36 protein-coding genes, 2 pseudogenes and 1 riboswitch are annotated in these 40,513 nt (G+C 71.6%); of the genes and pseudogenes, 21 read left to right on the forward strand and 17 right to left on the reverse strand.

The window, feature by feature from the left end:
• Positions 1-132: 132 nt before the first annotated feature.
• A complete protein-coding gene (locus VFR64_07835) occupies positions 133-579 on the forward strand; it encodes a hypothetical protein (protein HET9489647.1) in 447 nt (148 codons plus the stop codon).
• An 8-nt stretch (positions 580-587) separates the two neighbouring features.
• Here the strand turns inward: VFR64_07835 and cobT are convergent, their stop codons facing one another.
• From cobT to VFR64_07850, 3 genes are all read right to left on the reverse strand, one after another.
• The gene (cobT, locus tag VFR64_07840; protein ID HET9489648.1) at positions 588-1,679 is read right to left on the reverse strand and encodes a nicotinate-nucleotide--dimethylbenzimidazole phosphoribosyltransferase; all 1,092 of its coding nucleotides are present in this window, start codon (positions 1,677-1,679) and stop codon (positions 588-590) included.
• Positions 1,654-2,217 carry a bifunctional adenosylcobinamide kinase/adenosylcobinamide-phosphate guanylyltransferase gene (cobU, locus tag VFR64_07845; protein HET9489649.1) on the reverse strand — a complete coding sequence of 188 codons (564 nt, stop codon included), beginning with the start codon at positions 2,215-2,217 and terminating at the stop codon, positions 1,654-1,656. The genes cobT and cobU overlap by 26 nt, the downstream gene beginning before the upstream one ends.
• Positions 2,218-2,244: 27 nt before the next feature.
• A riboswitch (cobalamin riboswitch) is annotated at positions 2,245-2,424 on the reverse strand.
• Between the two features lie 45 nt (positions 2,425-2,469).
• Complete coding sequence (locus tag VFR64_07850) at positions 2,470-2,844, reverse strand: RNA-binding S4 domain-containing protein (GenBank protein ID HET9489650.1); 375 nt, start codon at positions 2,842-2,844, stop codon at positions 2,470-2,472.
• Between the two features lie 49 nt (positions 2,845-2,893).
• On the opposite strand from VFR64_07850, the gene VFR64_07855 reads away from it, so the two are divergent.
• Positions 2,894-3,562, forward strand: coding sequence for a DUF3047 domain-containing protein (locus VFR64_07855; protein HET9489651.1), 669 nt, complete (start codon positions 2,894-2,896; stop codon positions 3,560-3,562).
• A gap of 45 nt (positions 3,563-3,607) precedes the next feature.
• Here the strand turns inward: VFR64_07855 and VFR64_07860 are convergent, their stop codons facing one another.
• Positions 3,608-4,216, reverse strand: a complete 609-nt coding sequence (locus VFR64_07860; protein HET9489652.1) for a histidine phosphatase family protein — start codon at positions 4,214-4,216, stop codon at positions 3,608-3,610.
• Positions 4,204-4,944, reverse strand: a complete 741-nt coding sequence (gene cobS, locus VFR64_07865; GenBank protein HET9489653.1) for an adenosylcobinamide-GDP ribazoletransferase — start codon at positions 4,942-4,944, stop codon at positions 4,204-4,206. The genes VFR64_07860 and cobS overlap by 13 nt, the downstream gene beginning before the upstream one ends.
• Positions 4,945-5,082: 138 nt before the next feature.
• Here cobS and VFR64_07870 point away from each other — a divergent pair, with 138 nt between their 5' ends.
• Positions 5,083-6,831, forward strand: a complete 1,749-nt coding sequence (locus VFR64_07870) for a phosphoenolpyruvate carboxykinase (GTP) (protein HET9489654.1) — start codon at positions 5,083-5,085, stop codon at positions 6,829-6,831.
• A gap of 121 nt (positions 6,832-6,952) precedes the next feature.
• Here the strand turns inward: VFR64_07870 and VFR64_07875 are convergent, their stop codons facing one another.
• From VFR64_07875 to VFR64_07890, 4 genes are all read right to left on the reverse strand, one after another.
• Positions 6,953-8,482, reverse strand: coding sequence for an acyl-CoA carboxylase subunit beta (locus tag VFR64_07875; GenBank protein HET9489655.1), 1,530 nt, complete (start codon positions 8,480-8,482; stop codon positions 6,953-6,955).
• A 15-nt stretch (positions 8,483-8,497) separates the two neighbouring features.
• Positions 8,498-9,502 carry a sigma-70 family RNA polymerase sigma factor gene (locus VFR64_07880; GenBank protein HET9489656.1) on the reverse strand — a complete coding sequence of 335 codons (1,005 nt, stop codon included), beginning with the start codon at positions 9,500-9,502 and terminating at the stop codon, positions 8,498-8,500.
• 128 nt (positions 9,503-9,630) lie between these two features.
• Positions 9,631-10,158 carry a type II 3-dehydroquinate dehydratase gene (gene aroQ, locus VFR64_07885; protein HET9489657.1) on the reverse strand — a complete coding sequence of 176 codons (528 nt, stop codon included), beginning with the start codon at positions 10,156-10,158 and terminating at the stop codon, positions 9,631-9,633.
• 32 nt (positions 10,159-10,190) lie between these two features.
• Complete coding sequence (locus VFR64_07890; protein HET9489658.1) at positions 10,191-10,922, reverse strand: ZIP family metal transporter; 732 nt, start codon at positions 10,920-10,922, stop codon at positions 10,191-10,193.
• A 17-nt stretch (positions 10,923-10,939) separates the two neighbouring features.
• Between VFR64_07890 and gspE the strand changes: the two genes are divergently transcribed.
• From gspE to VFR64_07955, 13 genes and pseudogenes are all read left to right on the forward strand, one after another.
• A complete protein-coding gene (gene gspE, locus VFR64_07895; protein ID HET9489659.1) occupies positions 10,940-12,634 on the forward strand; it encodes a type II secretion system ATPase GspE in 1,695 nt (564 codons plus the stop codon).
• Between the two features lie 5 nt (positions 12,635-12,639).
• Positions 12,640-13,851 (forward strand): type II secretion system F family protein, encoded by a 1,212-nt coding sequence (locus VFR64_07900; GenBank protein ID HET9489660.1) that lies wholly within the window; start codon positions 12,640-12,642, stop codon positions 13,849-13,851.
• A gap of 131 nt (positions 13,852-13,982) precedes the next feature.
• Complete coding sequence (gene gspG / locus VFR64_07905) at positions 13,983-14,411, forward strand: type II secretion system major pseudopilin GspG (GenBank protein HET9489661.1); 429 nt, start codon at positions 13,983-13,985, stop codon at positions 14,409-14,411.
• Positions 14,384-14,836, forward strand: a complete 453-nt coding sequence (locus VFR64_07910; GenBank protein HET9489662.1) for a GspH/FimT family pseudopilin — start codon at positions 14,384-14,386, stop codon at positions 14,834-14,836. The genes gspG and VFR64_07910 overlap by 28 nt, the downstream gene beginning before the upstream one ends.
• Positions 14,833-15,285, forward strand: coding sequence for a prepilin-type N-terminal cleavage/methylation domain-containing protein (locus tag VFR64_07915; protein ID HET9489663.1), 453 nt, complete (start codon positions 14,833-14,835; stop codon positions 15,283-15,285). The genes VFR64_07910 and VFR64_07915 overlap by 4 nt, the downstream gene beginning before the upstream one ends.
• Positions 15,282-15,896 carry a type II secretion system protein GspJ gene (locus VFR64_07920; GenBank protein ID HET9489664.1) on the forward strand — a complete coding sequence of 205 codons (615 nt, stop codon included), beginning with the start codon at positions 15,282-15,284 and terminating at the stop codon, positions 15,894-15,896. Before VFR64_07915 ends, VFR64_07920 begins: the two co-directional genes overlap by 4 nt.
• Positions 15,893-16,843 (forward strand): type II secretion system protein GspK, encoded by a 951-nt coding sequence (locus VFR64_07925; protein ID HET9489665.1) that lies wholly within the window; start codon positions 15,893-15,895, stop codon positions 16,841-16,843. Before VFR64_07920 ends, VFR64_07925 begins: the two co-directional genes overlap by 4 nt.
• A 133-nt stretch (positions 16,844-16,976) precedes the next feature.
• On the forward strand, positions 16,977-18,347 hold the full coding sequence (locus tag VFR64_07930) for a PilN domain-containing protein (protein HET9489666.1): 1,371 nt from the start codon (positions 16,977-16,979) through the stop codon (positions 18,345-18,347).
• On the forward strand, positions 18,344-18,913 hold the full coding sequence (gspM, locus tag VFR64_07935) for a type II secretion system protein GspM (protein HET9489667.1): 570 nt from the start codon (positions 18,344-18,346) through the stop codon (positions 18,911-18,913). Before VFR64_07930 ends, gspM begins: the two co-directional genes overlap by 4 nt.
• A complete protein-coding gene (locus VFR64_07940; protein HET9489668.1) occupies positions 18,913-19,641 on the forward strand; it encodes a hypothetical protein in 729 nt (242 codons plus the stop codon). The genes gspM and VFR64_07940 overlap by 1 nt, the downstream gene beginning before the upstream one ends.
• A gap of 283 nt (positions 19,642-19,924) precedes the next feature.
• Positions 19,925-22,006, forward strand: a complete 2,082-nt coding sequence (gene gspD / locus VFR64_07945; GenBank protein ID HET9489669.1) for a type II secretion system secretin GspD — start codon at positions 19,925-19,927, stop codon at positions 22,004-22,006.
• A gap of 137 nt (positions 22,007-22,143) precedes the next feature.
• Positions 22,144-22,926 carry a BtpA/SgcQ family protein gene (locus VFR64_07950; protein HET9489670.1) on the forward strand — a complete coding sequence of 261 codons (783 nt, stop codon included), beginning with the start codon at positions 22,144-22,146 and terminating at the stop codon, positions 22,924-22,926.
• A 22-nt stretch (positions 22,927-22,948) separates the two neighbouring features.
• Positions 22,949-24,004 (forward strand): annotated as a pseudogene (locus tag VFR64_07955) (glycoside hydrolase family 3 protein).
• 60 nt (positions 24,005-24,064) lie between these two features.
• Here VFR64_07955 and VFR64_07960 read toward each other — a convergent pair.
• Genes VFR64_07960 through VFR64_07975 form a run of 4 tightly spaced genes read right to left on the reverse strand, consistent with a single transcriptional unit; the run spans position 24,065 to position 27,488 of the window.
• Entirely contained in the window at positions 24,065-24,823 is a 759-nt protein-coding gene (locus VFR64_07960) for a glucose 1-dehydrogenase (GenBank protein ID HET9489671.1), read from the reverse strand.
• Positions 24,820-25,641, reverse strand: coding sequence for a polysaccharide deacetylase (locus VFR64_07965; protein HET9489672.1), 822 nt, complete (start codon positions 25,639-25,641; stop codon positions 24,820-24,822). Before VFR64_07965 ends, VFR64_07960 begins: the two co-directional genes overlap by 4 nt.
• 39 nt (positions 25,642-25,680) lie before the next feature.
• Entirely contained in the window at positions 25,681-26,595 is a 915-nt protein-coding gene (rbsK, locus tag VFR64_07970; GenBank protein HET9489673.1) for a ribokinase, read from the reverse strand.
• Complete coding sequence (locus VFR64_07975; protein HET9489674.1) at positions 26,577-27,488, reverse strand: nucleoside hydrolase; 912 nt, start codon at positions 27,486-27,488, stop codon at positions 26,577-26,579. The genes rbsK and VFR64_07975 overlap by 19 nt, the downstream gene beginning before the upstream one ends.
• Before the next feature lie 103 nt (positions 27,489-27,591).
• Between VFR64_07975 and VFR64_07980 the strand changes: the two are divergent.
• Positions 27,592-27,774, forward strand: a pseudogene (locus tag VFR64_07980) (Rdx family protein).
• On the opposite strand, the gene VFR64_07985 reads toward VFR64_07980, so the two are convergent.
• A complete protein-coding gene (locus VFR64_07985; protein HET9489675.1) occupies positions 27,764-29,029 on the reverse strand; it encodes an acetyl-CoA hydrolase/transferase C-terminal domain-containing protein in 1,266 nt (421 codons plus the stop codon). The pseudogene VFR64_07980 and the gene VFR64_07985 sit on opposite strands and share 11 nt — an antisense overlap.
• Positions 29,030-29,050: 21 nt before the next feature.
• Here VFR64_07985 and VFR64_07990 point away from each other — a divergent pair, with 21 nt between their 5' ends.
• From VFR64_07990 to VFR64_08000, 3 genes are read left to right on the forward strand one after another with little or no spacing between them, the layout of a single operon-like run.
• Positions 29,051-29,839 carry an SDR family NAD(P)-dependent oxidoreductase gene (locus VFR64_07990; GenBank protein HET9489676.1) on the forward strand — a complete coding sequence of 263 codons (789 nt, stop codon included), beginning with the start codon at positions 29,051-29,053 and terminating at the stop codon, positions 29,837-29,839.
• Positions 29,836-30,249: a RidA family protein gene (locus tag VFR64_07995; GenBank protein ID HET9489677.1), complete on the forward strand. Its 414-nt coding sequence runs from the start codon at positions 29,836-29,838 to the stop codon at positions 30,247-30,249. Before VFR64_07990 ends, VFR64_07995 begins: the two co-directional genes overlap by 4 nt.
• Positions 30,210-31,769 carry an NADH:flavin oxidoreductase gene (locus VFR64_08000; protein ID HET9489678.1) on the forward strand — a complete coding sequence of 520 codons (1,560 nt, stop codon included), beginning with the start codon at positions 30,210-30,212 and terminating at the stop codon, positions 31,767-31,769. The genes VFR64_07995 and VFR64_08000 overlap by 40 nt, the downstream gene beginning before the upstream one ends.
• On the opposite strand, the gene VFR64_08005 is transcribed toward VFR64_08000, so the two are convergent.
• The 3 genes from VFR64_08005 to VFR64_08015 are packed head-to-tail and all read right to left on the reverse strand — an operon-like array spanning position 31,726 to position 35,993.
• A complete protein-coding gene (locus tag VFR64_08005) occupies positions 31,726-32,577 on the reverse strand; it encodes a general secretion pathway protein GspB (protein HET9489679.1) in 852 nt (283 codons plus the stop codon). The genes VFR64_08000 and VFR64_08005 overlap by 44 nt on opposite strands.
• 6 nt (positions 32,578-32,583) lie before the next feature.
• The gene (locus VFR64_08010) at positions 32,584-34,224 is read right to left on the reverse strand and encodes an AAA family ATPase (GenBank protein HET9489680.1); all 1,641 of its coding nucleotides are present in this window, start codon (positions 34,222-34,224) and stop codon (positions 32,584-32,586) included.
• Between the two features lie 5 nt (positions 34,225-34,229).
• Positions 34,230-35,993 (reverse strand): FAD-dependent monooxygenase, encoded by a 1,764-nt coding sequence (locus VFR64_08015; protein ID HET9489681.1) that lies wholly within the window; start codon positions 35,991-35,993, stop codon positions 34,230-34,232.
• A 43-nt stretch (positions 35,994-36,036) separates the two neighbouring features.
• Here VFR64_08015 and VFR64_08020 point away from each other — a divergent pair, with 43 nt between their 5' ends.
• Positions 36,037-40,371, forward strand: coding sequence for a DEAD/DEAH box helicase (locus VFR64_08020; protein ID HET9489682.1), 4,335 nt, complete (start codon positions 36,037-36,039; stop codon positions 40,369-40,371).
• Positions 40,372-40,513: the final 142 nt, after the last annotated feature.

Genomic DNA, 40,513 nt, shown 5'->3' on the forward strand with positions numbered 1-40,513 from the left:
GATGCGCGAGGGCGGTGCGGCGAGCACGATGTCTCGTCCCAGCATGTCGACGAAGGTCAGCGCGGCCGCCGACCCGGGGATGCCGAGCACCCAGATGAGGGCGAGCAGCACCGTGATAGCATCGCAGCGCGCATGCCCCGCTTCTTCGAGTCGGACGAGGCCGCCGGCCGGCCCTCGCTCGGGGTGCTGCCCTTCGTGAAGCTGCCCCTCGCCTCCGCGCCGATCGGGAGCGAGCGTGTGGAGCTCGCCAGCATGGATCTGCCGTGGGCGCTCGCGCTCGACGCCAACGCGGGGGTCGCGGCGGTGGGTCAGCGCCGGCCGGACGGCTTCGTCGTGCAGGGGCTGACGTCGGCCTCGCTGGCCCGCCGCGTCCTCGAGCGCCTCACCGTGTTCGGGGAGCTCTCTTTCGCCTCGCGTGACCAGCACGACGGCCGGGACCGGCTCGGGGCAGATGTCGGCGTGGGCATCCTCGTCACCCGTGCCCTCGCCCTGGACGGAGCCGTCGAGACGACGTTGAGGGGCGACGGTCCCGACTACGCCGTGCGCGCGGGGCTCAGCGTGCGCTTCGGCAGCCGCTAGCGCCCGCGTCATCGCGGCCCTCCGAGCGCCGGCTTCGCCGTCGAGGCCCCCTCCGACGAACTCACACCGGCGGACTTGAACGTGGCCATCTCGGCATAGAGCGCGGCGGCCGCTCGCGCCAGGGAAACGAACAGCGCGCCGCCGGTGCCCTCCCCCAGGCGCAACGAGAGATCCAGATACGGACGCAAGCCGAGGTGCTGGAGCATCAGGAGATGCCCGGGCTCGGCCGAGCGGTGCGCCGCGAACAGCGCATGCCGAGTCGCCGGCGCCAGCGCGACGGCGACCAGCGCGGCGGCCCCCGCGATGAAGCCGTCGAGCACGACGGGCAGTCGCCGCGCCGCCCCGGCGAGGACGATGCCGACCAGCCCGGCGATCTCGAAGCCGCCGACCTTGGCGAGCACGTCCACCGGATCCGAGGGCTCGGGTCGGTTGAGGGCGATCGCCCGGCGAACGACCTCCACCTTCCTCCGCCACCCCGCCTCGTCGACCCCCGTACCGCGTCCGGTGACCGCTTCCGGTTCGGCGCCGGTGAAAACGGCGGTGATGGCGCTGGCCGCAGTCGTGTTGCCGATGCCCATCTCGCCGGTGACGACCAGGTCGGCACCGTCGGCCGCGGCCGCCTCGACCAGCCCGACCCCGGCCTCGATCCCAGCGGTCGCCTGCTCGCGGCTCATGGCCGGCCCCCGCGCGAAATTGGCCGTGCCCAGCCCCAGGCGGCGGTCCACGAGGCCCGCCACGACCGGCCCCGGCGTGGCCACGCCGAAATCGGCCACGACGACGCGCGCCCCGACCTGGCGGGCCAGCACATTGATCGCCGCGCCACCGCGCAGAAAGTTCTCGAGCATCTGGGCGGTCACCACCTGGGGGTAGGCGCTCACGCCCTCCGCCGTCACTCCGTGGTCGGCCCCCAGGACGAAGACGACGGGGTGGTCCACGTGGGGCGGCCCCCCGGTCAGCGCCGCCAGCGCGACCGCCACCTCCTCGAGCCGGCCGAGGCTTCCCGGCGGCTTCGCGAGCTGATCGAGGTGGCGCTGCGCGACGGCGCCGGCCGCCGGGTCCGGCCCCGCGATGGCGTCAAGGAGCCTGGGGAGTGATCTCATGAATCAGCGGCGGTGATGGTGACTTCACGGCGAGGGGCAGCCCGGCGACCATCAGCGTCACCTCGTCGCAGGCGGCGGCCACCCGCTGGTTGACGAGCCCCAGCACGTCGCGGAACCGGATGCCGTCCGCGGTCGGCGGATGCACGCCCTGGCCCACCTCGTTGCTGACGACGACGAGGGCGACGTGCCTGCCCGCGACGAATCCGGCGAGCCGCTCGGCCTCGGCGACGATCCGCGTGTCGTCGTCGCCGCGCAGCATGCGGTTGGAGACCCACAGGGTGAGGCAGTCCACGATGATCGCGTCGGGAGCCTGGCCGGCGAGTCGCTCGAGCGTCGGCACCAGCTCGCAGGGCTCCTCGACCGTGAGCCAGTGGCGCGGCCGTCCGGCCCGGTGCTGCTCGATGCGCCGGGTCATGTCGGCATCGCGGGCCTCGGCCGTGGCCACGAAGGCGACTCGCGCGCGCGCGGGCTGCGTGGCGATGGCGAAGCGGCTCTTGCCGCTGCGGGCGCCGCCGAGGATCAGGTGCGACGAGGCCACAATCCCGGGTCCTCCCTCGAAGACCGTCGTGATGACGCGCGCCCGGGCAGGTCTCCTGGCTCTCGGATCTCCCTACTCCCCGCGCCTTCCCGGCCTCACGGCCAGTGGCCCTCGCGGGTTTCGTCCCCGATTACAGTGACGGGGTCGCGGCGGCTTCGCACCGCCTTCCCTGGCGCCCTCTGGGGCACCCTGAGCGCGAACGACGGCGGCAGGGTAGCAAACGGGCCGGCTCACTGCAACGCGGCCCGCGGATTACCGCCTGCGCAGGCGGTCGGTCTGGCGCCGCTCCAGCTTGGTGGGACGGCCGCTGCCCGGCGCACGATAGGGCGGCCGGGCAAAGCGCGGGCGCGGCGGCGCCGGCGGCGTGAGGTCCTCCCACAGGGCCCGCGCCTCGCCGGCGGGACCTCGGCGGTCGCTCAGCCCGAGCACTCGTCCGATCCGCTGGCCGCCCGGCAGCGTGACCGTGATGCGGTCACCGGGACGCACCGCGCGAGCGGGCTTGGCCGCTTCGCCGTTGACGTCGACCTTGCCGCCCGCACAGGCCTGGGCGGCGAGGCTTCGCGTCTTGAAGAAGCGAGCCGCCCACAACCATTTGTCGACCCGCAGCGTGGCCGGCGCGTCGCTCACGGGGTGACGGTATCATAGGCGGCAGAATCGGCCGGCACGGAGGACCCTCATGAGAAGGACTGCGGCGCTCACCCTCGTCGTGCTGCTCACGGCGGCCAGTGCCGGGGCGGCGAACCGGGTGGTGATCGAAGACTGGCGCGCGCACCCGGTCGGCACGCGGGGCATCCCGCCGGGCTGGCAAAGCCAGAACTGGGGCAGCCCGGCCTACGACTTCACGGTCGTGGACCACGGCGGCCAGCGCACGCTTCACCTCAGGAGCCGCAACGACAGCTCCACGATCAGCAAGGAGGTCAAGGGCGTCCCGCTCAAGGAGACTCCCGTCCTGGAGTGGCGCTGGAAGGTGATCGCGCTCCCCGAGGGTGGAAACTCGTGCAAAAAAGCGACGGACGACCAGGTGGCGCAGGTGTACGTCACCTGGCCGCGGTTCCCCACGGCGGTCCGCTCGCGAATCATCGGCTACGTGTGGGACACCACCGCCCCCGTCGGCACCGTGTGCAAGAGCGAGAAGACGGGGATGGTGACCTACATCGTCATCCGATCGGGGTCCAAGGATCTCGGCACGTGGCTCACCGAAAGCCGCGACGTCCGCGCCGACTTCACGAAGATCTACGGCGAGGAGCCCGAGGATCCCGGGGCGATCTCGATCGCCATCGACACCAACGACACCCGGAGCAAGGCCGAGGCGTACGTGGGGCCGATCTTGTTCCGCGCGCCCTGAGCGCCGCGCGCCGCCGCGGCACGGAGGAGCGCCGTCTGGACGGCGTCAGCCGAGCCGCGGTGGCTCGTTCAGCCGGTGCAGCCGCCACCGGCCGTCCTCGTGCTCGAGTACCGTCAGCGCGCCGTAGTCCTGGCTGAAGCTGAGCAGCCGGGCCAGGGGCAACCCCAGCGCGTGGCACAGCAACACGCGGTTGGTGCCCCCGTGCGCCACCACGGCGATCCGCCCGCCGGCATGGGCGGCGATCAGCGCGGCGAACGCCGGCCACGCCCGGGTCAAGAGATCGCCGGCGCTCTCGCCCCCGGGAAAGGGGACCTCGGCGATCCGGGCCATCCAGGCCTCGAAGGCCGCGGAGTTCCGGGCGGTGATCTCCGCGGCGGTGAGCCCGTCCCAGCGGCCCATGTTCATCTCGCGCAGAGCCGGCACGATCGTCGGCCTGAGCCCGAGGGACGCGCCGATGATCTCGCCGGTGCGCCGAGCCCGGGCCAGATCGCTGGTGAAGATCGCCTTGAGTCCGACGGCGCGGAGGCGGCGGGACTGCGCCCTCGCCTGGCGCTCGCCGCGGGGGGAGAGCGCGATGTCCACGTGGCCGATGAAGCGCCGCTGCTCGGCGCCTTCGACCTCGCCGTGACGCAGCAGGTAGATCAGCGTCCCCACTGCTCCCATGCCGAGACGGTGAGCAGGGCCCCCGCTTCCGCCAGCTCCACGGCCGCGCCCAGGACGTCTCCCGTGATGCCACCCAGAGTAGTGGTGAACATCCGCCCCAGGGCCAGACAGAACACGCAGGCCACGATCAGGGCGATCAACCCACTCCATCCCAGCGCCGCCACGGCGATCGCGGCCGCCACCGCCAGACCCACGAACACGCCGCTCCGCCGAACGCCGGCGGCGAATGCCGCGCCCCGGCCTCCCGGCACGGCCGGGAAGCACAGGCTGAGCAGGGCCGGCATGGCCCGGCCGATAGCCGGCGCCGCCAGGAGGACCTGTCCGCGCAGCCCGGGGGCGAGCTCGGCGAGGGCGGCGATCTCCAGCAGCAGGAAGAGGATGAGCCCCACGGCCCCGAAGGCGCCGATGCGGCTGTCCCGCATGACCCCGAGCCGGTGCTCGGGATCGGCGGCCACGAGCCCGTCCATGCAGTCGGCAAGACCGTCGAGGTGTAGACCTCCAGTCACAAGCTTCCACACGGTGACGGTGAGGAGAGCGGCCAGAAGCGCCGGAAACAGCCAGTCGGTGAGGCGGTCGGTCAGGGCCAGCACGACTCCCAGGGCCAGCCCAACTACCGGAAACCACGGGGCCGCCCGCCCCAGGGCCAGTTCGTCCTCGTGGCTGGCGGCCCTCACGGGAACGATGGTGAGGTACCGCGTGGCCACCAGAAGGTCCCTCACGGTGACGGATGCTAGCACGTTCGGCTTGACGAGCGCCCCGCGCCGGAGCAGGCTACAATCGTCATCGGGGGCGTGGACGACAGGCGCGGGCTGCGGCCCCCTCGCAACACTCACCTCAACGCGGGCGAGGATGCACTCATGAGCATCACTACTGTGGCCGAGAAGTGGGTGGACGAAACCGCAGCGCTCACGCAGCCCTCACGGACGGTCTGGTGCGACGGATCCAAGGCCGAATACGACTCGCTCATCGAGGGCATGCTGGCCGACGGGACGTTGATTCAGCTGAATGCCCGCACCTTTCCCAATTGCTACCTGCACCGCAGCCATCCCCAGGACGTCGCGCGCACGGAACAGCTCACGTTCATCTGCACGCGGGAGCGTGACCAGGCCGGGCCCACCAACAACTGGATGACCCCGGCCGACGCCAAGGCCAAGGCCGGGGCCTGGCTGCGGGGCGGCATGCGGGGACGGACGATGTACGTGATCCCCTACCTGATGGGCCCGGCCGGCTCGCCCTTGAGCCGGACGGGGCTGATGGTCACCGACAGCGCGTACGTCGTGGCCAGCATGCATCTCATGACGCGGGTCGGCCAGGTGGCCATCCAGCACATGCGCGATGAGCGCGATTTCGTGGCCGGCCTGCACTCACTGGGTGACCTGTCCCCCGACCGCCGGCTGATCTTGCATTTCCCGGAAGAGAAGCTCATCTGGAGCGTCGGCTCCGGCTACGGCGGCAACGCCCTGCTGGGCAAGAAGTGCCACGCGCTGCGCATCGCCAGCTGGCAGGCGAGGCAAGAGGGCTGGCTCGCCGAGCACATGCTGATCCTCGGCGTCGAGGATCCGCAGGGCGAGATCACCTATCTGGCCGCCGCCATGCCGAGCGCCTCGGGCAAGACGAATCTGGCCATGGTCATCTCGCAGCTGCCGGGCTGGCGGGTGTGGACGCTGGGGGATGACATCGCCTGGATGTACGTCGATGGCCAGGGCCAGCTCCGCGCCATCAATCCCGAGCGCGGCTTCTTCGGCGTGGCGCCGAACACCAGCCCCAAGACCAACCCCAACGCGATCGGAATGGTGCGCTCGAACACCATCTTCACCAACGTGGCCTTGACGCCCTCGGGGGAGCCGTGGTGGGAAGGGCTGACGCCCGAGCCGCCGGCCGGGCTCCTGGACTGGCAGGGCCGGCCCTGGCAGCCGGGCGGCGCTGCAGCCGCGCACCCCAACTCGCGCTTCACCGTGCTCGCCGAGCAATGCCCCTCGATCGCCCCCAACTGGGAAGACCCGCAGGGCGTGCCCATTTCCGGCCTCATCTTCGGCTCGCGGCGCTCGCAGGTCATTCCGCTCGTGTTCGAGGCGTTGGACTGGACCCACGGCGTGTTCCTCGGCTCGGCGATGAGCACGGAGACGACTGCAGCCATCACCGGCAAGGTCGGCGTCGTGCGGCGTGATCCGATGGCCATGCTGCCCTTCTGCGGTTACAACATGGCCGACTACTTCGCCCACTGGCTGGCCATGGGGCCGCGGCTGGCCAAGGCGCCCCGGATCTTCCGCGTGAACTGGTTCCGGCGCGATGCCGACGGGCGCTTCCTGTGGCCGGGATACAGCGAGAACGTCCGCATCCTCAAGTGGATGGTCCAGCGGATCCGCGGGACGGCGCGCGCCACCGAGACCCCGGTGGGCGCGGTGCCCACGCTCGACGCGCTCGACCTCGACGGCCTCCGGGTGTCGCCCGCGCAGCTTCGCGAGGCGGTGCGCTGCGAGGCCTCCGAGTGGCTGCCGGCGCTCGACGACCTGGCGACCTTCTATCGTGAGTTCGGCGCCCGGCTGCCCGCGCCCATCGCCGCGTCGCTCGCCGAGACCCGCCGCCGCTTCGAACGCGCCGCCTAGGCCCAAAAGCTAGATTCGCGCACGGTCGTCGCACCTCGCGCGAGCGGGGGGAGGTTTGGAGGGGGCGCGTCTCGTGCCCCCCTCCAACTCAACAGTCGGACGTGGGGTCCTACGCCAACCGTCAAACCGGGTACACCCCGTTCCGTCGACGCGGGAACTCCTGCTGCTTGGTCTCGGCATAGGCCAGCCGCTTGATCACCTCGGCCCGCAGCTGACTGCCGGGGACGATGTCGTCGACGAGCATCCGAGAAGCCAGCTTGTAGACGTCGACGTCGCGCGCGTACTCCTCGCGCTTCTGGCGGACCCAGGCCGCGCGCTCGTTCTCGGGCAGCTCCATGATCTTGTTGTAGTAGACGGCGTGCACCGCCGGCTCCGGCCCCATGATGGCGATCTGCGCCTGGGGCAGCGCCAGGGCGGCGTCGGGTTCGAAGGCGGGACCGCTCATGGCGTAGAGGCCGGCCCCGTAGCACTTGCGGACCACGATGGACAGCTTGGGCACCGTGGCCTGGGCGGTGGCAAAGATCATCTTGGCCCCATGGCGGATGATCCCCTCCCGCTCGACCTTGCTGCCGACCATGAAGCCGGCGATGTCGGCCAGATACACGAGCGGGATGTTGAACGCGTTGCACAGCCAGATGAAGCGCGCGGCCTTGTCGGAGGAATCGACGAAGAGGACGCCTCCCTTCACCTTCGGCTGGTTGGCCACGATCCCGGCCACGCGGCCCCCGAAGCGGGCGAAGCCGGTGATCACCTCGGCCGCGAACAGCCGCTTGAGCTCGAACCAGGAGCCGGCATCGACGAGACGGTCGATGACCTCGTACATGTCGAAATACTTCCGCTGATCGTAGGGGACGATGTCGTCGATCGCGCGGCCGGCCGACGGCTCCACCGGCTCGCGGGAGGCCGGCCGCTCGCGGTACGACTGGGGCATGTAGGCCAGGTAGTCGCGGGCCAGGGCGATGGCATCCTCGTCGGAGGCGGCCAGGATGTCGCCGCATCCGGAGACGGTGCAGTGCATGCGGGCGCCGCCCAGCTCTTCCAGCGTGGTCTTCTCGCCGATGGCCATCTCCACCATGCGGGGGCTGCCCACGAACAGGGAAGCCTTGCCTTCGACCATGATGACCACGTCGGTCAGGGCCGGCAGGTACGCCGAGCCCGCCGGCGAGGGGCCGAAGAGCACGCACACCTGGGGCACGACGCCCGAGAGCTGGACCTCGTTGTAGAAGATCCGGCCGGCGTGGAAGCGACCGGGAAAGACGTCGACCTGCTCGGAGATCCGGGCGCCCGCGGCGTCGACCAGGTAGAGCAGCGGTACCTGCAGACGCGCGGCTTTCTCCTGGACGCGGACGATCTTCTGTACCGTCTTGGCGCCCCAGGAGCCGGCCTTCACCGTGTAGTCGTTGGCCATGATGCAGACGGTGCGGCCGGAGACTCGCCCGACTCCGGTGACGACGCCGTCGGCCGGTGTGTCGGCTTCGTCGGCTCGGGCGAACAGCCAGTCTTCCTGGAACTCGCTTCCCGGATCGAGCAGTCGCTTGAGACGCTCGCGCACGAAGAGCTTGCCTTCGGCGCGCAGCTTGTCGCGATACCGGGCGTGGCCCTGTTCGATGCGGGCCCGCTCCCGGACGTACCGCTCTTCCCCTTCGCTCAATGCGGCCTCCGCAGGCTAGGGGCTCGGCGAGACCACGATGATGAGCACACCGTCACCGTGGCGGGGGCCGCCGATGACGGTCGGCGCGCCCGGCGCAGCCTCGATGCTGGCGTTGACCTCGGCCAGGCCGCCCCGGACCAGCCGGACCCGCAAGCGCACCGGCGATACCGACTCCGGAGTGATCTCGAGCTGCCGATCGCCGGGCACGCTGAAGCGCTGCGAGGTCCCGACCGAGGCCTGACCGGTGTAGCGGCTCACCAGCGTGTAGTCGCGGTAGCGCAGGGTCTGGCGCAGGCGAGGCATCAGCGCTTCCAGCTCGGGTGGCATGCGCTCGCCGCCGCCCGGCCCGTCGGCGGCGACCAGCACCTGGGCGCTGAAGCGCACGAGCGCTTGCGCGGAGGCCGAAGCCGGCAGGAGCAGGCCGAGGGCCAGGAGCACGAGCAAGAGCCGTCCCAGCACCCGGCGCAAGCGCTTGCGTGCGTTATGCAGCCGGGACATCACGGTTCCGATGGGGATGTTCAGCACCTCGGCGATCTCGCGGTACGAGAGCCCCTGGAGGTCACTCAACATGATAATCGCCCGGTGACGCTCCGGTAAAGTATCCAGGGCCTGCCGGATGCGCGCCCGTTGCTCGGCGCTCGCCGCCACGGCGTCGGGCGACGCCTGGGGATCCCCCGCCACTCGCTCCCATTCCTCCTCCGGCACCTGCTCGTTCCCGAAGGCGCGCCGCCGGGCCGCGCGCTGGCGGGCCCGGTCGGTGGCCACGTTGACGGCGATCCGGAACAGCCAGGTGTAGAACGCCGACTGCCCGCGGAAGGACGGCAGCCCCTGCCAGGCGCGCACGAACGTTTCCTGGGCGACGTCCCAGGCGTCCTCGCGGTCGCGCAGGTAGTGGTACGCCAACCGCCAGACGCGCTCGCGGTAGCGTTCGACGAGGGTCTCGAACGCGGCCAGGTCGCCCCGGCGGCAGCGCTCGATGATCGCCTGATCGTCGATGTCGACGGGGTGTCGCTCGCTCACCCCGAACCGTCACGGGTTAGACGCCCCCGGCCGGGCGTCGATTCATTTGTAGCGAAGCCGCGAGCCCGCCTCCCGTCGAGGGTGGCCTGGCCTGGGTGCGGCGTGGCTGCGTTCGTCTCCCCGATTGATCATCTCGAACGCTTCGAGCGGGGCTGGCGTCGTGGCCGCGCCGCTCGAGCGGTGCGCCGCGCCGGGCGTCGTCCTGCTCGGGCGTCGTCCTGGAGCAGCAGGAGGGCATCGAGACCCAGCAGGTAGCTGTGAGGACCGAAGCCTGCGATCTGTCCGCGCGCCACCGCGGCCACCACCGACTGCCGGCGAAACTCCTCACGTCCGTGGATGTTGGAGAGATGGACCTCGATCACGGGCAGCCGGATGGCGGCCACCGCATCGCGCAGTGCGATCGAGTAGTGCGTGAACGCCCCGGGGTTGAGGACCACACCGGTGAAGCCGTCCCGCTCGGCGCTCTGCAGCCAGTTGATGAGCTGGCCCTCGAGGTTGGACTGCCGGCATTCCACGCGCATCCCGAGCCGGCGGGCATGGGCGGCGATCAGCTGATCGAGGTCCCGGAGCGCCAGCGACCCATAGATGGCAGGCTCCCGGCTCCCCAGCAGATTGAGGTTGGGACCGTGCAGCACCAGGGCGGCGAGCGCCGGCATCGCGGCTCAGAATACCATCGTGGCGCGGGAGGTCAGCGGCTGTCGGCGAGGCCGAGCGTCCAATCGGCCACGATGAACAGCAGGAGCCCACCGAAGACCGTCCAGGCCAGCGCCGGTCCGCCCTCGCGATTCACCTCGGGAATGAGATCGGAGGCGGCCACGTAGATGGTCACGCCCGCCGACAGGGCCAGCGCGTACCCGACGTGCCCCTGGGCCAGCAGCCCGGTGGCCAGCGCGCCGGCCAGCGTGCACACGCCGAGCGCCGCCCCGGCCCCCAGCGCGGCCGCCCGCGAGCGCCCGGTGGCCAGCACGATCGACGCGATCGTGAACCCCTCGGGCAGCTTGTGCAGCAGCACGGCGAAGAACAGGAGCAACCCGAGCGTGGGATCGATCATGAAGCCGGCCGCGATGGCGACGCCGTCGAACAGCGTGTGGACGCCCAGCCCGAGCAGCGCCAGATAGCCGGCGGACGGCCGCAGGAAGGCGTCGGCGTGGACCTCCTCACCGAAGTGGAAGTGCGGGGCCACCGTGTGCTCGAACAGGTGGATGCCGAAGTAACCGATCAGGACGAACAGGAACGCGTGGGGCACCTGGGCGCTCTCCGGCAACATTCGCACGAAGGCGGCGGCCAGCATGAAGCCAGCGCCCAGCGCCAGGAAGTATCGGATCGGCGCGCGGTTGCGCCGGTGCGCGCCGGTGACGAGCGCAGCCCCGGCGACGTCGGCCGCCGCTGCGACGGCCACCAGGACCCACTGTGCTACCATGATCGCTGGAGCATAGCATGGCCACGACGACGGCGACCCGCCTCCTCGGAGAGATCCTCGTCGACGAAGGCGTCACCACCTCCGAGATGATCGCGATGGCGTTGAGCCGCACTCGAGACACGGGCGAGCGTATCGGCGAAGCGCTGGTGGCCCTGGGCGCGGCCACCCGGGAAGACGTGCTGTGCGCCCTCGCCTTGCAGCACAACCTGCCGTATCTCTCGCGCGACGAGCTGCCCTCGCCGCTGCCGGTGATCAAGAACCTCTCGGCCAAGTATCTCCGCCAGTACGTGGTCTGCCCGGTGAGCGTGGAGGGCAACGTGCTGACCGTGGCCACCGCCGAGCCGTTGAACCCGGTCATCGTCGACGACCTGCAGCAGGCGACCGGCCTCACCATCCGCATCGCGGTGAGCTCGCCCGAAGGCATCCTGGAATCCATCGACCGCGCCTACGACGGCGCGGCCACTCCGCTGCAGCGCATCGTCGAAGGCATGGAGGACGAGCGGGCATCGGAAGGCGAGGAGGACGTCAGCCACCTGCGGGACATGGCCTTCGAGGCGCCGGTGGTCCGGCTGGTGAACCTCCTCATCGAAGGCGCCATCGGGGCGGAGGCCTCCGACATCCACATCGAGCCCTTCGAGGACACGTTGAGGGTGCGCTACCGGATCGACGGCATCCTGTTCGATCAGGAATCGCCGCCGCGGCGGCTCCGCGACGCCGTCACCTCGCGCATCAAGCTGATGGCCGAGATGAACATCGCCGAGCGTCGGCTGCCCCAGGACGGCCGCATCCGCGTCTCGCTTCCCGGCCGCCGCATCGACATCAGGGTATCGACGATTCCCACCGTGCACGGCGAGTCGATCGTCATGCGCTTGCTCGACCGGGCCAGTGTGTTCCTGCCCCTGGAGCGGCTGGGCTTCGCGCCGGCCACGCTCAAGCGTCTGGAGAGCCTCATCCTCCGCCCGCACGGGATCATCCTCGTCACCGGCCCCACCGGCTCCGGGAAGACGACGACCCTGTATGCGGCGCTCGACAAGATCAACTCGCCGGACCGCAAGATCATCACCATCGAGGACCCGGTCGAATACCAGCTCAAAGGCGTCAACCAGATTCCCGTCAAGCCCAAGATCGGGCTGACCTTCGCCACCGGGCTGCGCCACATCGTGCGCCAGGACCCGGATGTCATCCTGGTCGGCGAGGTTCGAGATCTAGAAACCGTGGAGATCGCCATCCAGGCCTCGCTCACCGGCCATCTCGTTTTCTCCACCCTACACACCAACGACGCCCCGGGGGCCATTCCCCGGCTGCAAGACATGGGGGCCGAGCCGTACCTGGTCGCCTCGGTGCTGGAGGCGGTGCTGGCTCAGCGGCTCGTCCGCCGCATCTGCGAAGGCTGCCGGGTCCGACACACGCCCTCCTCCGCCGACATCCAGGCCCTGGGCGTCACCGCGCCGGCCGGCACCCAGCTCTACCGGGGACAGGGCTGTGAAGCCTGCCGGGGCACCGGCTATCGGGGCCGCACCGGTATCTACGAGCTGTTCGTGATCACCGAGGACGTGCGGAGCCTGATCCTGCGCCGGGCCTCCAGCCGAGAGATCCGCCGCCAGGCCATCGAGTCGGGCATGGTCAGCCTGCGGCAAGATGGCTGGGCCAAGGCCTGCGAGGGCGTCACCACGATCGACGAAGTCCTCCGAGTCACCCAGGAAGACGCCTGAGGCCGATGCCGGTCTTCGTCTACCGGGCGGCAGACCGCCGCGGGCAGACCATCGACGGAGTCATGGAAGCGCCCGACGCTCGCTCCGTCGTCGAGCGCCTGCACCGCGACGCCTACTATCCCATCCGGGTCACGCCCCACGCCGAACGCCGGGGCTGGCTGGCCATGCCCGCGTCGGGCCGCATCCGGCAGCGCGATCTCCTCGCCTTCACCCAACAGCTGGCCACGCTGTTCGAGGCCGGCGTCCCGCTGGACCGCGCGCTGGAGATCCAGGGCCAGCTGGCGTCGAACGCCCGTCTGCGCGCCATCGTCACCGATCTGCTCAACACCGTCCGCGGGGGCGGCTCCCTCAGCGACGCGCTGGCCAAGCACCACCCGCGCCCGTTCTCTCGCCTGTACATCAACATGGTCCGGGCCGGTGAGAAGGGCGGCGTCCTGGAGGTCACCCTGCGGCGGCTGGCCGAGTTTCTCGAATCGCGGGCCGCCTTCACCGAAGCGGTCGTCTCGGCGCTGGCCTACCCGCTGGTGGTGACCACGGTGGGTGCCGGCGCCATCGTCTTCTTGTTGACCTTCGTCATCCCCCGCTTCGCCTCGATCTTCGCCGACCTGAAGCAAACCGTGCCCCTGCCCACCCAGATTTTGCTGGCCCTCAGCGCCGGGGTGCGCGAGTACTGGTGGGTGGCCGTCGTGTTCGCGTTCGCGGCGATCCTGGCCTGGCGGGTGTGGACCGGCACGCCCGAAGGCCGGCTGGCCTGGGACCGCTGGCAACTGCGCCTTCCCCACGTGGGAGCTCTGCGCGCCAAGATCGAGACGGCGCGCTTCGCCCGGACGCTGGGGACGATGCTGAAGAGCGGTGTGCCCGTGATCGGCTCGCTGGCCGTAGTGGCCGAGATGATGTCCAACCAGATCCTGGCTCGCGCGGTCGAACGGGTGTCCGACAGCGTGAAGCGGGGCCGGACCATCGCGGCCAGCCTGGCCGAGCACCCGCAGTTCCCGCTGCTGGCCGTGCACATGGTGCGGGTCGGGGAAGAAACCGGTCGGCTGGAAGAGATGCTGCTGAAGACTGCGGAGACATTCGAGAGCGACGTGCGCACCGAGCTCAAGCGCTTCATCGGGCTGCTGGAGCCCGCGATCATCCTGACCATGGGGGTGTTGGTGGCGTTCATCGTGGTCGCCATGCTGCTGGCGATCTTTTCGATCAACGAGGTGCCGTTGTGATTATCGAACAGGGCGCGGGCACCCGGGCGGTTGTTTCGCACGGTAGTCGCGACTCTGATCGGGCGTGCGAGCAGCCGCCGACAGAGATTCCGGCGGGGCGCGGGCGTGGCGTAAGCCCGGGCCCCCGCGCCCTGTTCGATAATCACGGCTTCACGCTCGTCGAATTGCTGGTCGTCATCATCGTGCTCGGCCTGCTCGTGGGATTGGTGGGACCGCGGCTGTTCGGGCGGGTGGGTCAGTCCAAGACCGCGGCCGCCCGGGCCCAGATCGAGCTGCTCGGTGCCGCCCTCGACCAGTACCGGCTCGATGCCGGCCGGTACCCCGACACCTCGCAAGGGCTGGACGCCCTCATGCGCAACCCGGGCGTCACGAACTGGAACGGGCCCTACCTCCGTAAGGAGGTGCCCCGGGATCCCTGGCAAAGCCCCTACAAGTACCGGTGCTGCCCGGGCCAGCACGGTGACTACGATCTCTGGTCCGACGGAGCAGATGGGGCGCCGGGCGGCGAGGGCGAGAACGGCGATGTGACCTCATGGGGCGGCGAGCAGCAGCAGCGCTAGCGCCGTCGGGATTCACCCTCCTCGAGCTGGTCGTCACCCTGATGGTACTGGCCCTGGCGCTGGCCGTGGTGGGTCCGACGATCGGCCGGAGCACGGACACGATCCGCGTGCGGGCCGAGGTCGCCCGCTTCGCGGCGCTCCTGCGACATGCGCGCGAGCAGGCCATCACCTCACGGCGGCCGCACGAGCTCGTCGTCGAGCCAGCCGAGCACCGGATCACGCTCCGCTCTGGCGAAGAGGTCCGGCAGACGCGCGCCCTGCCCGAGCATCTATCCGTTCAGGCCGACCCCCCGCCCGCGCTCACCGTGCGCTTCGAGCCGCACGGCACGACCAGCGGCGGGGCCTTCCGGGTGGCCTCGGGCAACATCCGGTACCGGGTGACCGTGGACGCGCTCACCGGCCGCGTGCGCACCGCTCGCGAATGATCCGCCGCTCGGCCGGCTTCACGCTGCTCGAGGTTCTGGTCGCGCTGGCCATCCTCGGCGTCGCCGTCGTCGCGGCCATCCAGGGCTTCGCTCAGGGCTTGCGGCTCTTGAAACTCAGCGGCGACCACCAGCAGGCGATGCTGCTGGCCGACCTCAAGCTGCGCGAGGTGGTCGCGCCCGAGGAGGGGCAGGACCAGGGACGGGAGGAGCAGTTCACGTGGGCGCGCTGGATCCGCCGTCTGGAGACGCCGGAGCTCATGTCGGAGACGGGGGTGGCGCGCTGGCACGTCTACGAGATCACCGTCCGGGTGAGCTGGGACGAGCGACGTCACGTGGAACTGGCGACTCTGCGGACGGTGTCGCCCGAGGCGACCGCCGCTTCGGGGACGACCCCGCGGCGGCCCGGGCAGTCCGCTCGTCCCCCGCAGGGGAGCGGAGGGCCTTCGTGAGCCGACGCGACGTGCGGGGGTTCACGCTGCTCGAGCTCCTCATCGCGCTGGCCATCGTGGCCGCGCTCCTGGCGATCGCGTTCGGGGGCCTGCGCGTGGCCCTGGCGGCGTGGACGCAGGGCGAGGACCGCGCGGGCGCCCATCAGCACCTCCGAGGCATCGCGGCGGTGCTGGGGCGTGCGGTCGGCTCGGCGTACCCCTACCGGGCCTCGCGCGACCAGGCGCCGGACCCCGTCCTGCTCTTCCAGGGCAAGGAAAGCCGGCTTGAGCTGGTCACTCAGGCGCCGCCCTTCCCGACCGCTGGCTCGGTGGCGTTCAGCGCCGTGGCAATCAGCCTGGAGTCCACCGAGCGGGGACCGGCGCTGGTCATCCGCCAGCGGGTGATGCCGAACCGGGAACCGTTCACGGACGCTCCCGTGATGCTGGAGGACACCGAGATCGATCGGCTGGAGTTCCGTTATCTCGACGCCGAAGGGACGTGGCAGGAGGAATGGGACGGCGAGGCCAACAACGGCCTGCCTCGCGCCGTCCGCATCACGCTGGTCAAGCCAGACGGTCGCGGCGAGCGGACGCTGGCCCTGACGGTGGCACTGCGGATGGGATCGTTGTGATCGCCCGGGACCGGACCTCGGATCGGCCTGGCTTCGCGCTGGTCGCGGTCCTGCTGGTTCTGGCCCTCCTGGGTCTGGTCGGTGCCGAATTCTCGTACTCCATGCGTCTGGAGGCGACGGCCGTGCGGGCCTACAAGGAGGCGATCCTCGCCACTCACCTGGCCGAAGCCGCCGTCGAGCAGGCGATTCGGGAGATCGTGGCGGAGTCGGCTTTCGTCGCCCCCGACCGGGACGGGGTACTCACCTTCTACAGCCGGGCGCGGACCCCCATCCCCCGGCTCCCGCGAGCGAAGGTGGCGCTGGGGCCCGGCGAGTTCTCGTACCGCATCACCGACGAAGAGGCCCGGCTCAACCTCAACACCTCGCCATCGGAACGGATCGACCAGCTGCTCCGGAGCCTGAAGCTGGAAAAGGCCGCCCGCGAGATGATCGTGGATTCAGTCCAGGACTGGCGCGACGGCAACGAGGAGCACCGGCTCAACGGAGCCGAGAGCGATGACTACTACCTGAAGCTTCCGCTGCCCTACCGGGCCCGGAATGCCAATCTGGAATCCGTGAGGGAACTGCTACAGATCCGCGGCGTGACTCCGGCGTTATTCTACGGCGCTGACGAGAACCCGGGACTGGCCGACTTCGTGACGGTCAAGAGCCTGGGTCAGGTCAACCTCAATACAGCCAGGGCCCCGGTGCTCCGGGCGATGGGGTTGGCCGAGGCCGAGATCGCGGAGATCCTCCAGGCCCGGCGGGAGGCCCCCTACGCGACCGTAGGCCGGTTCGCCGGACGAGGTCTGGCGGTGACGACCCGGACGTTCCGGATCGAGGCCGAGGGGCTGGTAGAAGGCGAGGTCCGAGCCCGGCTTAGCGCGATCATCCAAAAACGGGCGGCGCAGGGGACATCGGCCGTCACGGTGCTGGAGTGGATGGGGGTCGGTGAACGCGGTAAGTAGACTTCGTCAAATGTTCCGAAAGTTTGTGGCTCACGACCACGCCAGCGTATCCTTGGCCGGCATGGGGTTTCTTCGGGCGGCCGCAATGAGGCTCGCTCCGGCCCGCCTGGGCCTCCTCCTCAGGGGGGATCGCTTGATCGCGGCAGTCACCCACGGGCCGCGGTTCGAGACGTTCGTCGTCGACGCCGAGCAACCGGCTGTCGCGCTCAGGGCCGAGCTCGAGCATCGCCGGCTGGCGCCCCGCACCATCGCCCTGGGCCTCGCCCGTGCCAACGTGACAGTGAAGCCTATCGAGCTGCCATCGATCAACGGCGACCTACGGGACATGGTGAAGTTCGAGCTCGAGCGGCACCTGCCCTACGGCGCCGAGGAGGCATCGTTCGACTGTCTGGCGCTCCCGGACGACCGGGAAGGGGGCGGGACGGGCAGTCGCCAGGTCGTGATCGCGGCCGCCGACCGCCGCATCGTCGACGCGGCCATGCGGCTGGCCGAAGACGCCCAGCTCCGTCCGGTCTCGATCACCGTGGCCGTCCACAACCTGCCTGCCCTCGTCCCCCGCCAGCGGGAGGGGCGGATCGTGTGGGTCCATCGGCTGGAGGACAGCGCCGAGGTGCTCTTCCTCGCCGGCTCGAGTCCCGTCCTGAGTCGGGTCGTGACGAACGACGGCAACATCGCCGAAGAAGTGCGGCGCAGCTTCGGGCCCATTCGCTGGCGGAGCTGCGACGCCATCTGGGTCTCGGGCGTCGCGGTCGACGAGACGCTGCACGCCCTCGGCGTGTTGGGGGCGCCCGCGGGAGAGCCGCCGTACCGCGACGACGTGCGCGCCCACCTCGACACGGTGCCCGAAGAGTCGCGCGGCGAGACGATGCTGGCCCTGGCCGTCGCCTGGGGGGGCCGTGGCCGTCCACTGGAGTTGTTGGCGCCGGCCCTGCGCCCGCGTCACCTGACCCGCAACCAGATGGTCACGGGCGGCCTGGCGGCGGCGGCGGTGCTTCTGGCGATCGGCGCGCTCATGACACCCGGCTGGCGGGCCAGCCGCCAGCTCTCCTCGGTCAACACGCAGATCGCCCGGCTCGACACCGAGGTCAAGGCCGTCGAGAAGGTGCTCGACGAGCTGGGCCGGCGCCGCCGGTTGCTGGCATTGATCCGGTCGATCGAATCCACCAGCGTCAGGCCGCTGCCCGTGCTCCGCGAGCTCACCGAGCTGCTGCCCAACGATGCCTGGCTCACGATGCTGAGCCTCGACACCAAGGGGGTGGAGCTGACCGGGCAGGCCCAGGCCGCCGCGAGCCTGATCCCGCTGCTCGAGAACTCGGCGCGGCTGGAACGGGTGGAGTTCTCCTCGCCGGTAACCCGCGGCCGGGACCGCGAGCAGTTCCGGATTCGCGCCGCCTGGGAGGGCTCGTCCGCGGTCACCGCGGGGCCCGGGACGCCACCGGCCCAGACGACGCCGCCGCAGCCCCGCCGTCCCAGCGTCCCCGAACCGGTCGGCGGGCAGCGATGATCGCGAACCTCTCGCGGCGCGAGCGGCTCGTCATCGGTATCGGGATCGCGGCGGTCCTGGCGATCGGCGGCTGGATGCTCATCGTGCAGCCCCTGCGCGATCGCAGTCGCCTCGCCGGAGAGCTCGTGCCGGTGCGGGAGCAGCTCTTGACCCGGCGTCAGGAGCTGATCAGCCGCAAGGCCGAGATCGCGTCCGAGCTGCAGGCCATGAACGCGCGCATCGAAACGCTGAACGCGCGCTTCCTGCCGGCCTCGACCCCGGCCGTCGCGGCCTCGGAGCTGCAGAAGCTGGTGAAGGAACTGGCCGCCGAGGCCTCCACCGAGGTCCGCAGCGAGCGGATCCTGCCGCCGGTGGAGCGGGGAGAGTTGCTGGAGATCCCTATCGAGATCACCGTGTCCGGCGAGGTCCGGCAGCTCGTGGACCTGCTCTCGCGCCTGGACGCAGCGCCCAAGCTGCTGGCCGTCGAGAATCTCCGGGTGCGCGTCGTCAACATCAGCCAGCCCCGCGACCTGCTGGCCACGCTGACCCTCTCCGGCTTCATCCTGCCGGAACGGACGCGTACGTGATGTCCCCGCGCTCCTTCTCCCTGAACGTGGTGCTGGGGGCCATCGCCGTCGGCCTCGTCACGTACATCGCCTGGGAGATGCTCCGCCCCGCGTCCACCGGGGGCCCGCCGAACCGGCCCCGGGCCGGCGCGTCGGCCTCCGTGGCTTCGGCCCCGCCCCGGCCCGCTCCGGAACCGCTCAGCTCCTGGGCCGTCATCGCCAGCCGCAACCCGTTCAGCCCGACCCGCAGCGAGGCGCCCTTGACGGCGGCCCAGGTCGGAGCGGCGGCCAACGTGCCCCGGCCGTTCGTCTACGGCATCGTGGTCAAGGACGGGGCGCCGTTCGCCTACATCGAGGACCCGGTGACCAAGCGCGTGGCCGCCTACCGTATCGGTGACACCGTGGCGGGCGGCACGGTGCAGAAGATCGCGCGCGACGGCATCGTGCTGGCGCGGCCCGAGGGCGTGATCGACGTGCGGCTGCACGATCCGAGCAAGCCGCGCCCGGCGGCCCCGGGGCCGGCGACACCGCCGGCCGGTCAGAGCCCGGCGACGCCGCCGCTGCCGGGCGTGATTCCCCCCGCTCCCCAGACACAGGCTCCGGCGGCGCCCCAGCCGCGTCAGCCCACGGCCGAGGCGCCGGCCGTGCAGCCGACCCAGCCGCCACGGGTTCCCTTCCGGCGCCCGTTGCCTCCGAACCTGCTCCGGCGACTGCCGCAGCCGCCTCCCAGCGATGATCAGAGCCGGTAGGGTCGCTCTCGGCGCGCTGACCGCACTGCTGTTGATCTCGGGACTCGGCGGGTGCGCGAAGAGCAAGCCGCGCCCGATACCGCCCGTCGCCGAGCCCGCGCCCCCGCCTCCGGCCCCGCCACCCGCCGAGCCGGAGGCGCCACCGGCGCCGCCGCCGAAGGCCGTCGAAGCCCCGCCGCCCTCGATCGGGCCGCGGCCGGAGACGGCCAAGGAGCCGCCTCCCGTCGCCCGGCGTCCCGCCCCTCGTCCCCGGCCCACCCGGGCGCCTCCCACGGCGCCACCCGTGCCGCCCGGCCAGCGGGGGCGCTTCGTGGTGCTGAACTTCGACAGCGCGGACATCGAGACCGTGGTGCACGCGGCCAGCGAGATCGTCGGCTTCAACTATGTCATCGCCCCCGACGTGCGAGGCAAAGTGACGGTGCAGACGTCGGGCCGCATCCCCCAGGAGGAGGTGTTCGGCGTCCTGTTGGCCATTCTCGAGGTGCACGGGTTCACCGCGGTGAAATCGGGAAATCTCTACAAGATCATCCGCATCGAGGGGGCGCGCGAGCGCGCCGTGCCCACCATCATCGGGAGCGAGCCCGATCCCGGCCGGGTAAGCGACGAGATCGTCACCCAGATCGTGCCCGTCCGCTACACTTCGGTGGCCGACCTGGGCACACTGCTGCGCCCCTTGATCTCGGCCCGCGGTACCGTGGTCGCGCATCGCGAGACCAACATCCTCATGATCACCGACGCGGCCTCCAACATGCGCCGCCTGCTCGACATCATCCGGCTGGTCGACATCGAGGTCGCCCTCGACGAGCTGCAGATCATTCCGATCCGCTACGCGGACTCCGCCGACCTCGCCGCCGTGCTGACCCAGCTCTTCACCAGCGGCCGCTTGCGCCGGGTCGCGGGGGACGGCGCGCCGGCGCCCCCGGCGACCACCCCGCCCGGAGCCCCCCGGCCCCCGGCCACCGCGCCGGGCGCGGCCGCAACGAACGGCGCGGGCCCCGAGCGCCCGCCGCTGATCATCGCCGAGCGCCGGTCCAACTCGCTCATCGTCTATGCCCGCCGCACGGACCTGGAGACGATCCGCCGACTCATCGGTCAGCTGGACGTCAACATCTACGGCGGGCGCCGCGTGTTCATCTACTACGCGGAGAGCGCCAAGGCCAAAGACCTGGCCGCCACGCTCAACGCGATCTACGGGGGCCGCGACACGACCACGACGACCCCCAGCACCACGCCCGGACGCCCTGGCCAGCCGCCACCGCCGCCGCCCCCGGCGCCGAGTCCGTCGCCGGGAGGAGGACCCATGGCCGGCGAGCTCGGGCTGATCGAAGGCCAGGTGCGCTTCATCCCCGACGAGACCACGAACTCGGTGATCGTCACCACGTTCCCGCGTAACTGGGACGAGATCGAGGGGACGATCAAGCAGCTCGACCGCCAGCCCCGCCAGGTGCTGATCGAGGTGCTGGTCGCCGAGATCACCCTGACCGACGACCTCCGGTTGGGCATCGACTGGGCGCTCAAATCGGGCTCGCTGCGCCTGGCCCAGTCGACCATCTCCCCGCCCACCATCACCTCGCCCAGCCGGGAGCTGCCCATCCCGGGGCTGCCCCTGACCCTACCCGCGGGCGGCCTCACCGCGTTCGCGCTGGACACCGACAAATTCTTCGCCATGCTCAACACGCTGGCCTCCGAGGACAAGGTCAACGTGATCTCGAGCCCCCACGTGATGACGTCGGAGAACAAGAAAGCGGTGATCAACGTCTCCGACTCCATCCCGATCGTGACCAGCCAACAGGTCCCCATCGGCGCCGGGGTGGTGTCGGCCGCCACGCCGACCACCGCCGTGGTGGGCACCCAGACGGTCGAGTACCGGGACGCGGGCGTGATCCTCACCGTCACTCCGCGCATCGGCGAGCGAGGCACCGTCGCACTCGACGTCAAGCAGGAGGTCAACGACATCGGCGCGGCCGAGCCGCCCACCGGCTCTCGCCGCATCATCAAGCGCGAAGCCGAGACCGCGGTGGTCCTCAGGGACCAGCAGACGCTCGTGCTGGGCGGCTTGATCCGAGACCGCGTGCAGCTGGAGGACCGGGGCATCCCGTTCCTCAAGGACATCCCCATCCTCGGGTACGTGTTCGGGGCCAAGATCCGGACCGTCACCAAGACAGAGCTGATCATCCTCATCACGCCGCGGGTCATCGGCACGGCGCTGGACGCCGCCCGCATCACCGAGGAGATGCAGCGCGTGACGCCCAGCATCGAAGACGCGATCCGCCGGGCCCCGCGCCCGCCCAGCACCATGCCGGCCCCGGCCCCTCCGCCATCGCCGGCCCCGCCCGCCCAGTCGCCCGAGACGTCGGCACCCTGAGGTCACGGGCAGGGCCTCGGCCCCCGTAGCCGACTTCCGCGGCTAACGGATCCCGGTCGCCGGAGCCGTCCCGGACAGCGCACGGGGCCGCTCGTCGATGAGCCGAGCCGACCGCGTGCTACAATTCCGACACCCGCATGCGACTCGAGCGGACGCTCATCGGGATGGTGCACCTGGCGCCGCTCCCGGGTAGCCCTCGCTGGGACGGCTCCATGGAGCGGGCCACCACGCTGGCCCTCGCCGACGCCCACAGCCTCGTCACGAGCGGCATGGACGCCCTCCTGATCGAGAACTACGGCGACGTGCCGTTCACCCCGGGCCGCGTGGAACCCGCCACGGTGGCCGCGATGGCGGTCGTGGTGACCGCCGTGCGCGCCGCCTTCCCCGCGACCCCGGTCGGCGTGAACGTCCTCAAGAACGATCCCCGCGCGGCGCTGGGGATCGCCTGCGCCACCGGGGCCAGCTTCATCCGCGTCAACGTCCACGCCGGCGCCGTCGTCGCCGACCAGGGCATCGTGCAGTCCGAGGCCTACCACACGCTGCGCGACCGCCGACTCCTCGCCGCCGACGTCGCCCTGTTCGCCGACGTGCAGGGCAAGCACGCCGTCCCGCTGGCGCCGGTGGAGCTGGAGCAGGAGGCGCGTGACCTGGTGAATCGCAGCCTGGCCGACGCGCTCGTGGTCTCCGGGAAGGCGACCGGCGAGGCCACCCCCATGGCCGATCTCAAGCGCGTGCGCAGCGCGGTACCCACGACGCCCTTGCTGGTCGGCAGCGGCGTGACCGCCGACACCGTGGCCGACCTGCTGTCCGTGGCCGATGCCGTGATCGTCGGCACCTGGGTCAAGCGCGACGGCAACGTGCGCAACGCCGTCGATCCCGACCGCGTGCGCCGGCTCGTCGCGGCCGCTCGTGGCCGCTAGCCGCCGGGCCTCCCCCGCTCTCATGATCGTCCTGGCGCTGGTGGTGGCCGCCGGCTGTCGCACCGGCGCGACGCCCGAGCGCCTGGCCGTGCTGGCGCCGCAGCTGGGCCAGCTGCTGCTCGTCGGCTTCGCCGGCACCGAGCTCGCCCCCGACGACCGCCCCGTCCGCCTCCTGTGCCAGGCCAGGGCCGGCGGCGTCGTGCTGTTCGCCCGCAACATCGTCGACGCGGCTCAGCTGGCCCGCTTGACGGCGAGCCTCCGCGAGCACGCCTGGGCCTGTACGGGGCGTCCGCTGCTCGTGGCCATCGACGCCGAGGGCGGCCGCGTGATGCGCCTGGGCCCTGCCGCCGGGTACACGGAGACGCTGTCCGCCGCCGATCTGGGGCAGGCCAACGACCTCGCCGTCACCGAGCTGGAAGCCCGGCGCGTCGGCGCGCGCCTGCGCCGGGCCGGGATCAACTGGAATCTGGCTCCGGTGGTCGACGTGGGCTACAACCCGGCCAATCCCGTCATCGTGGGCCAGGGCCGCAGCTACGGCGCCAACCCGCTGCGGGTCACGCAGCACGCGCGCATGTTCATCCGCGGCATGCGCGACGCGGGCATTCTCACCGCCCTCAAGCATTTCCCGGGCCACGGCTCCAGCTTCACCGACTCGCACCTCGGCTTCGTCGACGTCACCGACACCGCCAACCACGACGTCGAGCTACTGCCCTACCGCATCCTCATCGCCGAGGGCCTGGCCGACAGTGTGATGACCGCACACGTGGTGAACCGCTGGCTCGACCTCTGGCACCCGGCGACGCTGTCCAGGCCCACCGTGACCGGCCTGCTCCGGGAGCGGCTCGGCTACGACGGGCTCGTGGTCAGCGACGACCTCCGCATGGGCGCGATCGAGCAGCACTACGGGATCGGCGACGCGGCCGTGCGCGCGCTGGTCGCCGGCGTCGATGTGTTGCTGATCGCCAACGACGAGCTTTCCGACGGCCGCTCGGCGTCGGAGGTGGTGCTGGCCGCTATCCACGGCGCCCTGGCCAGCGGGCGGCTCGACCCCGTCCGGGTCGAGGGCGCGCTCGCCCGGGTCGCGTCGCTCAAGGCTCGCCTGCCCGCCGACTCCCCCCGGGGAGGCGTTGGTCTCAGCTTACCCCGTGACCCAGCCGCCGCTGGGATGCAGGATCTGGCCCGTGAGGTAGCCGGCCTCGTCGGCGGCCAGGAAGGTCGCGCAGTAGGCGACGTCCTGCACGCCGCCGAAGCGACGCACCGGTAGCTCGGCCAGGCGACGCGTTCGGTACTCGGGCGTCATCACGTTGCGGCTCATCTCCGTCTCGATCCCGCCGGGGGCGATGGCGTTCACGGTGATGCCGTGCTGGCCGAGCTCGCTGGCCATCGCCCGGGTGAAGCTCTCGATGGCGCCCTTGGTCGCGGCATAGCCGGCGAAGCCGCCCGCCGGGCCGACCGCCCGCTGGGCGAGCTGGGACGACAGGTTGATGATCCGGCCGTGCCGGCGCTCGATCATCCCCGGCAGCGCGTAGTAGCTGCAGAGCATGGTGCCGGTGACGTTGACGCCGAACATCTGGGCATAGCGGACCACGGGGATCTCGCGGAACGGGCCGTGGATCATGATGCCGGCGTTGTTGACGAGCACGTCGAGCCGGCCGAGCTGACGCTGCACGGTCTGGACGAGCGCCTGCACCTGGTCTTCCCGCGACACATCGGCCTGGACGCCGAGGGCCCGGCGCCCCTGCTTCTCGATCTCGCGCACGGCCTCGGCGGCCGGCCCGGGGCTGGCGTTGTAGTTGACGGCGACGTCGGCCCCGGCGCGGGCCAGGGCCAGGGCGATGGCCCGGCCGAAGCCCCGGCTGCCGCCAGTCACCAGCGCGACGCGCCCCTCGAGCCTCATCGTTGGCTCAGGTAGTGCTCGGCGATCTCGATGGGCCGCGCGATCCAGACGTCCTTCTTGGCCCGGATGTGCTGGATCAGCCGCTCCACCATCCGCATCCGCGAGGGACGGCCGATCACCTGGGGATGGCCCATCAGGTTGAAGAACCCGCCCTCCTCGTAGGCGCCCTCGAACTCCTCACGCCAGATCTCGAAGACGTCCTCCTGACTCCAGATGCCGTTGCCCACCGGGGGCACGGCACTGAAGCCGAAGTAGACCCAGTCGTCGTTGCACCAGGCAGTGGGCAGCTCCACCAGGTCGCCGTAGCCGGTCTTGTGGCAGTAGGGCAGGTCGGCGTCCATCAGGTTGGAGTGATAGACGAAGTCGTGTTTCCGCAGCAGCTCCATGGTGTGGCGGCTGGGGTCGCAGGAGGGCGCGCGCGAGCCCCGGGGCCGCACGTCGAGCACTTTCTTGAAGATGTCGAGCGTCTTGACGAGCAGGGCCTCTTCCTCCTCGGGCCCCGAGAGGAAGAACGGCTTCTCGTGCAGGTAGCCGTGATGGCCGACCTCGTGGCCCCGGCGCACGATCTCCCGGCAGATGTCGGGGTAGCGCTCGATGATCCACCCCGGGATGAACCAGCCGGCCTTGATCGCGTAGCGGTCGAGCACCCCGAGAATCCGCGGCGTCCCCGTCTTGGGCCCGTAGGCGCCCATGCCCATGTGCAGCGGCCGCTCGGCCAGCGCGGGGTCGCGGTGGAGCCAGGGGCTCTCGCCGTCCAGGTCGAAGGTGAGAGCCACCGCGCAGCGCGCTCCGTTCGGCCACCCGATCGTCGGTCCCATTCGTTCCCTCCCTTCGCGTTCCTAGGCGCGTAGAGCCTATCATCTCTGCAGCAGCCGCTCGACCTCGCTCCGCGTGGGCAGGGACGCTTGAGCTCCCCGACGCGTGCACGCGAGCGCCGCCGTCGCGTTGGCGAACCTCAGCGCCGGGGCCAGCTCGGCTCCCTCGGCCAGCGCCACGGCCAGCGCCCCATTGAAGGCGTCGCCGGCCGCCGTGGTATCGACCGCCACGATGGGGAACGCCGGCGCATGGTGCAGGCCGGCCGGGCCGTGGGCCAGCACCCCCTCCTCGCCCAGCGTCACGACGACCACACCCGCTCCCCGCTGGCGCAATCGCCCGGCCGCCTGCGCGGCCTCGGCCCTGTCCCGGACCGGTACGCCGCCGAGCCGCTCGGCCTCGCCCCCGTTGGGCGTGAGGTAATCGACGAGCGCCAGGAACTCCAGCGGGGCATCCGGCGGTGGCGCGGGGTTGAGGATGGTGATCGCCCGCCGCCGGCGGGCGGCCTCGAGCGCCCAACCGACACTGGCCAGCGGCGTCTCGAGCTGACACACGACGACCTGGGTCCAGGCGAAGTCCTCGTCCCGCGCTCTCAGGTGCTCCACGTCCAGCGCTCGGTTCGCCCCCGGAGCCACCGCGATCTGATTCCGACCCTCGGTGTCGACGACGATGAGCGCGGTGCCGGTCGCCGCCACGGCGCTGGCCACCACACCGTCGACACCGATCCCTTCCCCGGCCAGGGCCTGGCGGATCGCGCGACCCGAGGCGTCGTCGCCGACGCAGGCGATCAGCCGGACCTCGGCGCCCAGCCGGCGCGCGGCCACCGCCTGGTTGGCGCCCTTGCCACCGTGGTTGACGAGCAGGGTCCCCCCGCTGACCGTCTCGCCCGGGCGCGGCAGGCGAGCGACCTGCACCGTGAAGTCGACGTTGGCCGAGCCGACTACCAGGACGCGGGGCACAACCGCTCGAGGAGCAAGGGCAGGAAGCGCTCGGTGTCCACGCGCCGGGCTGCCCGACAGTTCGGCGGACCGGGGACGCGGCGCGTCGCCCCGTCCCCGCCGATCTCCAGGCGCACCGCCTCCCACTCCACCAGCGTGGGATCGAGGGCAACGGCGACCGCGAGGGGATCGTGCAGATACATCGCGTCGCCGTCGATGCGGAATGCCCGCCGGGTGAAGGCCAGGATTCGGGCGGCGGCGGGCTCGGGCGCGCCGCTCAGCGCGGCTTCGAGCGCCTGCCGCTCGAGCACGGCCTGGCGGGTGGCGTCGAGGGGAACGAGGTCCAGCTGGAATCCCGCCGCCAGGACCCGGGTGGCCGCCTCGGGGTCGACGTGGATGTTGAACTCGGCGGTCGGCGTCACGTTGCCCGGCACGTCGACGGCGCCTCCCATCGCGACCAGTCGCCCGAGACCAATCATGGCCCGGCTGTCGGATTCCAGGGCCAGGGCCACGTTGGTCAGCGGACCCAGGGCCACCAGCCGGAGCCGACCGCCGTGCCGGCGCGCGGCCTCCACCATGGCGGCGGCCGCCGGCTCGGGCGCCGGCCGCACCGTGACGGGCGGCCAGTCGTCGAGGTCTCCGAGCCCGTCCTCGCCGTGGTACCGGCCCGCGGTGGTCAGCGGCCTCGACAGGGGCTTGGCGGCCCCGGCCGCTACCCGGGGAAACGGCGTGGGCTGGCGCAGCGCCAGCAGACGGAACACGTTGAGCGTGCCGCGCTCGAGAGGCGTGTTGCCGGCCACCGTCGTGAGCACTTCCACCCTGGCCTTCCGGGAACCCCACGCCAGCAGGAGGGCCAGGGCGTCGTCGATGCCGGGGTCGGTATCGATGAGCAGGGGGATCACGGAATCACTCATCGGGTGCCGCGCATCTTAACGTAGAATGGCTTAGACTTCCCCACCCGAGGAGGGCGGAATGGACATCCGGATCAAGTACTGCGGGGAGTGAAACTACCTCCCTCAGGCCTCCAGTTTGCAGGCCGCGATCAAGGAGAAGTACGGGATCACCGCCCGGCTCGAGGAAGGCATGGGCGGCATCTTCGAGGTCTTCATCGACGACAAGAGCGTGTTCTCCAACCAGACGAGCTATCGGTTCCCCGAGGCCGAGGAGATCTTCGCGAAGATCGACGCCGCTAGGAAGTAACCCCGAGCGCCAGCTCCTCACGAAAGTCCGGACCGGCCACGGCCAGCAAGGCCGCGGCCCGTTCTGTTTCGCTCCGCCCACGTAACGCGGCGGCCCCGTGCTCGGTGACGACCCAGTCCACGAGGACGCGCGGCGTCGTCACCGCCGCGCCCCGCGCCAGGCGGGGCACGATGCGCGACACGCTGCCGTCGCGGCCCGTCGAAGGCAAGGCGATGATCGCGGCGCCGCCCCGCGAGCGCGAGGCGCCGAGCACGAAATCGAGCTGCCCGCCGATACCGGCCACCTGCCGCGGCCCCAGGCTCTCGGCGGTCACCTGACCGGTGAGGTCGACCTCCAGGGCGGAGTTGACGGCCACGAAGCGGTCGAGGGCAGCCACGACCTGAGGATCGTGCACCCACTCGGACGACTCCATGTTGACCACGGGGTTGTCGTGCAGGAAGTCGAAGAGCCGGCGCGTGCCCATGGCTTCGGCGATGTCCATCCGCCCCCGATGCAGGCGCTTGCGGGCGCAGGTGACCACCCCGCGCTCGACGAGCGTCACGCCGGCGTCGACGAGCAGCGAATGAAGGGCGAGCTCTCGGTGATCGCCGAGAGCCTCCAGGACCGCCTGGGGGATGGCCCCCACGCCGACCTGGACGGTGGCGCCGTTCGGGATTAGCTCGGCCACGTGCCGGCCGATGGCGCGCTCGACGTCGCCCAGCGGCGGCGAGGGATAGGCCAGGAGCGGCTCGTCCACCTCCACCCAGGCGTCGATCTGGCTCCGGTGCAGGCAGGCGTTGCCCCGGGAGCGGGGCATGTTGGGGTTGACCTGGGCCAGGACGAGCGGAGCCCGGCGCGCCGCGGGCAGCGTGATCCCCACCGCCACGCCCAGGCTCAGGTAGCCGCGGGCGTCCGGCGGCGCGCAGTGGACCAGCACGCAGTCGGGCGCCCACCGGCCACCATGCCCGAAGTCTCGAACCAGGTCGAAGTAGCGCGCCGGCACGAACTCCACGCGGCCGCGGCGGCGCGCGTCCTCCAGGCGCGGCGACATGTGCCAGGTCGCCACGCGCAGCGCCGCCATCTCCGGGCGAGCGAACGGGTAACCGCCCAGATGAATGCCGACCATGAGGGCCACGTCCTGGAGCCGATCGGCCTGGCGGCAGACCTCCGCCACCAGCGCCACGGGCTCGCCGCAGCCCGGAGGGACCAGGACCTTCATTCCCGGACGCAGCCGGGCCACGGCGTCGGCGAGCGTGGTGCGGGCGAACGATCGCATGTCGCGCGGTAGAATGCCGGCATGAAGCCATGCCGGCAAGCCCCGGCGAAGGGGCACGTCGCCTTCGTCTCCGGCGGCAGCCGCGGCATCGGCCGGGAGATCGCCCTGGCCCTGGCCCGCGCGGGATTCGCCGTCGGGCTCGGCGCGCGCGACCTGCCCCAGCTCGACAAGGCGGTCGCCGAGGTGCGGGCGCTGGGTGTCGCGGCCGAAGGCGTGACGCTGGACGTGACCGACCCCGACCTGGTGAGCGCGGCGGCCCGGAGCGTGGCCGCGCAGCTCGGGCCCGTCGGCGTGCTCGTCAACAACGCGGGCGTCGCCGAATCGGCGCCGCTGGTGAAGGCCGACCTCGCCCACTGGGAGCGGCACCTGCGGGTCAACGCCACCGGCCCCTTCTTGCTCATCCGCGCGATGCTGCCCGGAATGCTGGAGCGAGGCTGGGGGCGCATCGTCAACATCGCGTCGCTGGCCGGCCTGCACGGCGCGCCCTACGTGAGCGCCTATACCGCGTCCAAGCACGCGCTGGTCGGCCTCACCCGGGCCCTGGCCGCCGAGGTGGCCGGCCGGGGCGTCACCGTCAACGCCGTGTGCCCGGGCTACGTCGCCACCGACATGGTCTGGCAGGGCGCGCGGAGCATCGCGGCCCGGACCGGCCGCACCGTCGAGCAGGCCGTGCAGGCCATGGCCGCGATGAATCCCGGCGGCCGGCTGATCGAGCCGGCCGAGGTCGCGGCGGTCGCGGTGAGGCTCGTGCACGACGACACGAGCAATGGCGCGACGATCATCCTCGACGGCACGGAGGAATCCTCATGACCGAGCGGACCCGCCCCGTCAATCCGCCCGCGCTCGCCAAGGCGGTCGGCTTCTCTCACGGCGTGGAGGCCACCGGCGGTCGCCTGCTCTTCATCGCCGGCCAGGTGGCCCGCGATGGCGCTGGCAACGTCGTGGGCAAGGGCGACCTGGTCGCCCAGTTCCGCCAGGTGTGCGAGAACCTCCGCACCGTGGTCGCGGCGGCCGGCGGCCAGCTCGCCGACGTCGTGAAGCTGACGATCTACGTGCTCGACGTCGACGCCTACAAGGCCAGCCTCAAGCCCCTGGGCGCCGTGTACCGCGAGTACTTCGGCCGCCACTTCCCGGCCATGACGCTGGTCGGCGCCCGCGACCTCTTCGATGCTGCCGACGGATGCCTGATCGAGATCGAGGGGATGGCGGTGCTGCCCTGAGCTCGGTCCGGGCCGAGCGGCGGCGCATCCGGCACGCGTTGCCCGACGTCCGCTGGCCCACACGTGAGGAGGCGACGGGCGCGCTGTGGTTCTCCCCCGCCCGCATCGGCGGGCTGGCGGTGGCCGAGCGCACGTGGGTCCCGGCCATGGTGCCGTGGCGGGCCACGGAGGACGGGGTCGTCACTCCCGAAGTTCTCGAGTGGTACGCGCGCTTCGCCGAGGGTCAGCCCGGCGCGCTCGTGGTCGAGGCCACCGGCATCCGTGACATCCCGAGCGGTCCCCTGCTGCGCATCGGCGACGACCGCTTCATCCCCGGGCTCTCCACGCTCGTCGACGTCGTTCGCCGGAAGAGCGAGGGACGCACGCGGCTCTTCATCCAGATCATCGACTTCCTCGCCGTCAAGCGGCGGCCGGAGCCCGCGACGTTTTTCGATCGTTACCTGGCGATCACGCCGGAGCTCCGGCGGCGGCTGGCGACGGCGCTCGGCGCCGACCGCTGGCGCGAGGCCCCCGAGGCCGACGTGCGAGCTCGGCTCGCGGGCGCCGAGCGGGCCCTGCTGGAAGCGGTCTTGACGAGCCGGGAGCTGGAGGCGCTCGACTACGGCTATCGCGAGCGGGTGAGCGATACGCACTTGCCGTGGATCCGAGACCTGCCCCGCGTGCTACCTGGGCTCTTCGCCGAGGCCGGCCGGCGGGCCCGCGAGGCCGGCTTCGACGGCGTGGAACTGCACTACGCCCACGCCTACACGATGGCCTCCTTCCTCTCCCGCCTGAACGCGCGCGAGGACGGCTACGGCGGCTCGCGCGAGCACCGCGTGCGCCTGCCGCTGGAGGTGCTGGCGGCCGTACGCGGGCGCGTTGGCCACGACTACGTCGTGGGCATCCGCTACCTCGGCGACGATGTCGTCGCGGATGGCAGCCGGATCGACGATGCGGTCTGGTTCGGGGCGCGCTTCGCCGCATCCGGCGTCGATTACCTCTCCGTGTCCAAGGGCGGGCGGTTCGAGGACGCCCGGCAGCCCAAGGTCGGCGAGGCGGTCTATCCCTACACCGGGGAATCGGGCTACGAGTGCATGCCCACCGTCGTCTCCGACGAGCGGGGGCCGTTCGGGCGGAACGTGCCGCTGGCCGCGGCGATCCGCGGCACCGTTCGCGAGGCCGGCCACGAGACGCCGGTCGTCACCAGCGGCGGCATCTTCTCCTTCGACCAGGCCGAGGGCATCCTGCGCCGCGGCGAGGCCGACTTCGTCGCGGCCGCTCGCCAGACGCTGGCCGACCCCGACTGGTTCAAGAAAGTGCGGCTAGGCCTCGGCGGCCTCGTCCGGCGCTGCGAGTTCACGAACTACTGCGAGGGCCTCGACCAGCGGCACAAGCAGGTGACGTGCAAGCTCTGGGACCGCCGGTTCGGGCCCGGCGAGCCGGCTGTACGGCTGGCTGCCGACGGCAAGCGCCGGCTGACCCCGCCCTCGTGGCGGCTCAGCGAAAGTGACGCAGCACGTAGCGGTGGTCGCGGTAGCTGAGGACGGCGCCCTCTTCGACGATCTTCTCCACCAGGATGCCGCCGTCGAGCGTCTCGCCTTCCAGATAGCGACGGCCGTTGATGAAGACCTTGCGGTCTCCCGGGCTCTGCGCGTACACGAGGGCCTCCAGCCGCAGCTGGGACACGGCCGCCCGGAACGATGGAGGCAGATCGGCGGGGACCGCGGCCTTGACGCTCGCGCCCGCCGAGCCGGCGGAAGGCGGTGGCGCCGGGGTTCCCGCGGCTGCGCCGCGCGCGACTTCCACCTCTCGAGCCGCGTCCGAGCCGGGAACCGTGATCCTGACGCGTGGCCCGGACTCGGCGGTACGCACGCTCGAGCCCGGATCGGGAATCTCGGGTCCCCCGATCCGACGCTCGTTCGAGGCGCTGGCCGGAGGAGCGGGGGGCGCCGACACAGGCTCCGCCGGCTGGGCGCCAACGGGAGCAGCCGTCGAGGGCGCCGACGCGACGACGGCCGGAGCAGGCTCGGTTGACGGCGGCGATCCGGGCGGCACGGCAGCGGCAGCCGCCGCCGAAGCCGGCGCGTCGGATGCCGCCGGTGGTGGGCCCGCCGCGTCCGCAGCCGGTGCTTCGGCCTGCGTCGTCGGCGACGGAGCGGGCGGCGTCTCGGGGCGGTACCAGAGCAGCAGCGCCAGCAGCCCCGCGTTGACGAGCAGCACGCCCGACACGACGGGCACCCAGATGCGCCGGCCGGCCGCGCTCGGGCCGTGGACGGTGGCCAGGTCGGGAATCGCGCGCCCTCGCCGCTGCCGCTCGACCTTTCTCAGGGCTTCGAGGATGTAGGACATGCGCGCCTACCGTGCCGCCGCCGACAGCCGTGGCTTGCCGGGCTCACGAACCGCCGCGCTCAGATGGGCTAGCGTCTCCTCGCCGGCGATGCCGTCGTCGGCCAGTAGCCGGCTCCGCTGGAAGGCCGTGACCTCGCGGATGACGTCGGGGTCGTAGACGTCGCTCTCGGTGTCGAGGGACGCGCCGTTCACGGCGACGAGCTGGCGCCGCAGCCATCGCACGTCGGGGCCCCGCTGGCCGGGCACCAATACGCTGTCTGACAGCGGGGCCGACCAGAGCAGCACGAACGCCCCGTTCCAGTACTGGTCGATCTCGGCGAGCGGGAACATGAGCTGCTGACCCCCGAAGTCCAGTGTGGCCCGCTGCTCTTCCAGAGCGATCACGGTGGCGAAGTACTGCTCGCCGGCCCGCATGCGCAGCTCGATGACGGCGGGCAGATCCAGCCGGCGCAGCCAGCCCCAGGTGCCGTTGCGGGCCAGGCAGCGCAGGCCCGCCGCCTGCCCGAACTGGCACACGTCGGCGGCGTCGGAGAAGCGAAGCCCCCAGCGGGCGAACAGGGTGGAGAAGGCCTTTGGCCTGTCCGTCCGCATGGAAGGGCTCGTCAAGACCTCCTCGAGGGGGATCTCGAGCCCGGGCACCGCGGGCGGGCCCGCCGCTCCATTGCCGGACAAGGCCGGCGGCATGTCGGTCGCGGTCACCAGCGCGACACCGCTCACGTCGCCGGCAGGCTTCGAGGCGCTGAACACGTCGGGCAGCCGATCGGTGGTGACGAGCACGGCCGCCAGCGCCAGCACGCTCACCCCAGCGCCCAGCCACGGCCACCGGCGGCGTGCGATCCGGGCTCCCCGGACCTCCCGCGCCGCCCGCCGGACCGTGCGCGCGTCGACCCAGCTCCTCGTGCTCGCGTAGGCTCCCAGCAGCGCGCGGTCGCAGATGACGTTGATCAGGCGCGGCACGCCGCGGGACAGACGGTGGATCTCTCGCAGGGCCCAGGGCGAGAAGAGCATCCGCGTCCGACCGGCCACGGCGAGGCGATGGATGATGTAGGCGCGGGTCTCGTCGAAGCTGAACGGCCGCAGGTGATAGCGCGCCGTCACCCGCTGGGCCAGCTGCCGCAGCTCCGGCCGCTCCAGCAGGGCCCCGAGCTCGGTCTGGCCGATGAGGATGATCTGCAGGAGCTTGTCGCGGGCGGTCTCGAGGTTGGTGAGGAGCCGCACCTGCTCCAGCACGTCGGCGCTGAGGTTCTGGGCTTCGTCGATGATGAGCACGGTGCGACGGCCGCGTTCGTGGGCGCTCAGCAGGTGACGGTACAGGCTGTCCACGAGCAGCTTGACGCTCGTGGCGCCCGGCTGGTAGGGCACACGCAGCTCGTCGCAGACGGCGGCGAGCAGCTCGTGGCTGGTGAGGCGGGGATTGAAGATCAAGGCCACGTCGACGTCCGCGGGAAGCTGCTCGAGCAGACAGCGGCACATCGTCGTCTTGCCCGTGCCCACCTCGCCGGTGAGCTGCACGAAGCCGTCCCCCTGACTGATCCCGTAGATCAGGTGGGCCAGGGCCTCCCGATGGCGCTCGCTCATGTAGACATAGCGAGGATCCGGGGTGAGGGAGAACGGCAACTCGGCGAGGCCGAAGTGCTCGGCGTACATTCGGGTTATTCCATATCCAGCAGACAGAGGTCCGCCCGGCCGGCGGCGACGATCGAGTTGACGTCGGCGGGCGTGGCCGTCATGGTCGGCACGCCCGCCTCGTGGCGAATGCGGTCGCTGAGGGCTATCCGGTCAACGGAGATCACGTCACAGCCGCGGGCTTTCAGCATCCGGGCCGCCTCCACCGAGGCCTCTGGCGTCTTCATGGCGATTCTCGCGGACAGGGGCTTGCCGGCAGGCCAGACCGCGCGCACGGCGTCGACCAGGTCGAGCGAGGCGCCGTGAGCCAACTCGATCTCGAGCAGGTCGAACCCCGTCTCGCTCGCCATTCGAGCGGTACCCGGTGCCCTGGGGCCGGCCACCCGCAGGCCGACCGCCGCTTTCGGCTGCTTGTGAAGGGCGTCCCGCCGCCAGGCCGTCAGGCGCCGGGGCTCGCACGTCTCCGTGGTGTGGGGCTGCCGGCCCGCGTCGCTCGGCGCGGCGATCACCAGCCCCGCGTCACCGGCGGCCGGAGATGCCGGGTCTGCTGCAGAAACGACGAGCCGGTTGCTGAGGACGAGGTCCCGCAGCCGGAAGGGCGTGAGCGCGGGAGGCGGGGCCGGCTCGACCGGCACCGCGGCGCCGCTCTGCTGGGCGGCCACGTCGGCGAACCAGCGCTCGAGCGTCTCCACGAACCTGGCGTCGCGCGCCCGCAGCGTGTCGTACGTGACGCGCAGGCTCCGCGTGAGCAGGCTGAACGCGAACTGCAGCGGCTCCAGGCGGCCGACGTAGCGCTCGGTCTGCTCGAACCACTCCAGGCTGGCCTGGGCCGCCCGCTGCAGGGCCTCGACGTGGGGCCGCCGCTCGCGCTCGTAGGCCGCCAGCGCTTCGGCCACGCGCGGGGACCGGCGCAGCGCCGCGCTCAGCGCGATGGCGTCCTCCATCGCCAGCCTGGTTCCCGAGCCGACGGAGAAGTGGGCGGTGTGAGCGGCGTCGCCCACGAGGACGATGTTGCCCCAGTGCCAGCGGGTGTTGCGCACGGTCGGGAAGCGCCGCCAGAGCGAGCGGTTCTTGAGGATGCGGTGGCCGCCGAGCTCACGAGCGAACAGGCCCTCCGTGAAGGCCACGGTGTCGTCCTCGGTGGCCGCGTCCAGGCCGGCCCGCACCCAGGTGGCGGGGGTCGTCTCCACGATGAAGGTCGACAGCCGCTGGTCGTAGCGGTAGGCGTGCACCCGCCAGAGGCCGTGCTCGCTCGCCTTGAAGAAAAAGGTGAAGGCCCGGAACGGAAACGTCGTGCCCAGCCACACGAAGCGATTGGACCGCCAGTCGATCTCGGGGCCGAAGCGCTCGGCATGGCGGGTGCGGAGGGCGCTGTTGACCCCATCGGCGGCGACGACCAGGTCGGCGTCGGCGAGCTGCGCCGGATCGGCCACCTCCCGCTCGAACTGGAGCCGCACGCCCAGCTGCCGGCAGCGGCGCTGCAAGATGTCGAGCAGCTCCTGGCGGCTCAGCCCGGAGAACCCGTGCCCGGCGGAGGTGAGCACCTGACCCTGGTAGTGGATGTCGATGTCGTCCCAGTGGGTCAGGGCCCGGCTGATCTCGGCGCCGCTCTCGGGGTCGGCCTCGGTGAAGTGCCCGAGCGTGGCGTCGGACAGCACGACGCCGAAGCCGAACGTCTCGTCGGGCCGGTTGCGCTCGATGACGGTGACGTCGTGGGCGGGGTCGGCCTTCTTCATGAGGATGGCGAAGGAGAGCCCCGCGGGTCCCCCACCGATGCTCACGATCCGCACACTTGATTGTAGGCCCAAACCCCCGCCTGTACACTCAACCATCGTGCTTCCAGCCCCTCAGGCCGGCTTCCTGCCCTTCGTCCGCCGCTGGTTCGAGGCGGCCTTCGCCGAGCCCACCCGGCCGCAACAGGAGGGCTGGCCAGCGATCGCCTCCGGCCGAGACACGCTCATCGTGGCGCCTACGGGCTCCGGCAAGACCCTGGCGGCGTTCCTGTGGGCCCTGGACCACCTCCACCGGCTGGGGCTCGAAGGCCGCCTCGAGGATCGCGTGTACGTCGTGTACGTGTCGCCCCTGCGGGCGCTGAACAACGACATCGAGAAGAACCTGCGCGAACCGCTGGCCGGGATCCGGGCCGCCGCCGCCACGGACGGCCTGTCGCTCCCCGAAGTGCGCGTGGCCGTCCGCACCAGCGACACGCTGGCGGCCCAGCGCCAGGCCATGACGCGGCGGCCGCCCCACGTGCTCATCACCACGCCCGAGTCGCTCTACATCCTGCTCACCGCCGAGCGCTTCCGCCCGGCGCTGGCCCAGGCCCGCTTCGTCATCGTCGACGAGGTGCACGCCTTGATGGCGAGCAAGCGCGGCGCTCACCTGGCCCTGTCCCTGGAGCGGCTGCAGGCCCTGGCCGAGTCGGAGGACGGCGGCCGCCGACCGCAGCGGATCGGGTGCTCGGCCACCGTGCGACCGGTGGAGGAGGCCCTGGCTTTCCTGACCGGCACCACCGGGCGCGAGGCCGTCGTCGTCGACGCCGGATTCTCGCGTGAGCTCGAGCTTCACGTGATGGCTCCGGTCGACGACTTCCTGACGAGCCCGAGCGACACGATCTGGGACGCCGCCCTGCAGCAGATCACGGACCTGGTCGAAGCTCACCGCACCACGCTCGTGTTCGCCCAGAGCCGGCGCTCGGCGGAGCGCCTGGCTCGCGACCTCGACGACCGGATCGGCGGCGGACGGGTGGCCGCTCACCACGGCTCGCTGTCCCGTCGGGCACGTCTGGAGGCGGAGGGCCGGCTCAAGGCCGGCGAGCTGAAGGCCCTGGTGGCCACCTCGTCGCTGGAGCTCGGCATCGACGTCGGCGCCATCGACCTGGTCGTCCAGGTCCAGTCGCCCCGGAACATCGCCGCCGGCCTGCAGCGGGTGGGCCGGGCCGGTCACCAGCTCTCGCGCGTGTCCCGCGGCCGCATCGTGGTCACGAAGGGCGAGGAGCTGATGGAGGCGGCGGCGGTAGCGCGCTCCATCCGCGAGCGCACGCTCGACCGTCTCACCATGCCGGAGGCGCCGCTCGACGTCCTGGCTCAGCAGATCGTGGCTGCCGTCGCCGCCGAGTCCACCGGAGTGGACGCGCTCTACGCCCGCTTCCGGCAGGCCGCCCCCTACCGCTCCCTCGGGCGCGAAGACTTTCTGAGCGTCGTCCGCGCGCTGGCCGACCCGTTGCCGGCCGAAGTCAAGGGCGTGGCCCCGCGGATCCTCTGGGACCGCATCAATGACCGGCTGCACGCGCGGCGGGGCAGCCGCTTCCTGGCCCTGACCTCGGGCGGGACCATCCCCGACGCCGGGCTTTACGACGTCTTCGTGGCCGATACCGACCTGAAAGTCGGCACGCTCGACGAGGAGTTCGTCACCGAGAGCCTGCCCGGGGACGTGTTCCTCCTGGGCTCCAACGCCTGGCGGATCGTCAAGGTGCGGGGCAACCGGGTCCTGGTCGAGGACGCTCAGGGGATGTCTCCCACGATTCCCTTCTGGAAAGGCGAGCATCCTTCGCGGTCCTGGGACCTGGGGCTGGCCGTCGGGCGCCTGCGCCGCGACGCCGCCGAGCGCCTGGACGCTCCCGACTTCGCGGCGTGGGCGGCCGAAGAGTGCGGGCTCGATTCCCGCGCGGCCGCCGCCATGCGGGCCTGGCTGGTCAAAGCGGGTGAGGTGCTGGACGGCGTCCCCGACGACCGCGGCATCGTCGTCGAGTCCTTCGCCGACGAGATGGGCGGCCGCCACGCCATGATCCACTCGGTCTTCGGCATGCGGGTGAACGGGGCCTGGGGCATGGCCCTGCGCGAGAAGCTGCGCCGGGTCTTCGGGCTGGTCGCCGAGGCGAGCCACGTGGACGACGGAATCTTGCTGTCCTTCGCCCCCGGCCAGGTGCCGCCGTCGCCGGAGCGGCTGGTCACGCTGGTGACGTCCGAGGAAGTGGACGCGCTGCTGGGCCGGGCGCTGATCGGCTCGCCGCTCTTCGGCACGCGGTTCCGGCACGCCGCGGTGCGGGCGCTGTTCATTCCGCGGACCCAGGGCGGCGAGCGGGTGCCGGCCTATCTGCTGCGGCTCAAGGCCGATGCCCTGATGGAATCCGTCGGCGGCCAGGCGGAGTTCCCGATCGTCGCCGAGACCCTCCGGGAGTGCTTCGCGGACGCCCTCGACGTCCCTCGCCTCAAGCGGCTCCTGGAGCGGCTGCACGACGGCGAGCTGTGGACGCGTCACGTCGACGCGGCGCTGCCGTCCCCCTTCGTCTATCCGCTGCTGCTGGCCTGGGACTGGGCGTACCTGGACGCGGGCCATGCCGAGGAGCGGCGCAGCGACGCCGTCGCCATGCGCAAGGCCTGGAGCGTGGCGCCGGGGCCCCTGCGGCCCGACATCGTGGCCGGGGTGGAGGCGGACCTGGGAAAGACCAGGCCCGAGCGCCGGGCCCGCAACGCCAACGAGCTGGCCGCGATCCTGGACGACCTCGGCGATCTGACCGACGACGAGGTCGCCGCCCGCGTGACGGACGCGCCCGAGCTTTTGATCGCCGCGCTGGCTGCGGAGGGCCGCGTGGTCGCCATCGCCACGGGCGGACGGCGGGCCTGGATTCCCGCGACCGATGCGGCTCTCTACGCGTCGCTGGCCACCGACGAGGGCCTCGAGCGCGTGACGCTGCGCACGGTGCGCACCCGAGGGCCGCTCACGGCCGGCTGGCTCGCGGAGCGGTACGGCGTCGCAAGCGCCGACGCCGCTCGGGTCCTGGAGCGTCTCGCCGCGCGCGGGCTCATGCGTCGCGGCGAGTTCCTGGCCGGCGCTGGCGAGCCGCAGTACGTGCACATCGCCGTCCTCGACGAGGTGCAACGCCGTCAGGTCCACGCGCGCCGGGTCCCCCGGCCGGTCGCGAGAGCCGACCAGCTCTCGGCGGCTGTCCTGCGCCGTCACCACCTGCACCCCGATCATCGTCTGGTGGGCCCCGCCGGCGTGCTGGCCGCGCTGGAGCTGCTGCAGGGCGAGGACTTCGCCGTGCGGGTGTGGGAGCACGCGCTGCTTTCGGGCCGGGTGGAGGCGTACGAGCGAGACTGGCTCGACCGGTTGGGGCTCGCCGGCGAGATCGTGTGGACCGTCTTCGAGCCGCGTGGGGCGGACCCCCGGCGCTGGGGGCGAATCGGGGTGGCGCTTCGGGAGAACATCGGCTGGCTGCGCGGTCGCCCGGCCGCGCCCGAGCTCGACCCGCGCACCAAGAACGTCCTGCGCCACCTGCAGCTGCGCGGCGCCTCGTTCGTCCAGGACATCGCCCGGGTGGCCGGCCTGAGCGGCGCGGACACGTTGACGGCGCTGTGGGACCTTTTCTGGGCCGGGCTGGTCAGTCCCGACTCCTTCAGCGCGCTCGCCGCCGGCATGGCTCCCGCGCGGCACGTGCCCTCCCGGAGTGTCCGGCGACGCCTCGGCCAGGCGCGGGGAGTCCTGCCCCGCCTGCCGTCGGTGGGCCGCTGGAGCGCGCTCGGCGAGGAGGACGCGTTGTCGCCCGAGCAGCGTGAAGAGGCCCGTGCCCAGCTGCTGCTGTCGCGCTATGGCGTGCTGGCCCGCGAACTCGCCGACGACTGGGGCAGTCTGCGTCACACGCTGCTCCGCATGGAGTACGGCGGCGAAGTGGTGCGCGGTTATTTCGTCGAGGGACTGTCGGGCGAGCAGTACGCGCTGGCCTCCGCGCTGGACGACCTGGTGGCCTCACCGCGCCGGGCCGAGCCGCACGTGCTGGTCAACATGGTGGACCCTGCCAACCTCTGGGGCCGGGTGTTCGTTCTGTCCCGGCCGGACGGCACCCGTGTGGCCGCACCGCGGATTCCCCAATCGTGGCTGGTGTTCCGCGACGGCCGGCCCGTGCTGCTCGCCGAGGGGCACGGCCGCGACCTCACCCCGCTGGCCGGCTGGGAGCCAGTTGATCTGCCGGGGGCCGTGCGAGCGCTGGCGGGCCTGGTGGAACGGCCCCTGGCTCTCCGACCACTGCGCCGGCTGCACGTGCTGACGTGGGCCGGGCAGCCCGTGCGCGCGACCGACGCGCTCGGCGCATTCCTCGACGCCGGCTTCACCGCCGACGGCCCCCGCCTCTCCTACGACGGCTACCCGGGCCCCCGGGCGTGGCGATAGCCGGTAGTCGCGACTCAGATCGGGTATCCGAGCGATCGCCGCGGGCGATTCCGGCGGGGCACGGGCGTGGCGATAGCCCGGGTGCCCGTGCCCTGTTAATGTAGTGTGCCGCGGCTACCGCGCGCGACGTCTCATCGCAGTC

It is taken from the genome of Candidatus Methylomirabilota bacterium (assembly GCA_035709005.1).
Lineage (GTDB): Bacteria > Methylomirabilota > Methylomirabilia > Rokubacteriales > CSP1-6 > 40CM-4-69-5.

Bases quoted from the DNA above. Each gene is read 5' to 3' on its own strand.
- VFR64_07940 (HET9489668.1), top strand. From the start codon at position 18,913: ATGTCCCCGCGCTCCTTCTCCCTGAACGTGGTGCTGGGGGCCATCGCC.
- VFR64_07965 (HET9489672.1), bottom strand. From the start codon at position 25,641: ATGGGACCGACGATCGGGTGGCCGAACGGAGCGCGCTGCGCGGTGGCT.
- VFR64_07900 (HET9489660.1), top strand. From the start codon at position 12,640: ATGCCGGTCTTCGTCTACCGGGCGGCAGACCGCCGCGGGCAGACCATC.
- VFR64_07910 (HET9489662.1), top strand. From the start codon at position 14,384: ATGGGGCGGCGAGCAGCAGCAGCGCTAGCGCCGTCGGGATTCACCCTC.
- VFR64_07960 (HET9489671.1), bottom strand. From the start codon at position 24,823: ATGAGGCTCGAGGGGCGCGTCGCGCTGGTGACTGGCGGCAGCCGGGGC.
- VFR64_07975 (HET9489674.1), bottom strand. From the start codon at position 27,488: ATGAGTGATTCCGTGATCCCCCTGCTCATCGATACCGACCCCGGCATC.
- VFR64_07870 (HET9489654.1), top strand. From the start codon at position 5,083: ATGAGCATCACTACTGTGGCCGAGAAGTGGGTGGACGAAACCGCAGCG.
- VFR64_07890 (HET9489658.1), bottom strand. From the start codon at position 10,922: ATGGTAGCACAGTGGGTCCTGGTGGCCGTCGCAGCGGCGGCCGACGTC.
- VFR64_07915 (HET9489663.1), top strand. From the start codon at position 14,833: ATGATCCGCCGCTCGGCCGGCTTCACGCTGCTCGAGGTTCTGGTCGCG.
- gspM (HET9489667.1), top strand. From the start codon at position 18,344: ATGATCGCGAACCTCTCGCGGCGCGAGCGGCTCGTCATCGGTATCGGG.
- VFR64_08010 (HET9489680.1), bottom strand. From the start codon at position 34,224: ATGTACGCCGAGCACTTCGGCCTCGCCGAGTTGCCGTTCTCCCTCACC.
- VFR64_07835 (HET9489647.1), top strand. From the start codon at position 133: ATGCCCCGCTTCTTCGAGTCGGACGAGGCCGCCGGCCGGCCCTCGCTC.
- cobT (HET9489648.1), bottom strand. From the start codon at position 1,679: ATGAGATCACTCCCCAGGCTCCTTGACGCCATCGCGGGGCCGGACCCG.
- VFR64_07995 (HET9489677.1), top strand. From the start codon at position 29,836: ATGACCGAGCGGACCCGCCCCGTCAATCCGCCCGCGCTCGCCAAGGCG.
- VFR64_07990 (HET9489676.1), top strand. From the start codon at position 29,051: ATGAAGCCATGCCGGCAAGCCCCGGCGAAGGGGCACGTCGCCTTCGTC.
- VFR64_07855 (HET9489651.1), top strand. From the start codon at position 2,894: ATGAGAAGGACTGCGGCGCTCACCCTCGTCGTGCTGCTCACGGCGGCC.
- VFR64_08000 (HET9489678.1), top strand. From the start codon at position 30,210: ATGCCTGATCGAGATCGAGGGGATGGCGGTGCTGCCCTGAGCTCGGTC.
- VFR64_07985 (HET9489675.1), bottom strand. From the start codon at position 29,029: ATGCGATCGTTCGCCCGCACCACGCTCGCCGACGCCGTGGCCCGGCTG.
- gspE (HET9489659.1), top strand. From the start codon at position 10,940: ATGGCCACGACGACGGCGACCCGCCTCCTCGGAGAGATCCTCGTCGAC.
- VFR64_07950 (HET9489670.1), top strand. From the start codon at position 22,144: ATGCGACTCGAGCGGACGCTCATCGGGATGGTGCACCTGGCGCCGCTC.
- VFR64_08005 (HET9489679.1), bottom strand. From the start codon at position 32,577: ATGTCCTACATCCTCGAAGCCCTGAGAAAGGTCGAGCGGCAGCGGCGA.
- aroQ (HET9489657.1), bottom strand. From the start codon at position 10,158: ATGCCGGCGCTCGCCGCCCTGGTGCTGCACGGTCCCAACCTCAATCTG.